Consider the following 57,671-nt stretch of genomic DNA (forward strand, 5'->3'; position numbering starts at 1 on the left):
GATACTATTGTTGAGGAGTACAAGCTAAAAGATGGCAATGTCAGTCTGTATCAGGTTGAAGGCACCTTCACTCAGCCCAATGCCACAACCTGCAGCGCCATGCTTGAGTTTGCCCGTGAGTGCTCACAGAATATGCATAATACCGATCTGCTTGAGCTCTACTGTGGCTCTGGCACCTTTACCACAGCTCTTGCCCCCTATTACAGACAGGTACTGGCAACCGAGGTGGCCCGCGTGCCTACACAGACAGCACTTAAAAACCTCAGGCTAAACCATATAGACAATACCAAACTTGTGCGTCTGTCTGCCCTTGAGGTCACTCAGGCTCTAAACAAGGAGCGTAGCTTTAACCGCCTTAATGAGCAGGATATTGATCTTGATGCTTATAATTTTAAAACTCTGCTTATAGATCCGCCTCGAGCCGGACTTGCAAGTGAGGAGGCTTTGAGCTTTACTGCAAGATTTGACAGAGTCATCTATATTTCATGCGGACCTGAGTCCTTTGCCTCAGATCTCTCCTATCTGATCAGGACTCATGATATTGTCAAACTCTCATTTTTTGATCAGTTTCCATATACATCACATCTTGAAAGTGGTGCCCTTCTTGTCAAAAGGGGTAGTGACAGAGGATGATAATATGGCCTTATAGGATTATCTTTAATGCTTTGATATCCTAGCTATTTAAGCTTATGTTATTAAAGGGTTTTTGATTAACTATAAGTGCAGATTACACTGCAGGAATTTAAAAAGGCAGGTTTATTGTATAAACCTGCCTTTTTTAATTTAAAAGACTTTATAAACTATATTATTCCATATAGTTTTCAGGCATTGGAATGGTGGCAACACCTGAATCAACAGCAGCCTGAGCTACAGCCTTGGATACTTTCTTTAACAGACGTGGATCCATTGGCTTTGGAATTACATAATCAGGACCAAACTCAAGTTTATCAACCTGTGCAGCCTTGACTACCTCAGCAGGAACAGGCTCCTGGGCTAACATACGTATTGCATGCATAGCTGCCTTTTTCATCTCGATATTGATGCATGTGGCTCTTACATCAAGAGTACCTCTAAAGAGGAATGGGAAGCACAGTACATTGTTGATCTGATTTGGATAGTCAGAACGGCCTGTACCCATAATAATGTCAGGACGTACTCTGGCTACAAGCTCTGGATCTACCTCAGGATCTGGGTTTGAGCAGGCAAAGAGCACAGCCTTAGGAGCCAGATTCTTAACATCTTCTTCAGATACGAGGCCAGGACCTGAAACACCAAGCAGCACATCAGCATCCTTTAAGGCCTCTGACAGGGTCTTAGGACCTGCGTCATTGATGAAGTTTGGCTTCTCACCGTTGTTATACTGCGGTCTGTCAGATCTGATAACACCATGTCTGTCAACCATGAAGAACTTGCTCTTGTCAGCGCCGCTGGCTAACAGCAGATTGGAGCAGGCAACACCTGCAGCACCTGCACCTACGCATACAACTTTACAATCTTCAATCTTCTTGCCCTGCAGCTCAAGAGCATTGAGCACACCTGCACAGGTAACAATAGCAGTACCGTGCTGATCATCGTGGAATACAGGAACTTTGCAGCGCTTGATTAATTCGCGCTCAATCTCAAAACATTCTGGGGCCTTGATATCCTCAAGATTAATACCACCAAAGGTATCAGCAATGCACTCAACAGTTTTAATAAACTCATCAACAGTGTCGTGCTTGACTTCAATATCAAAAGCATCGATGCCGGCAAAGCGGTTAAACAGTAGAGCCTTGCCTTCCATAACTGGCTTTGAGGCCAGAGGACCAAGATTTCCAAGACCTAAAATAGCAGTACCATTGGAAATAATAGCAACAGAATTGCCCTTGCCTGTAAATCTATATGCATTGGCAGGATCTTTGGCAATCTCACGTACAGGCTCTGCCACACCTGGGCTGTAGGCTAAGGTTAAATCTGAAGAGGTCTCTGCAGGTTTTGTTACTACAACACCAATTTTGCCAGGTTTTGGGAACTCATGATAGGCGCATGCAGCATCATGTAGCTTTGTATTTTGATCCAAGGTAATACTCCTTTAAATATTTGATAAAGTAACTTTTAAACCTTTCATAGTGTAAAACTAAAAATGAAAAAAAAATACTAGATATTTCATGTTTACAGATAAATTCATTTATGTTTTGTATAACCTAGATCCCGTAATTTAATATAGGGTATCACTTAAAGTAGTGTCAAGCCAAAAACTGAGGGTCGGCACTACCCCTTCTTTATATCTAAGAAACTTATAGGGATGTTAAGAGTCTCTACTAGCTCTTTCTGTTGCTTTGAAAGGGAGCTTGTTAGAACCCAGCTTTCCCCATATTTTCTACAGGTAATGTCAGATAACCGAGCAATAGCACTATCTAAACCAATACGAGAGATCTTTAGATAAGGTCTTAGCTTGTTATCAAGCATGCGTCGAATAATAAGCGCAATGAAGGCTATAAACAACTTGCCGTATATGCTTTCTTGACTCTTAACCTCGAGTCTTTCATAGAGAATATCGTTCTTGAAGACACTGAAAGCTTTCTCAACGCAATCTTTAGCTCTATAGATATCAAGCACCTCTTGTGGCGATAAATCATTGCGTGTACAGAACAAAGCAAAACATCCACAAAGTTCCAGGATCTCAGAGTAGTGCTTTTCCTTGATCTCAAAACTTAAAATCTCGTTCTTTTCATTTACATTAATATGAAAGAGCTGAGAGTATTGCTTGTACCTATTTGGACCAAGGCGAGTTGCAGATCTTAACTCTTCACTAATTTTAGATACATACGAGCTCAAAGATGCTTCATCTCTTGAGGTTGAAAGTGGAGACTTATACATCATAAGTCTTGTATTTATGCGGCCAATATTGTAGTCCTTAACAGAGCAGCGTATAGTCTCATCACTGCGCTGAATAAGGATTGTATTTTCTGATAATGGATTTCGTCTCCAGTTCAAAACCTGTTCTCTAATGTCCTTGCAGAAGTCAAGAGGAGCACCAACAATAAAGTCACAGCCATGAGCTCTTGCATTATCAAGAGCGTCCCCAACAGCAAAACCTCCATCAATTACCAATGTTATAGGTACATCTAACTTAAGACCATTAGCTTTGGCCTGCTCTAAAACATATGGCAGATTTGTAAAATCATTAATTGAGCCATTGTAACAACTGAAATAAACAGGCAACTTGCGTTGAATGGTGCAAAACATACCTACATTTACTTGAGGAAGTCTTTCTTTATCGCGATTATATCCCCATGCAACCATAGGTAATGAAGTGGAGTAGTTTGATATCGATGTGACGTCATAGCAAATGCAGTCATCGGCACAACAGTACTTGATCCAGTCTTGAAAGAAATCATTGCACTCAACAAGGCTAATACTACGATAAAGCTGACTTAAAGCCTGAGAGGATATCACGCTGTCAGTAAAGCACATGTGTTTATCTGTAAAGTGATCAATGTTTGAAAGCCCACCAGGAGCACTAGCTGCAAAGAAGGATGCTACAGCAAGGATCTTGTTAGCCATGGACTCTCCAAATGCGTTCCTAAGCATCACATCAAGAGAATACTCTTTTGCAATAGAATGGCAGGCCAAGGTATATCCAAAAGACGTAATGTTTGCTTTACGTGCCGGCGCTGTAGATATATCTTTACAAGGCCGTCCAGGACCTTTTACAGTTGAGACTTTAGGAAGTGGGATTTTAAAAAAAGAGTAGTAGTTCTCATTTGGATGAAAAGTTTTAATTCCCTCAATATCTTCATTGCTTATCTTGCCAATTAAAAGTCTATCATGCTTAAGCTTACCATCAACGCGATAGCTCTTAATGCGATACTTTACATAGGTCTGGCCTTTTTTTTGCCTATGAAGCTCATATCTAGAGTCATTAGGTAAAGATATAGAAACATCAGTGTACAGCATATATGATACTCCATTAAATATATTTATAGGGTATCATAAAGTGCATAAAAAAACTAGCATATAAGTCTCAAAATCGCTTGTTTATGCTAGTTTTATGGTATTATAACGCTACCCCATTATGTTACCCTATAATTAATTTGGGGATTTAGGGTATAACTATGCTTAAGATCACAGCTCGATAATTTTTATCACTTCTTAGCCTTTGTACTTTTAATACACTTTTTTCAATGAAAGCAATAATTTCCATAGTAGTGCTTTTGCACTACCTGCTCTTATCTGTTTTAAAAGTTATGCGGCCATAAATAAAAACAAAGGTATATCTTAGATAAAATCTTTTACACAATGGACAGATAAACTCAAAAATCTGCTACTTTTATCATAGCTCTTTTAAGTATTGCTAGCTTTATTTATGAGCCCTGTAAATGAATGTCAGAGCTAAGGATTTAGATTTAATGTAGGGAAAATTGATGTAGGGGAAGTTGATGATGCCAAAATAAAAGGCCTCACGGCCTTTTATTTTAAGCTTGTAATTAAGCCTTGGCTTTTTGTGAAGCACGAGCCTTGTCAAACATAGCAAAGCGCTTCTTAAAGGCCTCAACGTTACCACCGGTGTCTACAATCTTCTGCTTGCCAGTGTAGAATGGGTGGCACTGTGAACAAACTTCGATATCAAAATCATGACCTGCAGTGGTGCGGATCTGGAACTTGTTACCGCATGAGCAGCGAACATTTACGAGCTCATACTGTGGATGAATATTAGCTTTCATTTAAAACCTCAATGCGTGTCGCCGTTTTTGCCACAACCTTGCGCAAAATACCACACGCCTATAAAAAAATAGAGTTGGCAAATTCTAATGTATCTTGCATAAAAGATCAAATTTTTTATGCAATATTTTGCGCATATTTATGCCATCCTACTTTGGTCCACAGCAGGCCCTGCTCAAAAGAGCACTCTTTTTAGCTATACTCTCAAGAAGATCTTGTTCATCAGACAGATTGTTTTTAATCTCCAAAGAAAAGACAGAACCAACGACAACACCATCGACACCAAGCGCATAAAGCTCCTGTATATCCTCACAGCTGCCAACACCTTTGCCCACAACAACTGGTGTGTCAGTAGCTGCCTTTAGTGTCTTAATCAAACTCTCAGGCCTTGTAAAGCTGATCCTGTCACCGCCAACCTTAACATCAGACAGAGCATAGATATATGACACATCACATGCGGCTATATCCTTAAGAGAGCTCTGAGTAAGATTTGATGAGGCACTTAGGATAAGAGAACACAGACTATCTGCCGCCTTTTTAAAATTGTGCATCTGCACTTGCAGCATAATATAGGGCAGATCAGGAATAAAAACAGCATCAATGCCACAATCATGACAACTTTGAAAAAAAGCCTGTACCCCATATACCACCAATGCATTGGCATAGACAGTAACAGCAATTGCAGTGCGCCTATCCGTCTGTCTGAACTTTTTAATAAGCTCAAAGCATGTATCTGAACTTGACCCTGCTGTCAGCGCTCTTTTATTAGATACAAGCACAGCCTCGCCTGCAGTGCCAGGATCTGAAAAGGCAAAGCCAATATTTAAAGCATCAGCCCCATTTGTAGCAAGCGTATGCATAATCTTAAGTGACAGATCAAAGCTAGGATCACAGCCTATAACATAAGGAATAAAGGCCATCTTGTTGTTATCACGAACTTTTTTGAAAGTCTCTGCAAATCTTTGTGGCATAAACTGCTCCTTATTCACCTAATATGTCATCAACTAAAATAGAGCCATCGTCATCAACAAGGCCTCTTTGATGCAAAATCTCATCGACATTGAATATATCCTTGTCACCGCGCCCTGAAAGATTAACAATAATTGACTGCTCCTTATCAGGATTGTCCTCTATCATTTTTATGGCATAGGCCAGAGCATGCGATGACTCCATTGCAGGAATAATGCCCTCTTTTTGCGAAAGCAGCACAAAAGCCCGCAGAGCCTCACTGTCAGTTGCACCCACATAGGAGACTCGTCCTATATCCTTAAGATAGGCATGCTCGGCACCAATTGATGGAAAATCAAGTCCAGCTGAGATTGAGTATGACTCAAGAATCTGTCCATCCCTATTTTGCATATTGTAGGCATAAGCTCCAAAGAATATGCCCTCAGTGCCAGTCTGCAGCACAGCACCGTGTTTGCCACTCTCAAGACCAAGGCCTGTAGGCTCCACACCATACAAAGGTGTATTGGTATCTAAAAAGGCTGCAAACATACCTATGGCATTAGAACCGCCTCCTACACAGGCAATGACAGCATCAGGTGCCCTGCCATCGTTAAGACGTTCAAATTCAGCCTTGGCCTCTATGCCTATAATTTTCTGAAATTCTTTGACCATGGTTGGATATGGATGCGGTCCTGCTGCTGTGCCCAACATATAATGTGTAGTGGCGCTGTTAGCTGCAAAATCACGCAAGGCTGCAGTACAGGCCTCCTTTAAGGTACCAAGACCCTCTGTCACCTCAACTACCTTTGCCCCCATAAGACGCATTCTAAATACATTAGGTTTTTGACGTTTTGCATCATGCGCGCCCATATAGATGACACAGTCAAGATCCAAAAGCGCACAGATTAATGCTGTGGCCACACCATGCTGACCTGCACCTGTCTCAGCAATAACACGTTTTTTACCTATTCTTTTGGCTAAAAGTGCCTGACCTATAACTTGATTGGTCTTGTGGGCCCCGCCATGGAGCAGATCCTCTCTTTTTAAATACAGTCGGCTTTTAGTGCCGGCCGTAAGATTGCGGCATAAGGTCAGCGGTGTAGGACGTCCTGCATAGGTATTTAAAAGATGAGTAAGCTCATCGGTAAAGGATTTGTCATTAAGAGCATCAACAAAGGTGTGCTCAAGCTCAAGCAGCACAGGAATCAGAGCCTCTGGTACATACATACCGCCGAATCTGCCAAAAAATGGATTTAATAAAGTCTGCATAACTACTCCTGATTATTCTTTATATTTTTAATGTCTACAAAGGCTCCGCCAAAACCCAGTTTCTTTAACTCTTCTATACCCTCTATGCTATTGACAGATACTATGCATCTGTCTTTTAAAGGTATAGTTAACAGGCTGTTTTCAAAGAAATAATTGTCTTTGCGCCAGGGCTCTGCCAAAGCCACAAAGGCCGTGCAGAAATCTTTATAGATGGAGGTAAATGCATCAAAACTGCAGGATCTTGGATCCTGTGCCACAAAAAGCTCAAGATCTGTGACAGCATTTTTTAAAGTCTGCAGATATTCAGAGGTATAAGTGCCAAACAGAATTACTGTTCTAAACTCATGCTTTAAAATGAAGTCTATAGCCTCAGATGGGGTTAGATCTTTTATACAGGCGGCAACTTCAAAACCTAAATCTGTACGAATATGCTCTAAAAGCGCTGCATAGTCTGTATGTATAAGTGAAGATTTAACTGACTGACACAGATTGAGCGCAATACAGGCTCCCTTATAATCTTTAAGAGTGTCATTACAAAGCTCATGTGTATCTTTTGCACTGATTACAAGTTTAAATGTATCCACGTTTTATCTCCGATTGTTCACCATAAAACTGCGGGTACAAAAAAACCCGCATTGCGCGGGCCCTTTATGTTTTTACAAAGCACAAAACCCCGCTATTGAGCGAGGGTCCACCATGAAGCTGTATTGTGACTTGTCAAAAACATATTAAACTCCTTTTTCTATGAATATAATATGTCCTGCTTTAAAAAACAATACCTATTTTTTAAGTTTTAAACAGTTCACTACTTTAGTGCGACAGGACTTTATTATCTGCAGTAGCTTAAAAATAATATATTTTTTTTACTCTTTATTTTCATTTATTCATTAATTTTTTTTATATAGTGTTAGACTTTAGTGCTATGAGCAAAAAAAGTATTATAGTAAGTGTGGCTCTTGACAGACCTCTGTTTTCCACATTTGACTACCTTGTTAAAACTACAGATGACAGTGGCAGCCTTATTGGCTGTAGGGTAGCTGTACCCTTTGGTCAGAGTAATGATATAGGTCTTATAATTGCCTGTCATACTGATACCAAGATTGAAAAGAATAAAATCAAGGAAGCTGTCTTAATCGATGACAAACCAATTACCTCAGCAGATGTCATCGACACTATAATCTTTGGCTCAAAATACTATCATTATCCTATAGGTCAGTGTTTTTCAGTGGCCATGCCTGGTCTTTTAAAACAGGGTGTAAGTGCCAGGATAGATGATATTGACTATCTTGTATTAAATGATGAGGTTACAGGCGTAAACTCGCGCTCTAAAAAACTGCTTGAGCTTTTTGATCTGCTTGTAAAAACCACTGACAGGGCTATGCCCTGCCGCGATCTCTCATTGCGCGGTTTTCCAAAACGCATACAGCAGCTGCTTATAGACAAAGGCTGTGCCAGTATTGTCTCAAAGGCAGAGCAGAGCATCGAGCTTGATAAAAACAATATTTTAAAAGAGCAGCCGCCACGTCCAAATCCTGAGCAGCAGTTTGCCATCAATCAGATTACCTGTGAGATGCTCTTTCATGTTTTTGTTCTAAACGGAGTTACAGGCTCTGGCAAGACTGAGGTATATCTGCAGGCTATACACAATACACTAAAGCAGGATAAATCTGTTTTGGTGCTTGTACCTGAAATTGCTCTGACACCGCAGACTCTTGAGCGTTTTTACAGACGCTTTAATGTGGGCATAAGTGTTATCAACTCATCTTTAAGTCCCAAAGAGCGTCTTGTATCGCATCTTAAGATGCTACACGGTCACAGCCGTATTCTTATAGGTACCAGATCGGCCCTTTTCACACCAATTAAAAATTTGGGCCTTATTGTTATTGATGAAGAGCATGACAATTCTTTCAAGCAGTCAGATGGCTTTAGATATCATGCCCGTTCCATAGCCATAAAAAGAGCACAGCTTAACAACTGTCCCATAGTTTTAGGTTCAGCCACAGTAAGCCTTGAAACAGCGCTTAACTGTATCAATCAGCGCTTTATAAAAATAGATCTTATGCACAGAGCAGGCGGGGCCTCCATGCCTGACTTTGAGATTATAGATCTTAAAAACGAGCCTTTGACTGAAGGTATAAAAACAGGTATTTCTCTGACCCTTGAGGAGCAGATTGGCATTGAGACAGTCAAGGGCAATCAGGTTTTACTGTTTTTAAACCGTAGAGGCTATTCGCGTCATCTTGAGTGTCACTCCTGCAGTCATATCTTTACCTGCAATCACTGTGACAATCCAATGACTGTGCATAAAAGCGCAAATAAACTGTGCTGTCATGTCTGTGACAATTATGAATTCCTGCCGCACAACTGCCCTGTATGCGGCAGCTCTGCTCTGCTTGAGACAGGCTTTGGCACTGAACAGGTTGAAAAATATCTAAAACTGCGCTATCCGGATCTGACCATTGAACGTATTGACAGAGACTCTGTTAAAAACAAAGAAGAGCTTGATCTTAAGCTTGACAGAATCAAAAGCGGCAAGGCCCAGATTCTGCTTGGCACACAGATGCTCTCCAAGGGCCATGATTTTCCAAATGTCACCTTAGTTGGCATTTTAGATATAGACTCAGGTCTTTACTCTGATGACTACAGATCGCGTGAGTATACACTGCAGCTTATAGTTCAGGTTGCAGGACGGGCCGGACGGGCCACCAAGGCAGGTCACGTCATCATTCAGAGCAATCATGTTGAGGATCCTCTGATTCAGACTATTGCCAATCCACACATAAGCTATTTTGCAACAGCATATGATCTTTTAACGCAGCGTGACATGATGGCACTGCCACCTTTTACGCAGCAGGCCTTTTTACTGGCTAATGCCTCAGACAGAGAGAAAGCTCATAAGTTTTTGCAGAATCTGCATGATCATATTGTCTGTCTGCCATGTGCCAATACTATAGATATAGGCCCTGTTGTCTCTGACAAGATGGAAAAGCGCCACAACCGCTACCACTTTCATATTCTTGTTACAGCCGGCAGGAGAGAACAGATGTCTTTATTCCTAGATTCAGTCGTGGCTATTTTAAAGCAGATTGGTAATACCTCCTCTGTTCGTTTTGCCATAGAAGTAGACCCGCAGACTATGTATTAAAAGCATAGTTAATATCATTTAAATGCTGTTTTTTGCTATACTAACAGCCATTATTTTGTACACAAATCCATTTTGGTATTTTTATGAAAAACCATATTTTAGAATTATTAAAATCAGGCATTAACAAACTATCTTGCGATAATACTATCGATCCCAAACTTTTAGAAAATATCCGTATAGACAGGACTAAAGACAAGTCCCATGGTGATTTTGCCACCAATATTGCCATGCTGCTTAGCAAGAGTCTGCGTCAGAAACCTGCAGATATTGCAAGACTCATCATAGACAATCTTGATAACAGCCCTATTATTGCCAAAGCTGAAATTGCAGGCCCAGGCTTTATCAACTTTTTTATAAGTAAAGATTATATTGCCAAGTCTCTTGGCGCTATGGCTGAAGATCCAAGACTTGGTGTCGGTGTGGCTGACAAAATTGACACTGTGGTAGTTGACTATTCAGCACCAAACGTAGCCAAGGAAATGGCTGTACATCATATACGCTCTACAGTTATAGGTGATGCTGTAGTAAGAGTGCTTGAGTTTTTGGGCCACAAGGTTATAAGAGCCAATCACGTAGGTGACTGGGGCACTCAGTTTGGTATGCTCATTGCCTATCTTGAAAAGAGTGAAAATGAGCAGGGCTCAGGTCTGGTGCTCTCTGACTTTGAAGCCTTCTACCGTGAGGCCAAGTGCCTTTACGATTCTGATGAGGCCTTTGCTCAAAAGGCCAGATCCTATGTAGTTGCGCTACAAAGCGGTGATGAGTACTGCTATAAGATGTGGCAGAAACTTGTAAATATGACCATGGAGCAGAATGAGGCCATCTACAAGCGCCTTGATGTGACTCTGACACAAAAGGATACCATGGGTGAATCACTGTACAATGACATGCTGCCAGTTATTGTAGATGATCTGGTCAAAAAGGGTCTTGCCGTTGAAAGTGACGGTGCTATGGTGGTTTATCTTGATGAGTATAAAAACAAAGAAGGCGATCCTCTTGGCATCATAGTACGCAAACAGGATGGCGGCTTTTTATATGCCACTACAGATATAGCCTGTGTCAAATACAGAGTTGAGCACTTCAACGCTACCCGTCTTATGTATTTTATCGATTCAAGACAGCATCAGCATCTTGAATCTGTCTGGCAGATTGCAAGACTTGCAGGTTATCTGCCTGAGAATGTTTCAATTGAGCATGATGCCTTTGGTATGATGCTTGGCAAAGATGGCCGTCCATTCAAGACCAGAAGCGGTGGTACAGTCAAACTAAAAGATCTGCTTGATGAGGCTCAAAGCCGTGTAGCTCAGATGTTAAAGGAGCGCAACAGCACCTTAAATGATGCCGAGCTTGATGAGGTTATACACAATGTAGCCATTGGTGCTGTCAAGTATGCCGATCTGTCTAAAAACAGACTTACCGACTATATCTTTGACTGGGATCTGATGCTCTCCTTTGACGGCAATACAGCCCCATACCTGCAGTATGCCTACAGCCGTATCAGATCAATATTCAGAAAATCAGACATGCAGCCTGGTACTATTGTTATTGCCCATGAGGCCGAAGAGGATCTGGCCTCAGCCCTGCTGGCCTTCCCTGATGCTGTAAACTCTGTGGCCAATAAGGCTATGCCGCATCTGCTGTGTACCTATCTGTTCTCTCTGTCTGGTACCTTTATGCGTTTTTATGAGGCCTGCCCTGTACTCAAGGACGGCGTGGATGACAAGACCAAACAGAGCCGTCTGGCCCTTTGCGATCTTACCGCCAAAGTATTAAAGCAGGGTCTGTCCCTCCTTGGAATTAATGTTATGGAGCAAATGTAATGCGAGCACAAAAGCCTTCATTTGATCTTGATGAAAGAAAAAAGAGAATTCTTGCTATTGCTGGTGTTGCAACTGTAGTTCTGCTCTTTGTAAGTTTTCTTGTCTCATTGACTACAGGAGGCGATGATAACAGCAACGCTGCGGTGCAGACCTCTGAGGAGATAACCCTTGAGGATAACTCACACAATACCTCGGTAAAAGTACCTGCCTCTGTGCGCTATAGCTATGATGCCCAGCCTGAGAGTGATATGAGCTCTGGCACTATTGAGCCTGATACTGTAGATCAGAATCAGGATCCTTTTGCCAATATGAACAGCTCAGAGAATACAGAGCAGGCAGCCCCTGTACAACAGGAGTCAGATCTGGCCCCTGGCATTGAGGAGCAAAAGCAGTTTTTATCCTATCTGTACTGTGGCTCTTTTGACAGCGATGGTGCTGCACAGCAGGAAAAAGCCAAAATTGCTTTTGCCGGCATTATTTCAACAGTAGCTTCATATAAAGGTACACTGACTTTAAAAATAGGTCCTTTTAACAACCGTGACGAGGCTCGTGCCAAATTTCACAGTTTAAGTGAAAAAGGCCTGCTAAGCACCTGTGAACTTGTAGACGAATAAGGTATAGACATGACAACTATTGTATCTGTAAGACGCGGTAATACTGTAGCCGTCGGCGGTGACGGTCAGGTCACCATGGGACAGAGTACAGTGCTAAAAGGCAATGCACTCAAAGTTCGCCGCGTGTTTAAAAATCAGGTTATTGCAGGCTTTGCTGGCTCTACAGCTGATGCCTTTACACTCCTTGATCTGTTTGAAAAGAAACTTGAGGAGCATCAGGGTATTTTAGAGCGTGCCTGCGTGGCTTTAGTTAAAAGCTGGCGTACCGACAGAGCCCTGCGCAAGCTTGAGGCCATACTTATTGTGGCCGACAAGAGCGCATCATTTTTAATTTCAGGTACTGGCGATGTGGTTAAGATGGATGATGATATCTTAGCTACAGGATCAGGTGGCAACTATGCCCTGGCAGCTGCCAGAGCTCTATGTGCCAATACCGATCTTAGCGCCGTTGACATAGTCAAGAAATCACTTGAGATTGCAGGTGATATCTGTGTCTTTACCAATCAGAATCACGTTATTGAAACTATAGAATACTAACAACTATGAACAAAGCAACAGAATTAACTCCACGTGAGATTGTATCAGAGCTTGACAAGCATATTATCGGTCAGAAGGATGCCAAAAAGGCTGTGGCTATTGCTCTGCGCAACCGCTGGCGCCGTATGCAGATTGAACCAAAACTGCGTCAGGAGATTTATCCTAAGAATATTTTAATGATTGGTCCTACAGGTGTTGGTAAGACCGAGATTGCAAGACGTCTTGCCACCCTGGCCAATGCTCCTTTTATCAAAGTTGAAGCAACCAAGTACACTGAGGTTGGCTATGTGGGTAAAGAGGTTGATTCCATTATCCGCGAACTTGCCAATGTATCCATGAAACTTGTTAAAGAGCAGGCCTTCAAACGCAATAAAAGACAGGCAGAGGATATGGCCGAAGAGCGCATCCTAGATGTTCTGCTGCCGCCATCTTCCACCACTACAGCTGAAGAAAAGGACAGTTCTGCCGCCCGTCAGCTTTTTAGAAAGAAACTGCGTGAGGGCGATCTTGATGACAAAGAGATTGATATTCAGTTGCAGGACAAGGCAGCAACAGTCAATATAATAGGCGGTGGCTCTGCTCTTGAGGATATGAACAATCAGCTGCAGTCTCTGTTTGAGAATATGGCACAAAACCGTCTTGTCACCAGAAAGATGAAAATCAAGGATGCTTTTAAAGAGCTAGTTGAGGAGGAGGCATCAAAGCTTACCAAACCAGAGGATCTTAAAAGCGAGGCTATCACTCTGTGTGAAAACCACGGTATAGTCTTTATTGATGAAATTGATAAAATCTGCGGTCAGGATTTAAATGGCTCAAGAGGTGAAGTATCACGTCAGGGCGTACAAAGAGATCTGCTGCCTTTAATTGAAGGCTGTCAGGTAAATACTAAATTTGGTATGATCAGAACCGATCATATTCTCTTTATAGCATCAGGCGCTTTTCAGATGGCAAAACCTTCAGACTTAATTCCTGAGCTTCAGGGGCGTCTGCCTATACGTGTTGAGCTGCAGGCTTTGACTGCCGAGGACTTTGAGAGAATTCTGCGTGAACCTCATGCTTCTTTGACCAAGCAGTACGAAATGCTGCTGGCAACTGAAGATGTTAAAATTGAATTTACAGATGATGCCATCACCCGTCTGGCACAGGATGCCTTTAAGGTTAATGAAAGAACTGAGAATATAGGCGCCCGCCGTCTGCACACTCTGATGGAGAAACTCCTTGAGACCATTTCCTTTGAGGCTCCGGACAAGGCAGGTCAGTCAATTGTTATTGACGCAGCCTATGTTGATTCTCATCTTGAAGATCTTGTAGTCAATGATGATTTAAGCAGGTATATTCTATAATATGCATTCAGAACATGAGTTAACTCCATATGAGGAGATGCTCCTCAATAAAATGCAGGCTCTTGAGCAGATGTCTTTTGAAATTGTAAAGAAGCTGCAAAGTGTCGAAAGTGAGCTGTCATCGACAACTAATGAACTTGATATGCTCCGTCGCAAGGCTATAACTTTACAGGAGGAAAATCAGCATTTACGTGAAATGCTGCAGACCTGGAGAGAGCGTATGCAGACGGTTTTAACTCAGCTTGGCAATTTAGAATAGTTCTTAATTAGTAAAAGACAGCATAGGCTGTCTTTTACTTTTCTGTTCTATGTTAATTTACTAAATTTTTTTTATTAAGTATTAATCTAAGGCATAATTAATACTGGCTTCAACAGCCTTATGCCACCTTTTCTTTTTGTCTAAAGCCCAGCCCCGTTCTTGTTCTGGTTTATAAACAGTATGCTGTATATTTGAATCAAGTATACTCTGTCCGTAGACACCAAGACCTATACCTGCCAGATATGCAGCTCCCAAACCAGATAGTTCAGCATTGCCTGGAACTTTGACTTTAAGACCAGAAAGATCTGACTGTAATTGCATAAGATATGCGTTTTTAGTAGCTCCTCCATCTACATTAAGATCACATATCTCACCATCATATGAAGTTTTTAATAAATCTATAATGTCAGTTACCTGATATGCAATTGAGTCAAGAGCGGCCTTTACTATCTCATTTTTTCCTGTTGTTCTGCTCATGCCCAAAATCATGCCTCTGACCTTACCGTTAAAGTATGGTGCGCCAAGACCTGAGAGTGCGGGAACAAACAAGCACTTATCTGAAGCATTTGCCTGCCTTGCCATTGCCTCAGTCTCCACAGGAGAGTTTATAAGATGCAAATCATTCTTTAGATAACTGATAATACCCGCTGAATAATTTATATTGCCCTCAAGCACATAAGTACAATTACCAGAGATAGACCATCCTACGGAGTTGACAATACCAGAGCAGCACTCAGAAGTATTATTGCCACTGTTCATCATAATAGATGAGCCCGTACCATAGGTAGCCTTTATTTGACCGCTGCTAAGACAGCCATGAGCAAACAAAGCTCCCTGTGAATCACCGATTGCTGCATGAATAGGAATTTTATGAGGTAAAACTCCTTCAAAATCTGTTTCTCCAAAACAGCTGTTTGTGTCTTTTATCTGTGGTAATGAATTTATTGGAACTTTAAATAACGAGCACAGCTGCTCAGACCAGCACAGATTTTTAAGATCCATAAGCTGTGTTCTTGAGGCATTTGATGGCTCAGTATAAAAAGATCTTCCTCCTGTAAGTTTAGAAATCAGGAATGCATCCATATTTCCAATGCACAAATCATTTTTTTGTGCGCTTTCTTTCACTACATCCACATTATCTACAAGCCAGGTTATTTTTGCTGCCGAAAAATACTCAGACAGCTCAAGCCCAGTTATAGCGCGAACTGTATTGCTTTTGCTTTTAACCTCAGGAGAGTTTACAAAGTCAGCTCCTCTTGCACACTGCCAGACTATAGCGTTATACAGTGGCAGTAAACTTGATTTACTCCAGGCGCCCACTGTTTCTCTTTGCACTGATAGTCCTACACAAGCTATCTTATCTGCACAGGTAGCATGTTCTGACACCATTTCTTGCATTAAAGCTATAACATTAGAATAGATCTCATTAAGATCATGCTCTACATAGCCAAGATCATTGATTATCTGCCTATGAGGCATGCTCTTTATATCTACAATGGCACCAAGTCTGTCTAGTAGCAGAACTTTGGTGCCCTGTGTACTTTGATCTATACCAATGACATAAAAGTCATCAGCCATTTAATATTTCCTCTGCCTTAGCTGCTATACCAGGACCGGTCAAATGATAATATGCAAAGACCTCCTTTGAGCTTCCTGTAATAACAGGGCTGTCAGGAAGAGCCAGAGTTACACATTTCTTTGGACAGTGTTCAGATACAATCTGAGCCACCATTGATCCAAGACCACCAAACTCTGAGTGCTCTTCTATAGATATTACAGCTTTGGCATTTTCTGCTGCCTCTATAACTGCACTTTTATCTATTGGTTTTACACAGTACATATCAACGACAGTAGCACTTATACCTTTTTCTTTTAGAATTTCAGCAGCCTGCTTTGCATACAATACCATCTCACCGCAGGCTATAAGAGCTATATCTGTGCCTTTACTGATAAATGTAGCTTTACCCATCACAAAAGGTACATCGTTTTCTGAATATACAGGATCTACAGCATTACGCCCTACTCTTACATACGCAGGCTCATTGTCTTTGACAAGATGTTCCATCAATTTTCTTGTCTGATAACAGTCTGACGGCAGATAGACGCGCATTCCTGGTATTGAACTCATACAGGCAATATCCTGAGCAGAGTGATGCGACATACCCAAAGCGCCGTAACTTACTCCTCCTGAAATACCAATGAGCTTTACATTTGTATGGGAGTAGGCAACATCAACCTTACACTGCTCAAAAGATCTTGCTGTAATAAAACAAGCAGGAGACATTGGAAAGGTCCTTTTACCGCAGCGGGCCATGCCGGCTGCAATACCAACAAGATCCTGCTCAGCAATGCCTACCTCAACAAACTGATCTGGATATTTATTGGCAAATGGAGTAGCTGAGGCGCTGCCACGCGAATCTGAACACAAAACAACTATATCCTTGTCATTTTTAGCAGCTTCCATCAAAACTTCGCAAATCATCTGCTTATTAGCAATATTTGTCATAATATCTACTCCTTAACAGCTCTTTTGAGATCTTCCATAATAAGTTCATATTCCTTTTCATCAGGAACATGATGATGCCAGGAGATTTTATTCTCCATTACAGCTGAGCCTTTGCCCTTTATGGTATTTGCAATAAGAACTGTAGGTTTACCTTTAACAACTCTGGCTTCATCAAATGCCTGCGATAATCTATTAATGTCATTTCCATCTTCAACATTGATTACATGCCAGCCAAAGGAATCCCACTTTTTCTGTAGATTATCTAAAGCCATAACCTCTTCGGTAGTGCCTGATATCTGTAGTTTATTTCTATCTATAATGGCGCATAAATTATCTAATCTGTAGTTTGCTCCTGACATAGCTCCTTCCCATACAGAGCCCTCTGCCAATTCACCATCCCCCATAACTACATAGACACGGTTTGTACTCTTATTCATTTTTTCAGCAATAGCCATACCTACGGCAACAGGCAGACCATGGCCTAAAGCACCTGAATTCATTTCAATTCCTGGCAGTTTATTGTTTGGATGACCTATAAACTGTGAGCCAAACTGACTGAACTCTTTTAACAGTTGTTCGCGGCAGAAAAACCCCTTTCTGGCAAGCACCGCATATAAAGCCTCTACTGAGTGACCTTTACTCATCACAAAATGATCATGGTTTTGTGTGTTGTAGTTTTCCACTGTTACATTCATTTCTTTAAAGTAAAGGGTTACCAGAATATCCATAACGGACATATCTCCACCAATGTGGCCACCCTTGCCCCTGACAATCATTTCGATTACATCCTGGCGAAGCTCATAAGCCAGTTTTTTTAATTCGTTCATATATTATTCTCCACGTAGATAGGCTTTTACCTGTTCTTCAACTGGATCATATAAATCAGCTTTAATGCCCAGATACTTACAAGCCTCATATAAGACAGGAACAACATCTTTATATACACCGACACAATGATGTATATATGGACCAGTAACTATTTTCTCTTCGAGACGTTTAATGTTATCAACTTCAATCCACATATATGTGCCAAGAATCTTTGGACCATCAACGCTTCTTGCATTACCTAAAAGCAGAGAATACTCACCGTTGTCTCCATCAAATCTGGTTAAGGTTAAGGTATCAGAACCTTTGGCCTCAGCTGACAATGATCCCTCATCATCAAAAGCTATTGGGCATGTAAGTTCTGGTTTTTCCTTGGCAATGGACATAGGCCATGGTCCGCAGTGCTGTAGAAGCTCGCCATTTTCCAGATCAGGATGTCTTACAGTCCAATCTGCAAAGAAACTTCTTGACTCATTCATTACAGCAGCCTCTGCAATAAGGGCTGTTATTGCGCCATGAATATCTGTTTCACAGACAATTGGTATACCCATATCATTTAAAATTGAATTAGCGGCACATGGCATAATACCAAGCTCACCTTGCAGAGCAGTCCAGCACTGGATCGCTCCTGCCTGACAGCCATATTTTTCAATCAGATTGCGCATTGCCTTTGCCAGAGCAGCAATAGTCTGCACTTTAGGTTCTGCAATTTTTATTACAGTTCTGTCATGCAGGATCTCAAGCTCCTCTTTAGCTCCATTTCCATCACGTATTTTCTTAACCTCATGAATGAGCTCAGGAAGAGGCACTGGAGCTAGCTGAATATTAAATTTCTCTAATAGTTCACCTTCATTACACATGGTGGTCCAGAAATCAAAAGGTCTTGGACCCATTTGCAAAATGCGTATGTTTTTAAAGGTTTTTACCACATTACATACAGCTATAAAGTCTCTAAGACCACGCTCAAAAACAGGATCTGAAAGTCTAGAGTTGGTCAGATATGTAAACTTAACGCCAAATCGTCTTAAAACTTTACCTGTGGCGAAAAGACCGCATTGTGTATCTCTAAGTCTGCGTCCGTCTGGCAAAGGCCTTTCATCTAGTGGGCCCCATAGCAGTACAGGTAAATTTAAATCCTTAGCAAGGCGTGCACATACATACTCTGTTCCAAAATTACAGTGGGCAAGAATAATTCCATCTACATTTTCTTTACGGAACTTTTTAGCTATTTTTTGTACATCATCATCGCTAAAAAGCAGGCCTTCGGCATTGATATCCTTGATATCAACAAAATCTATTCCTAGTTCTTTTAATCTATCTGCTGTTAAATCTCTGTATTTTAGGGCATCTGGTGCACTAAATACACTTCGTCTTGTTGGAACAAATCCTAATCTAATTCTAGCTGTCATATACAAATCCTCATAAATACATCATTTATTCTTTAAGTAAAACATGCATGTTGTCTCCCCTGCTCTGGCAGGTCCTAAATTAAGTGTCAGCCTTTTTACTTTATCAATGGAAACTGATGTAATAAGAACAGGTGTGGTTGTTTTACATCCATTTTCTGTCAAGGTACTCCAGTTGACACGACACAATGGCATTCCTTGCTCAACTTTATCTCCCTCTTTAACTAATGGTGTAAAGCCATTGCCATCAAGACTTACAGTTCCAAGACCTATATGAATCAAGATCTCTATACCGTCAAAAGTTGTAATACCATAGGCATGTTTTTGTACAGCCACCATGGAAATCATGCCACTCACAGGGGACAGAACCAAATCGTCATTTTGAAAGTATGGCTCTACTGCTACACCATCACCAACAACTTTTCCTGAAAAAATAGGGCTTTCAACTTCTGTCACAGATACTATCTGACCACTTAATGGGGAGAGAATCTCCTCTCCCTTACGCTGAAAAAACATTTACATATACCTCTATTTATTTTCATTTCTTGCCTGCAGTGCCATCTTTGCCTGCAAGGAGCGCTGATACTGATCAATAATTACAGCAAGGACGATAACCAGACCCTTGATAATCATTTGCCAGAATTCAGATACACCACACATAACCATACCATCAGAGATAACACCGATAATAAAGGCGCCAATTACTGTTCCGATAATGGTACCGACACCACCCATAAGAGATGTACCGCCAAGTACAGCAGCTGCAATGGCATTCATTTCCCAGGTATTACCAGTCATTGGATGTGAGGCTACCAACTGCGAGGTTGAAATAATACCTACAACAGCAGCACAGGCACCTGAGAACATGTACACTAAAATTTTGTCATTATCTACATGAACACCAGAGAGCTTTGACGCACGCTCATTACCGCCTATAGCTAAAATATGCCATCCAAATGGGGTCTTGCGTAAAATCAAAGATGCGATTATGGCTATGACAATTAAAATCATTACAGCAACAGGAAAACCTCCTATATCGCGTCCAAAGATTTCAAATCCAGTATTGCCAAGAGCACTGTTTCCTACAAGATTTGGAAAAGTTGCGCCGTTGGATGTTAAATTGGATGCACCACGAGCTACATACATCATGCCTAAAGTTGCAATAAATGGAGCCACAGCAAATTTAGTGATAACTAAACCATTAATCGCTCCCACAATTATTCCAATCAGGATGGCAATCATGACAATTACTGGAACTGAAAAGTAAATTGTGTAGCCAAAAATGGTAAAACCATGATTAATAAGAAGACCTGCTACCATTCCTGACAGACCTACAACAGATCCAACGGAAAGATCTATACCTCCAGTAACTAAAACGTAGGTCATTCCAATGCCTAAAATTCCATACAGAGCGACGTGTTTGGCAATTAACAGCAATGACTGACTTGTAAAAAAAGACTTACTTGCAAAAGAAAAGAAAATTACTAAAAGAGTCAATACAATAAGAGTACGCCCTTTGAGTATAGTCATAATTACATCATTTTTATTCATATTTAATCTCCTTAAAACTAGTCAGCCTTGTGATGACCTAAATATGAGGCTTTAACTAAGTTATCCTGCGTAATTTCATCACCTTCAAACTCGGCAGTTTTTATGCCGTTTGACAAAACGATAATGCGATCGGCAATGGCTATAATTTCCTCAAGCTCTGATGAAACCACTAAAAGTGAAACTCCTTTTTGGGCATATTGGTAAATCAGCTTGAAAATTTCTGTTTTGGCACCTATATCAATACCCCTTGATGGCTCATCAAGTAACATGATCTCTGGTCCTGTAAGGGCTCCTTTGGCAAAAACCACTTTCTGCTGATTTCCTCCTGATAATGACAAGATAGGAAGCTCTTTGTCTGCCACTTTAATATGCACTTCTTTAATCATATCTGTTACAGCATCACTCTCCTTGTTCTTATCGATAAGCCCCATAGAGTTTGTATATTTGCCAACATTAGATAAGGCAATATTCTTATCAATACTTAATGTCTGCACGAGTCCATCTCTTTGTCTGTCCTCTGGCAGCCAGGCAAAACCTTTAGCTATCTGCTCAGGAACAGAGCCGACTTGAATTTTTTCACCGTGCAAAATCACATCACCTGTATGACTTGGTCTCATACCCATAATGCACTCAAAAATTTCTGTTCTGCCAGCACCTAAAAGACCGTATATGCCAAGCACTTCTCCTTTATGTAAAGAAAATGAGACATCCTTTAACAAATAACCACCACCGTTTTTAGGCAGAGTCAAATCCTTTATTTCAAGGACTTTAGGCACTGTAGACCAATCAACTTTCTGCTCCCTTTTTGGATAGCTCTTGCCCTCACCCACCATCTGTTTAACAATCCATGGCACATCAATATCTTTTACAGCTGCCTCTGCCACAAGTTTTCCATCTCTGAAGATTGTTACAAAATCGCCAATGCGCATAAGCTCTTCAAGACGATGAGAAATATAAACAATTGAGATTCCTGTGGCTGTAAGCTCACGCATAATGTTGAAAAGAACCTCAACCTCCTGCTCAGACAGTGATGATGTCGGCTCATCCATAATCAGAATTTTCAGATTTGGAATAAGAAGATTTCTGGCAATTTCAATCATCTGCTGCTGTCCAACACGCAGATCTCCTACCAAAGTATCAGGGTCAATTGGATAATTGAGTCTTTCTAATACCTGTCTTGCAAGCTTCCTATGTTCAGCATCATCTAAAATTCCATTCTTGGTTCTTTCTGATGCCATAAACAGGTTCTGAAACACAGTCATATTTGGAAAGAGGCACAACTCCTGATGGATAATGGCAATACCTTCTTTTCTTGCATCAACTGTTGAATTGAACTCAACCTCTCGTCCCTGCAAAAAGAGCTTTCCTGCAGACTGCTTTTCAATACCTGCAATAATGCGCATTAAAGTAGACTTTCCAGCACCATTTTCACCTATAAGCACATTTACCTTACCGCGCTTTATATCAAAGGAAACCTGATCAAGCGCTTTAGTGCCAGGGTAAATCTTGTCTATTTTTTCTGCATGCAAATATATTTCATCTTTAGTTGACATAGTTGCACCTACTTAACTATCAGCTTAACTGGTGTAATCTGAATTAATCCCTGGCGAGCCACAGTAAAGCAGCCGATAAACTCCACGGTCTTATTTGCTACATTGTTCATATCTATAGGAGCAAGAATCTGTTTTGAAATCAGATCATGAAATGCTACGGAAACCTGAGCCCATTCAATCTGATTTTTGTAATCCTTATATGAAATCAGACTGATTGAGTCTCTTACGGCTGATCCTTTAAAGACCGGTCCTATCTGCAATCTTAATTTGAACTTATCATCCATGCCATCTACTTTCAGCCCAAGGTAGCCTGCTCTTAATTTATTTTTCACTAAATCAACTGTAGCGCTGCCTTTGACAATAAATGACAGCTCACCCTTGTCGCCCATTGAATAATGGCCATATTTTGTTGCCACACTTTTGAGATCTCCATTTGATTCATTTAGTAAAGTAACGAGATCTACAGCATTACTTTCAAAGTACTCTTGTGACTTTTCGTTCCAGAATTTAGTTGCCTCTGCAGTTGGATTGAATACTACCTCGCCAGTAAGCGTAGCTTCCTGACCTTCTTTAACTATTGTTGCTGATAAAAAAGCATAGCAGAGCAACACTACAGCGATAACTGAACCTATAATGCGAGCTTTTGTCATAATGCTCTCCTTTTTTAGGGCAAATAAAACCTCGTCGTATCAACTGATACAACCTAAGTTATTGAAATACTTAATATTACGCCATGCCGAAAGGCATGGCGCTTGTGCGATTATTTAGCTAATGAGAAGTCGTTTAATTGTTTGGCATTGTCTACAGTAATGATTTCACAATCAATTAACTGTTTCTCAGGTTTGCCAGTTGTTCCTGTCTTTAAATACTGATCTGCCTGACGTACTGCAAGCTCAGCAATTAAAGCTGCAGGCTGCATAGCTGTTGCTGTCATATTTCCTGCAAGAATTTCGTCTCTGGCATCGTTGGAGCCATCAACACCGATGATCTTTAACTGCTTGCCGGCTGCTTTAATGGCAGCTGCTGCACCTACAGCCATATTGTCATTACCAGAAATTACACCTTTAAGATTAGGATATGACTGAAGAATGGTTTCCATTTTCTGATATGCCAGATTCTGATCCCAGTTTGCTGTCTGTACAGCAACAAGTTTCATGTCAGGATACTGATCGATAACCTCGTGGAAAGCAGTTGAGCGAGTCTTGGCGTTGGTATCTGAGTCAATGCCAAACAGCTCGGCATATTCACCTTCTTCCTCCATTGCCTCAACAAAGATTTCAGCAGCTTCTTTTGCACCCTGATAGTTATTAGCAACTATCTGTGCAATGGCAATACCTTGCTCATTGATTTCTCTGTCAATCAGGAAAGTAGGAATGTTTTTGTCGTAGGCACGTTTTACAGCTGCAACTGTAGCATCAGCTCCGGCATTATCACAGATAATGGCTGCGGCCTTATCTGAAATTGCTGTCTCAAATAACTCAGATTGTTTTACTGGGCTATCATCATGAGAAACCATTTTTACTTTATAACCAAGCTCTTTTGCAGTCTTAGCTGCAACTTCTGCTTCAGTTTTGAAGAATGGATTTGAATGAGAAGGGGTGATGATATACATAATATTTGAGCCACCACCAGTCAAAACCTTGGCATCAGCTGCTACTGCTGATGCTGCAAATGTTGATGCGGCTGCAACCATAGCTATAGAAGCAAAAAAGTTTGTAAATTTCATGAGATACTCCTAAATGTTATCAACACATAACTTTTTAATTTTGTCCTGCGACAATTAAAATTATAGTGACTACACTGAAAATATTTATCACGAAAATCTACAATTTATCATATTTGTCTTTTTATATGGAGTATTTTTGAGCTTTGCTTCTCATTTATTAATAAGTAAAATATTACAATACACTATCACGTATAGAAAAATTATTCCTATAATGAGTAGGTGTCCAGCCACTGCATTCTAAAAATACACGGCCAAAATGGCTCTGTGAGTTAAAGTTCAAAAGTGTTGCTATTTCATACATACTCTTGTCACTAGAGGTCAACAGGATCTTGGCTACTTCTATCTTTCTTTGTCTGTAATATTCGCCAAGAGTAATCTTTTTTTCGTTTTTAAACTGCTTTGATAAATAACTTTTGCTTACTTTTAATTTTTTACATAAATCTTCCACATTAAACTTTGAGTAGACATGTCTTTCTATATATTCGCAGGCTTTGGCAACTATCAATGAAGAGTTTTCTTTGTTTTTAATATGCTTTTTAAATGAAGAAACCATCTGTGTACATCTTAGTGCACATGCTCTGGCTAAGGCATAGGCATCGGCCGGGAATTTACACTCCTCTATCTCCATAATGAAAGCATCAGAAAGTGTATAGAGTTTTTCAACACTTAGTCCTGCCTCAATTGCAGCTCTCGTTGCAATTGTGACATCAACAATAGCTAAATTTTTTGCCGATCTCAGTTCATTGTGCGCCAAGGTTCCACGCATATTGGCATAAACTGAATTAAGTGCTCTTTTTAAGGCATCCTCATCTCCATTTTTTATTGAGCGTCTGATTGTTTCCTCAAAAACTACAGGGTTGTGAGGTTTATTGCCTATAGTATTATTTGAGATTATATTTCCAAATTTTATATGTGTCTGCTCTATTAATTCCTGACTCATAAAGCTCTCATCTAGAAAATCATTTAAATACACATATTTATTGGTAATAGAGCTGTAGATTAAAAGCAGCAGAGCTGCCAGTTTTTTTTCAGAACAGCGCAGAGGATAAATATTTGAGGCACTGTGTTTTAGAGCATATAACTTGCAAAAGCTCTGATCTACATCAGATATGGCAATAGGACCTAAAATCAATGTCAGACCGTCAGTACACTCGACACCGCCAAATAATATTGGTTTTTCTGAAGTAAACAAAACTACTTTTTTTGATCTTATCTCTTTTAAATACTCTTTTCTTAAATCTAAATCTGTTTCAAAAATGTTTGAATTATCTCCTTTATCTTCAATATTAAATTTATCAAGATATTTGTCTTCGTCTGTAAATACGTGGACTGGGATCGGCAGGAGCTGTGAGATAAGACTTAAAGCATATGAAAGAGGAAGTATATTCTTTACAGGTCTTTCCTCTTTCACTTCATTTTTATTTTCTAAAGACATTTTAAAATGATACGTTAGACTCAAGAATTATATTGCTGTAAGGAAGGCATGCTCCTGTTCTTACCACAGCTACCGACTTAGAAGTCAGTGCTTTAAACGTATCATGTGGCACTTCAACAAATTCAACATTCTCCCTTTGAGCCCACTCCTTCATTTTGCTGTAAAACTCAAAGTTTTTATCTTTACTCTCAGAAGCTATAGTTATCTTTTGAAATTTAGCCTCAGTATCTATGACTTTAAAAACATCTTCAAATGAAGGCACACCATAGGTTACGGCCAGATCTATTCTCTGTACCCCCTGAGGAACAGGTAGACCACAGTCTCCTAGTGTAATGGTATCAAAGTGGCCTAATTTAGATAAGACATAAGATAGCTCTGAATTAAGACAACCTATTTTTTTCATATTAAGCTCCTGCAACAAATCAAAACATATAATAAGCTTAGATACTTTCAACTATACTAAAGCACTTTTCTAAAGGCAAACAGATTTTTAATATAAAAATTTGTTAAATAACAATATCTTAAACTAAACTTAGACTTTGTTCTGTAAGGTATGTTAGGGTAATTGAGAGTTGAGATAAGAGTTTTGAATGTATATGATGAAATATGCGTATATAAACAATCGGGTAGCCCTTTCGGGCTCCCACACCACCCACCGTACCGTTCGGTAGTAGGGCGGTTCCTAACAAGCGCTAGAGATCCTTGAATGCAGGGTCTCTAGCTCCGCGGTTATAGTTGTCCAGCCCTCGTTTATCAGTATCTGATTGTTAAGTGCTCTGTGGATCCCTTGGTTTTTCGATAATTTCCAATAACTGTTTGAGCTGTATGCCATAGTGCCATCTCCGATGGCGGGGGCTTTTGACCATCTCAGCTTGAACTGTCTGTAGCGGTTTTGTGGGGTCTTCCATTGTTTCCATAGGAGTTGCCTGACGCGTCTTCTGATCCAAGCATCGATTTTCCTTGCCCATGATGTTGGTATGGCTTCACCAAAGTAGTTTACCCACCCTCTGAGTAGATACTTCAGCTTAGCTTTGACGACAGCAATGCCGCCTTTACACCTTCTATCTAGTATGAGCTTTACCTTTTCCTTGAGTTTCTTCCTCTTTTTGTCGTGCACAGTTGTGAAATATTGATCCTTTGGCTTTGCCTGCTTTCTTGTCTTTGAGACACATCTAGCGCTTAGAAATGCAAAACCTAGGAATTGCATATCCTTGCCGACATGCACTATTTTGGTTTTCTCTCTGTTCACCTTGAGGAATAGCTTGTCCTCTATATACCGTGTTACCCACTCTAAAACTCTCTCTGCACTTTTCCTGCTACTGCAGAATATGCACATGTCGTCGGCGTATCTGACAAATTTCCTGTCTCTGGCGTCCAACAGTTGATCGAGTTCGTTGAGGAGTATGTTTGCAAGTACCGGACTACACACAGCCCCTTATGTAGATATAGATATTATGCCAAGTTAGCATATTTATCAAATTGAATTATATAAATTTTAATTTTTTCAACTCTACATAATTTTATATTATTGACCATTTGCTAATCTGAAATCATTTCACTACATAGGAGTTATCACTATGAAACTAGAAATGATTACAGAAGGCTTAAACCAACTTCTTACAGAAAATCACTATTCATCAGGAACTATTGAATTCTATAAAAAAGAGTGGAGAAAAATAAATGACTTTCTAAAACAAGAATATGGTAGCACCGAATACAATATGGAGAGAGGGCTAAAATATCTTGAGGTCAAATACAGTTTTATTCAGAAATATGAAAATAAAGTACTTTCTCAGCAAAGAGTTCAACTTCTACGTGTTGTCCATATGTTAGAGGATTACAGACTTCATAGGGTTCTTACTAGAAGATATTATGCCTCAAAAAATCCAATTAAATTAAATGACAGCATGTCAGATATATTTTCTAAATACTCTTCTTTCTTGTCAAATACAGATCTGTCTGTATCGACTATAAATCATTATAAAAAAACATCGCAAGTTTTTTTAGATTTCATTACCCAACGGAAAGTTGCCGGTATACAAGATATTACGACAAAAACATGCCACGACTTCATTAAAACATTTGCGGGTTTTCAATTTAAAACAGTTGAGCAACAAGTCTGTGGTATAAGGCACTTTTTACGCTTTCTTCATTCATCTGGAATGATTGTTGAAAACTTCATTGACAAGATACACGTGCCAAATATTTCAAAGACTGCAAATATTCCATCTTCCTGGGATTTAGACGATCTTAAAAAGATGCTATCCGCCATAGATAGAAATAATCCTATAGGTAAGAGAGATTATGCAATGATCTTAATTGCCTGTACTCTGGGGTTAAGAGTTGGTGATATAAAAAGACTGCGCTTTAATAATTTTAATTGGGAAGAAAAAAAGCTCTCAATTATACAACATAAAACAAAAAAGCCTCTATCCTTACCAATCCCAGATTATATTGGATGGGCGGTGATAGATTATATAAAAAATGCGAGGCCAAAAGCATATAAATCAGATGTAGTTTTTATAAAACATATGCCACCATTTGATCCTTTTAGCGATGATAGTCATTTACAAAACATAGTCACTAAATATATGCGCAAGGCTAAAATTGATAGTCGCTCCAAAAAAAGATCTGGATTTCATTCTCTACGGCACTCCGTTGGCTCTCTGCTGCTAGAGATTGAAACACCTTTGCCAGTAATAACACAAATACTTGGGCACACCGATCCAGATGTTACAGCTATATATCTTAAAACAGATATAAAAAAACTTGCTGAATGTACTCTAGAGCCGGAGGATTTTAGAAATGAATAAAAAATCCTATAAAAGCGTTTTTAAACAAGAGTTTGCAGATCTTGTTGAATTAAAGAGAGCTTCTGGCTATTTATATAACCATAATGAAGAAGCATTTTTACAACTTGATGCTTTTTTTATTGAAAATAATCTATCTGACAAAGTTATAACAAAGGAGTTAAGTGACCTTTGGTCTAAGAAAAGAGATTATGAAAAAGTTTCAAACCAATTAAAAAGAATTAGTTGTCTGCGCGTATTTTGTAAGTATCTAAATGATATTGGTATAAAGGCATATATTTCTCCAAAAGTTAAAATGAGCAAAGTGAAAAAATATGAGCCACATATTTATTCAGATGAAGAAATTAAGAAATTCTTTTTCTACGTTGATCAAAGTAACTCTGTACAAGACATATGCCCTTTCCGTAAAGATGTAATGCCTATTTTTTTAGAGTTCTATATACAAGTGGTTTGCGTGTCTCAGAGTTACGGCTAATAAAAATAAAAAATATAAATTTACAGGACGGAGTCTTAACTATTTTAAATGCAAAAAATAAAAAAGAAAGATTAGTGCCAATCCATCCAAAGCTTTTAGAGAAATGCAGAGATTTAAAAGCAAAGATCCATACCAACTCAAACGACGAAGAGTATTTTTTTATGATACGACCAGGAGTCGCAATGTCTTTGGTTAATGTATACCATAATTTTCGGCGGTACTTAGAGAAGGCAGGTATACCCCATACAGGCGAAGGCCCTCGTGTTCATGATTTTCGTCATACATATTGCGTAAATATTTTGAGAAAATGGGTTAATGAAGGAAAAGATCTAATGGCCTACCTGCCGTATTTGCGCACAATGCTTGGGCATGAAACTTTTCATGAAACTGCGTACTACGTTAAGTTAACATCAGAAAGGTTTCCTTATATCAAAGACAGAATGAAACAATCATTTCCAGATTTAATTAGGGAGGTAGATGCAGATGATGGCGAATTCTACTGATTTTGCAAAGATTGTTACAAAATTTTTAACAGAGTATCTACCATGCCATAGATGTTATTCTAAAAATACAATCCTAAGCTATAGAGACACTCTAAAACTGTTTTTAAAATTCATCAAGGAAGAAAAAAATATGTCGGTCAACTCTTTTTATATGAAGGATTTTAATCGTGATCTCGTAATAAATTTTTTAGAGTGGTACAGAGGTACCGGAGCAAGCATATCTGCAGCCAATCAACGTCTTGCCGCTATAAAAGCATTTAGTGATTTCGCACAGCTTGAAAAAATTGAATACATTGAGCCTTTACAAAATATCGCAGGAATTAAATCTAAAAAATCTGCACAGAAAGATATATCCTACCTAAACACTGAGCAAATGGCTAAACTTATAAACAGTCCAGATGTTAATACAGCCGTAGGTTTAAGACATAGAATGATCTTAGCACTGATGTATGACAGTGGCTGCAGGGTACAGGAACTTTGCAATATTAAAATTGCAGATATATCTTTGGAGCCAATTTCTACAGTTACACTGCATGGAAAAGGAAATAAAATTCGAACAGTAGTAATATCTGATGAAACTGCATCTATTATACGCAATTACATCAAAAGATACCGCCAATACGCTATAGGAACTGATTTTTTGATTACAAACAGATTTAACCATTCTATAAATCGAGATGGAATATCGTATATTGTTAAAAAATATGCTGGTATTATTAGTAGACAAGATGCTTCTTTTCCTAAGCATGTTCATTGTCATATGTTTAGACATTCAAAAGCTATGCACATGTTGGAGGCTGGCATTAATATAGTCTATATTAGAGATTTTTTAGGTCATGAAGATATTTCAACAACAATGATATACGTCAGAGCTGACAATAGGCTTAAAAATGAGGCAATTAGCAAGCTGGCACCTCTTATTACAGAGTCAGCAACATATCAAGACTGGAATAAAGATCAAGATCTAATGCAATTTTTGAACTCTCTTAAATAATAATATTTATGCCAAGTTAAAAAAATGAAAGTTTATAAAAATCAATTTAAAAACTATACTAACTTGGCATAATATCTATATCTACATAAGGGGCTTTATGCCGAGCTCGGCATAAGTTGCCCTGAGGGGTGCCCTTTGTGGTCTTATGACCAACTTTGCCGTTTTCACTGATTGGGGCTCTCATGAACCTATGTATCAGCGATATGACTCTTCCGTCCTTGATATTATTGCTTAAGACTTGGAGAAGCTTGCTGTGGTTCACAGTATCAAAGAATTTGCTTAGATCCAAATCGATTACCCATTCTAGACCTTGGTTTACATACTCGCTTGCTTTCGCAATCGCGTCTTTGCAACCTCTGCCCGGGCGGAATCCGAAGCTGTTGTCTGAGAATACCTTTTCATACTCCTCGCTTAGTACTTGCGCTATAGCCTGCTGTACAAAGCGATCTCGTACTGTTGGTATTCCCAAGGGTCGCTTCTCTCCATTATCTTTTGGAATGTAGACTCTCAGAATTGGTTGTGGTCTGTATTTGCCGTTCCTAATCGCCTCAGTGATTTCACCTGGGTGTGATTGTAAATACTCACAGAGTTCATCTGTGCGCATTCTATCGACACCCGCACTGCCTTTGTTTCTCAGCACACTGTGCAGAGCTCTTTTAAGGTTAGTGTAGTCGAGCACTCTCTCTCTAAGGTTATAGTTTCAATTTGCGATATATTACTCATAGGTCTATATTATCCGGCAGAACTCTTCCTACCCTCCGCAACTTGATTTACGTCCAAGCCTTGGCCAGTAGCTACAGTCAATTGCCTGCATTTGCAGAAGACTGCTTTTTCAGAGCCATTTTTTTTTAACCGGCTAATTCCTCCGATTTTCATATCTGTTAGGTTCAGTCCTTCCCTTGTGCTCTCAAGGTACTATGACGTCTGCTGACTTCCGTATATTCGTTGTTACTACGGTTTCCCGCTATACGGATCTCCCCCGGTAAGTACGGTTTCTTTCTCTCCATATAACGCTCAGTCTTTACATATACCGCTACGACTAGATTTCGGACTTCGTCATATTTAGCAGACTTATCCGCGGTACATGCCTATAAACTGTTTCTGTTCGTAGGTCCGGAGATTTGCCTTCAGCTTCCTTCAGCCATAGTGTTACCACTATAACCTTGCTTTTAGCTATACACTTCCCTCTAGTGGGGCGTGTTGGGGACTTTCACCCGTTAGAAACGCGCACATGCAGGGCGCACTAAAAGATTAGTACAATATGGTATGTACTAATCTTTTTAATTGTTCTAAATATTAGACATTCTTAGCTTTTCTGTATGCTATAAGATCTTCAATAGATATTACAATCATATCATGCAGCTGAGCAAAGGCGCAGACGCGTGGCAGTTTAGCCATAGAGCCATCAGGAGCACACAGCTCACAGAGCACACCAACAGGAGCTAAACCTGCAAGACGGGCTAAATCTACAGAGGCCTCAGTATGACCATCTCTTTCAAACACACCGCCATCTTTGGCAACTAATGGGAACATGTGGCCTGGTGAGACAAGATCCTCTGGCTTTGAGTTGTCATCACATACGATCTTGATAGCCTTGATTCTGTCATGTGCTGAAACACCGGTACCAACACCTTCTGCTGCATCAACAGAAATGGTAAAAGCTGTACCAAAGGTTGAAGTGTTGTTGCTAACCATCATTGAAAGTCCAAGAGCCTTGGCCTTTTCTTCCTTCACACATACACAAACAATACCTGAACATTCACGTACCATGAAAGCCATCTGCTCCTGTGTCATGGTTTCAGCGGCATAAATAAGATCGCCTTCATTTTCACGATCCTCATTATCTACAACTAAAATACCCTTTCCCTGACGCAGAGCATCAAGTGCCAACTCTACACGCTCAATTGGATCACTTCCAAAGCTCTCAAGTAAATTATTCTTTGACATAGATGCCTCAACTGTATTTTTGTAAATATTTTTTAAAAGTATCCTTATATATTAACTCTTTTATATGAGTACCTAATAAAAATACCGCTAAACTTTATCATAAAAGTTAAAAGATTCTTAAATTTTTTGCTTCGTCACAAGATAATAGCGCACAATTATACACAAAATAGTGCTTACTCCTACACCTACACACAGTGAGAGTACATAAGCTAGAGGATTATTGCTTATAGGTATTACAAAAATACCACCATGCGGAGCATAGATAGCTGCTTTAAAATACATACACATGGCTCCGGCACTAGCTGCACCTGCAATACAGGTAAGACGCATGAGCAGAGGGTTGACCTGCATATAGGGAATTACAGCCTCGGTAATGAACAGAAGACCTTTTAGAACAGATATATATTTAAGCTCGCGCTCTTTTTGACTAAAGCCTTTTTTATAGATGATGCTTGCAAGTCCTGCAGCTATTGGAGGCACCATGCCTCCGAGCATCACTGTACCCATAATGCTTGCCACCACCCCAAGATTTGGCAGGGTATTAGCCAGCATCAGCACACCGCAGGCATAGGCAAGTTTATTAAATGGACCGCCCATATCAGCTGCCATCATACCTGCAAGAATAGCTCCTACAATGGCAAGATTGAAGGCAGGTGCCGAGGTGAGAAATATATAGATATATGTATCTAAAAACGAGCAGACAGGGTTGACCACCACCTGCGCCACAATGGTTGTACCTATAGCTCCTATCAGTGGATAAAATAAAAGAGCAAGCAGAGCATCATGACCTTTGACAAGGCGCATCAGCACTGTTGAGACCAAAAAGGCTATAGAGCCACCAACAAAGCCGTTGACCAGAGCTCCCAAAATACCAGTATTGGAAATAGAAGAGACAATGCCTCCTGTAAAGCCAGCCACAAGACCTGTACGTCCAGCCATGGAAAAGGCAATAAAAGCTGCAAAAACGGGTATTATGAGCGAGCCTATATTGGTACCTATGGAGTCAAGAAATAAAGCTGTATTACTGCCATACAGAATTGTAAAGTTGGCAAGTGATGAGAGAATACCTGCTGTAGCTACTAATGGCAGAATATAGGTAAGACCTGACATAAGATGTCTGTACATCTTGGCAGCAATGGAGCTTGACTCAACCTGCATGGTGGCTTTGTACACAGGGCAGGCTGGATCAAGAGCCATCTTTATTAGATTCTCAGGCTGTCTTACGCCATCGACCACACCGGTTCTGATAAGCTTTTTACCTACAAAGCGATCCATGGTAACCGCTCTGTCTGCAGCCACAATAACAGCCTTGGCTTTGGCAATTTCCTCTGGCAGAAGTTTATTTCTGTTGCCGGCGGCTCCATCAGTTTCAACCTTGATGCTAAGACCCATTTCACGGGCCTTGTGCTCAAGAGCCTCAGCAGCCATATAAGTATGTGACAGACCTGCAGGACAGGCTGTAACAGCTACAAGATCATAAGATCTGTTAGCAGCAGTGGTTTCGTGTTTTTCCTGTATCTCCTGAGTATTATCTGTACTTATCTTGTCAGTGCACTCATTTTGCTCCTGATACTGTGCACTTACATTGGTGTCATCAAGGATCTCGCCCCTGCCATCAAAGCAGTTGCCCTCGGCAATATCTATGCATTTTAAAAAATCCTCAACACTTGTAGCCTCGATTAAAGACTTTCTGAAATTTTCATCTATAAGCATAGAAGAAAGATGGGCCAGCACATCAAGATGTTCATTTGAGGCATGATGTGGTGATGCAATTAAGAATATAAGCTGAGTTGGCTTGCCATCAAGAGAATCAAAGTCAGTGCCACTGGCAATAACAGCGGCTGCAAGAGCAGGTCTTTTTACTCCTGCGCTTTTAGCATGAGGGATGGCTACACCCTCACCCAGGGCAGTGGTGCCCTTGCTTTCTCTGTCTAAAACAGCACGTCTAAAACGCTCGCTATCTACAAGACATCCTGATTTATCAATCAGGTTTACTAAAGATGCAATGGTCAGATCCTTATTTTGAGGTTCTAAATGTAGATTTATACACTCTGGTTTTAAAAGATCACGTATACGCATATTCTTATCCTATGTCTTTATAAGCAAGCCACTGCTTTTATTTAGACAGTCTTTGAACAGATCTTGCCGCAACCCAAGTTACAGATATCGCCTTTGACATCATCAAGGTTCTGATCCATTCCAAGAGACGGCATCATATCGCGCGGAACACCTACAACCTTAGCAGGAATACCTGCAACTGTGGTATGCTCTTTTACATCAGCCAGCACAACAGATCCGGCTCCAACCTTGGCGCCCTGACCTATAGAGATATTACCAAGAACCTTTGATCCTGCTCCTATCATAACGCCGCTTGCAATCTTAGGATGTCTGTCACCGCTCTCCTTGCCGGTTCCACCTAAGGTTACATCCTGCAGAATAGAAACATTGTCGGCGATAACACATGTTTCGCCAATAACAATGCCTGTGGCATGATCAAACATTATTCCTTTTCCAATAACGGCAGCCGGATGAATATCTACAGCAAAAATATCAGAAATAATGGACTGAAAATAACGGGCAAAATCATGTCTGCCCTTAAGCCACAGCCAGTGAGCCACACGCCAGGACTCAAGTGCATGCGGTCCTTTTAAATATAAAAATGGTACCAATATGTCATTTACTGCAGGATCACGCTGTGCCACAGCCTCAAGATCGTAGGCGGCAGCCTCAATAATGTCTGGACTGTCAGTAAAGGCCTGCATGCAGGTCTGATATATTTCCTGACGGCTTACAAGGCTTGTCTGCAGCTTAGCAGAAATAAAACCGGCAAGGCCATCCTTTAAATCCTGACGATTTAAAACAGCCTTTAGCATCAGCCCCTTTAACATAGGCTCAGTTTTGACTATTTCAAGAGCTCTTGAAACGATAAGCTCCCATATTTCCTGCTCTTTTGTCTTACTCATAAGTATTCCTAACTGTGAATATGGCTGATATCACATGTTATATGATCTATAAACTGTACCTCTCTGTAGGTTTCATCACTGTCAGGTTCCATGTGCATGGTTATTTCAGCATCAGGAAAGAGCTTTCTTACAGCGTCTTCAGCGTGATTGGCAATATCATGGGCCTGTAAAAATGAAATACTTGAACTTAGCACCAGATGGCACTGAATAAAACACTGCGGACCTGCCTGCCTGGTTTTTAAATCATGCAGTGACACCACACCAGGCACATCAAGAATACTCTGCATAACCTTCTGATGATCTTCTTTGCTCATGGATCTATCAAGCAAGGTGGAAACGGCAGAATGGCCTATATGATAGGAGCCGTAGAGAATATAGATGCCAAGTAATATGGCAAACAGACCATCGGCCCACATATAGCCAAAGCCTGAGAGCACCAGGGCCATTACCACACCAAGATTTAAACCCACATCTGACAGATAGTGATACCGATCGGCGCCTATGGCCTGAGATTTGGTCTTGTTGTAGACATAGGCCTGAAACGATACCAGAATAAGAGTTATGACAATAGAGACAACGCTGACAATGATGGCGCTGTTGACATACATAACCTCCTGAGGCTCACGTACCCTGTCTATACCATGGGCAATAAGCAGCAGTGCAGATCCTCCTATAAAGGCAGCCTGAGCCAGAGAGGCCAGAGACTCTGCCTTGTAGTGACCGAATCTATGATCTGTATCGGCAGGAGCAATGGCAAATCTTAGTGCCAGAAGGTTAACAAGCGAGGCACAGCAGTCAAGAAGAGAATCTGTAAGTGAGGCCAGTACTGCAGAAGATCCTGAATACAGCCACATTATAAGTTTCATTACAATAAGAGCGCAGGCGGTAGCTACAGAAGCAAAACCTGCCATCAGCACAAGCTTTTTATAAGAGTCTTTTAAAATTGCTGCGTTATCCATTTTATTATCCACATTAAGTACCGTTAGCACATAGCATATTTTAGCACGTTGCAACCATTTAAAAAAATTGACAGCCAAACCTGCACCGTTTGCATTATTTGCGCTGTAAATATTAATGTTAATTCCCATAATCTGTCCTGTGATACCATATTTGCACGGCATCTTTACGCAGATGAAACACAGAGCTCAAAGTTTGTTTATTTTTCAATTCAAAAGCCACTTTTTAGAATGAAAAATCCCCATTTATATATTTAGAAACTATAATTAAGACGTGATGAGATAAAGAGATGAGCCATGTCTATAGTAAATAAATTTCTGCGCTACTTTTTCTACTGGCCAATCAGGCTTACTGCCAATTGTAATCCTGTACCGTTTGAGCCATTAAAGAGTCTTAATATCGATAAGAGCAAGCCTATAGTCTATGCTATGGTCTCATCATCTCTTGGCAATATGTTAACTCTTGAGCGTCTTACCAACAGTCTTGGCCTGCCATCCCCTTTTGAACCTCTGTATCTGCATGGAAAAAAACTGCATCGTACAGCCTATCTAAGGCGCCCAAGTCTCTTTGGATCCAAGGCTCATATTGTAGATGCCTCCATACGTTTTCAGGAATGGGTTAATGTACTTGAGGGAGATGAGGACATACAGATCATTCCTGTTACTATTTTATGGTCAAGAAACCCAAGTTATGAAGGACTTGCCATCCGCGGTGTGGATGCACCTACTCCATCATGGCGCAAGTTTCTGACACTAACCTTTGCAGGACGCGACAACTGTACCATTCTTATTGATCCAATATCAGCCAGGGCTCTTAAACACAAGATGGTCAATAAGAACTGGGCCATTATCAATAGACGACTTGCGCTGTACTTTTTAAAAAAGGCCCGTGCTGTTGTAGGCAAGGCTTTTCCTAACAGAAGAGTACTTATACAGGAGCTTTTAAAGCGTCCTGGCACAGTGGTTGCCATCAGGGAGGAGATGACAAGAAGCGGAAAAAGCTATGAAGAGCTTGAGCATACTGCCCTGCACATCTTCAAAGTCATGGTAGCTGATACCAGATATCCTCTTTTGAAATTTATTAATTCAGTTATATCCCTGTTATGGCATCGCATCTATCACGGTCAGACCATACGTGGTGCTCAAAGAGTAAGAGATCTGGTACAAAGCGGTCATGAAATAATCTATATTCCATGTCACAGAAGTCACATGGACTATATTCTGCTGTCATTTGTTATTTTCCATGAAGGCCTGCCTCTGCCACAGGTAGCATCTGGTGACAATTTAAACTTTTTCCCTGTAGGCCCTTTGATCCGCCGCTGCGGTTCATACTTCATACGTCGCAAGATGAAGGGTGATAAATTCTATACAGCCATGTTCAGAGAATATCTGCTTATTCTCTTTGAAAGAGGCTATGCCACAGAATTTTTCATTGAGGGAGGACGTTCACGTACAGGCAGAACCCTGCCTCCACGAACAGGTATGGTCTCCATGACTGTACAAGCACAGCTTCGTGGCATAGAAAGACCTATAGCCTTTGTGCCTACCTATCTTGGTTATGAGCATGTTATGGAAGTTGGCTCATACATGAGAGAGCTTGGTGGTATTAAAAAGCAAAAAGAAAGTGCCTGGGATCTGCTTGGTATCTTCAAACGCCTGCGCTACTACGGACGTGGCTATGTAACTTTTGGCGAGCCAATTATTGTTCCAAAGTTTTTACAAAATCATGTGCCTACATGGAAAGATGATATCGATCCTACAGGACTAAGACGTCCTGACTGGCTGCACTCAACAGTAAATCTCCTCTCACGTGAGATCATTATAAAATTAAATGATTCTGCAACAGTAAATGGTATCAATCTGTGCGCCTTAGCTCTGATTCACGATGAAGACAGAACTGTCAGCATGAATGTTCTGCGCCGCTGTATCAATCTGTTCCTTGAGGTCTTAAAATGCGATCCGGCCCGTCACAAATCACTGCCACAGGATCTTAACGTAAATACTCTCATCCGTCAGGCTCTTGAATTAAATAAATTCCATACCTATGATGTAGGAGATCTCAAGTTTGTGCGTCCGTCAAACGGTCAGACCATGCAGCTTATGTATTTTCAGAATAATATTCTGCATCTGTTTGCCCTGCCGGCTTTAGTAGCCAACATCCTAATACGTCATGGTCATATTCTAAGAAAAGACGTCAATATACATACAAGATCTCTCTTTTATTTCCTGCGCCATGAGCTCTATGCTCCTGTCTCAGAGCAGTCTCTTGATAGCCTTATAGAGGTTTACATAGATACTTTTATAAAGCTTGGCTACATCACAGAAAATGACAAGATGCTGTATATATCAGGTGATGGCTTTAGTGAGTTTTTAATTCTCTCAAGAAGCATAAGACCATCATTGGTACGCTATCTTGTGGGTGTAGCAACTCTAAAGCAGATGGATGATGGCACAATCAACATTGATACATTTATTGCCAGATGCATTGAATCAGCCAAATCCCTGCCATCTGATGTATCAAATTCTCCTGAATTTGCAGATCCGATTATGTTTAAGATTCTGACAGAAACACTGATCCGTCATAATTACTTTACAATTCTTGAGGATGGTACTTTAAAGAAAAATTCATCTAAGGTGGATAAACTTGCCCGCGCTGCTGAACCTTTACTGCCGGCAAGAGAGGTTAAAACTCTTTACGAGCAGCATAACAAAACAACTAGCGAGGTATAATCTCTAAACATATTGGTACTATCAGAGGCCAATTGAGAATATGGTAGGATAACTTATAGATGATAAGAGTTTTACAGATTCAGGATAAAACTCTTTTTAAGTCATATTTTAAAATTTTAGTTGCATTGGTGTTCTATAGTTTCAATCTAAAGCGGTTGCCTGCAATATACTCAACTGACAGGTAGATTTTTCTGCCACTTTTATCATTTAAAACTGAACTTATGATAAAAATAGGCTCGCCCTTGCCTAGCTTTAACGAGCGTGAAACTATGGCGTCAGCCCTGCCCACCTCTATTATATTGTCACTTGCCGAATCAATATACACGCCATGAGATGCAAGAGTTTTAATAATAGAGCTGTTTTCAAGCTCCTCATCTTTCATAAAATCAAATTCAGGTAAAAACCAGCCCTTTTCAAGCATGATTGGTACATTATCTGCAAGACACACACGCTCAAGATAAATAGTAGGACTTTTTATATCAACACCAAGAGCCCTGCTGACCTTGCTGTTAGCTCCAGCTATACCTCTATTGAGTATCTGTGTTGAAGCTTTAACACCGTTGAGCTGACAGGTTATGGTAAAACCTAAAATCTGAAAATCTCTGTCTATGCATCTTTGCAGCTTCTGATGCTCAACAAAGGTGCCACGTCCCTGCACCTTGATGATAAAGCCCTCGTCAGTTAGCTCCTGAATAGCTCTTCTTATTGTTATGAGACTGACTCCGAACATATTGGCAAGCTCCCTTTCAGTTGGAAGCTTCTGTCCGGACACATACTCTCCAAGCTCAATTTTCTTTTTTATCTCGTAGTAAACTACAGCATATAATGATGTATTTTCAGAAATATCAGAGCTCATAGTCTATTCTCACACATTAAGGCACACTGATGCACCAAGACTTATACATCGCCATATCTAGTCAAACAAATAGAGGCTCTAATCCTGCGCTGTCAATTAAGGCTAATCTTATATGCAAAAGTCTTATAAATTTTAACAAATTACTGAATTATATTAACTTTTTTTATAAGATCTATACTGACTATGCATTTATGTACAAAATATATCAATCTGCACAACTATTGATCAACATGACAATAATTAAAGCCTCAAATCAAGAAGTTAAGCCTATGACCTCTCCATAGCACCAATCTTTAAAAAGGCCTCTGACAGAGCCTGTGTAGCATCCATCTGTCCTGTATAGGCTTTGTATATGTACTCATATAAAAGACCGTTTTTAGCAGGTGAGCTGTCAGCAAAAGGCAGAGGTTTGGCATGCTCAAGCAGCAGATCAAGAGCCTTGCTCCATGGTCTGTCAAAGACTGTATCCTTGTACAGAGGCGTACCTGAGTATAAGGCACACTTTTTATCTATATCACTGCAGCACAGATAGTCAAAAAGCTCATGACAGATCTCTTTGTTACAAGAAGACTCTAAAAGTCCAAAATTCCAGGCTACATTCCAGGCTGTAGAGAGCGTGGCAAAGCCATACCCCTCATCTAAAGGCATCTGTCTGTCAATTAGTCCCAGCTGTCCTGACCAGGTTATAATAAGCTGTGCCTCATCTTTGATAAGGGCAGATGCCACCTCTTCATTGCCAAATTTGTCTGTACCTGGCAGCGCGCTGTCTTTTAACGAGCAGTAGGCTGCAAGACGCTGTGTAAAAGCATCTGCTTTTTCAATAAGGCCATCTTGTGTGTAGATATCCTGTATTGTGCCATTATGTGTATAGCGTAAAAATGGCAGAGCGTCAGTGAAGATCTCAGAGGCCGCGGCTTTGACACTAAAGGCGCCCTTAAAATCTTCTGTGGCAAGCTTGATAAAAGTATCTGGCTCTATGATTTTATTGTCATAAGCATCAAGCCTTGCGCTTACTCCCTTTTTAAAGACAATAATGTGTCCGTCATAAAAGGCAGGAAAGGCATAGAGTCTGTCATGCATTTTTATGTCATAGGCAAGACCCATGCGCAATTTATCTGCATTAAAATCAAGTGGGCTTAGCTGTTTGTTATCAACCAGATCCTTTAAAAACAGGTGACCTGGGAACATGACTATGTCATAGCCTCCAGAGCCAGAGAGTGACAGCTGCAGAAGCTTTGTATATTCACTCCATGGGTGCATCTCAAAGACAACTTTGTGGGAAAAGGCACTGAATATATCAAGCTTTTCATCATCAAAGGCAAAAACGGCCGGATCTGCAACAGCCAGTATTTTTATACATTGTGTCATCTTATCTATCCGCTTAAAACAAAAGGATCTGTCAAACATGGCAGATCCTTTTATGATTTCTATTTACTTGTCTTTGCTATCAGCCTTTTTGACAACTTCCGCAAGTCCCTGTTCAAACGGAGCTTTGACTATGCCATATTCGGTCACAAAGCCCGTTACCAGATCATGGTCTGTTACGTCAAAGGCAGGATTGTAGATTTTCACTCCATCTGCAATCATTGGCTTTTCATACCACATATGTGATACCTCTTTGCCATCACGCTCCTCAATTACAATCTCGCTGCCTGATTTGGTGCCAAGATCTATAGTTGAGGTTGGTGCACACACATAAAATGGGATGCCAAAGCGCTTGGCAGCCAGAGCTACAGCTGATGTGCCAATCTTATTGGCAAAATCGCCGTTGGCAGCTACGCGGTCACAGCCTACAAAGACTGCCTGTACCCAGCCGTTGCGCATTACTGTAGGAGCGGCGCTGTCGCAGATTGAAGTAACATCAATACCGGCACTGTGCAGCTCATAGGCAGTAAGACGGGCACCTTGCAGTAAAGGTCTGGTCTCATCTGAAAATACCTTGATTTTCATGCCCTTTTCATGAGCTATATACATAGGAGCAGTGGCTGTGCCATATTTGGCTGTGGCAAGCTGACCTGCATTGCAGTGAGTTAAGAGACCATCGCCGTCTTTAATCAGGGTAACACCGTACTCACCTATGTTACGGCAGATCCAGATATCCTCATCTACAATAGCCTGAGCCTCTTTTTTCAAAAGCTCAACAATCTTATCTACGGCCAGGGTTTTATTATCCTGTACCACCTTGTCCATGCGCTTTAGTGCCCATGACAGATTTACAGCTGTCGGACGGGCAGAGTCTAGATAATCTTTGGCTTTGACAAAATCTGCATAGAAAGAGTCAAAATCCTTTTTGCTCTTAAAGATCTCACAGGCGGCAAGATAGATGCCAATGGCCGCAGCGTCACCAATAGCAGGAGCTCCGCGCACTTTGAGCTCATAAATTGCCTGCCATATATCCTTTTGCTCGGTTAAATGTAAAATCTTGGTTTCATTTGGCAGCAGAGTCTGATCAATAATCACCAGTGCTTTTTTCTCATCATCAAGACTTACTGTTGCGTAATCTAAAATTGACATATTTTCAATCCTCTAAAATTTAGCTATAGCCTTGTTCATGGCGCAGACAAAATCAAATCCTGTGGAGAATGAGCTTCTGTTTAAAATACAGTTCTTGGCGTAGGTTATGATAATACGCTCTGCTCTTGTTCTGGCCTTTTCATCCTTGATTGAGGTTATATCCTTAACATTGGCCATACCTACGGTACGACGAATAAGCTCTAAACCTACAACACCTGCTGTATCCTCAATCACTCTTTGCAGGTAGAAATCTAAAAAGCCTTTGCATTTGGCCATATGATCTGTTGCATGGGCCTGATAAAGCTGGCTGAATTTAACCTTAAAGCCATCTAGAATCTGCTCTATGGTTTCAATACACCAGGTGCAGAATTTCTCTTTGTGCACAGGATCTTCAATGGTGGCATCACCATTGGCCCAGGCAAAGAACAGATTGGCCATGATATTGCCTATGTCATAGGACATAGGAGCATAGCAGGCAAATTCACAGTCAAAGAAGAATGAGTGCTCTTCGTTGATGAAAATAGAGCCTGTGTGCAGATCACCATGAATTAATGACTGGGCATTGTTCATAAACTCAAATTTAAGCTTGGCCACCTCAAGGTGCAGAGCCTTGTCGCTGTAGAGCTCCTTTTGCACAAACTCAAGATTTGGTGAAAACACATTGTTTCTATCATTGTAGTTAAGGTATGGCTCTGAGTAGACCAGATCCTCTGTAATCTCGCAGATTTGAGGATTGATAAAACGGCGTACCTGCTCCTTCTTATGCTTGTGCTCATCTACAATATCAGAGGTCAGAAGCAGTGTTCTTGCCAGGAAGGTGGAGCACTGATCTGCAAACTTTGGAAATATTTTGTGCTCGCATAAGGCTGTACGCATCATATAGTGGCCAATCATATCCTCCATGATGAAGGCGCACATAACACCATCATATAGATATACCTTAGGTACCATACCAGGGCAGATATCACCCTGTATGCCTAAAATCTCAGACTCGATACGACCTCTGTCAGTTGAAATTTTAATTTCCTTGGAAATACGTAGCTCTTCTGCAGCCTGCTTTACAATAATGGTTTTGCCAGAATTTTCATCTGTAACTCTGAACACGTAATTTAGGTTGCCATCACCGATTTCCTTGCAGGTGAGTTTGGCATCAGGTGCAAAGAAATCTGGCAGTTTGTTTAAAACATAGGCTGCAACATCATCAGCTTTCATTAGGAAATAAGTATCATATAAAGACATAATCACTCCTTTTACATTTTTATTTTTTAACTGAGTATGTAATGGCCAGAGCACCAGCCAGAACCAGACCCTTGATAATATTCATGGCATAGTAAGGTACAGCCATCATAATAAGACCATTTTCCAGAATACCGATGAGAACAGCACCTACCAGGGTACCAAAGGCATTTGGTTTGCCTGCACCAGCAATTGAGTAACCGATAAAGGCTGCGGCAACTGCCGGCATTAAGAAGGTATCACCTGCACCAACCTGAGCAGTACCTACACGTGCTGCAAGGCAGATACCGCCGATGGCTGCAAAAGCGGCAGAGAGCAGATAGGCTAAAAACTTATATCTGTTGACAGGAATACCTGACAGACGGGCTGCCTCAGGATTACCGCCGATGGCATACATGAATCTGCCGTACTTGGTGAAGTTTAAGAAGAACCATGCAAAGCCTACCACTGCAATCATGATAATAATCAGATATGGCTCAATACCAAACTCGCGGAAGAATGGAGGTACAAGACCTGGAGCCTGAGTTCCGTCTGGCAGCATCATACGCTCGGTGATAGCGCCGCCGTTTGAATAGGTCAGAGCAACACCCTGCAGCATGAACATAACAGCTAAGGTGGCAATCATATCTGGTATCTTCATCTTGATGATGAGGAAGGTGTTAACAAGAGTTACACACAGACAGACTAAAATGGTCAGAGTGATAGACATACCAACTGACAGGCCGTACCAGACAAACATAGTCATAACAAAGGTATCAGCCAGATTGGCAGTTGATCCTACAGCCAGATCCATACCGTTTACAGCCAGTGAGAAGGTAATGCCTATGGCAATAATGGCCATAATAGATATGGAGCGCAGGATGGTAATCATGTTATCTGCTGTTAAAAACAGACTTTCATTATACTCACTATCCCATGTGGCAAAGGTGAAGAATATGAACACCAGCACAGTGACTATAATGGTGCCCCACTTCATGCAGAAGTCTACGCACTGTCTTATCAGATCTTCTTTTTGATTTTGTTCAATTGTTTTTGCAATCATGTTATCTGCCTCCTGTGCAATAGAACAACAGCTCTTTTTCACTAGTTTCTTTAGGTAAAAGTTCTTTTACAATCTGACCGTCGTACATAACATAGATACGGTCGCAAATGCTTAAAATCTCGTTAAACTCGCATGTGGCATAGATGGCTCCGCATCCAGAGGCGGCCAGCTTTTCAATCAGCACATACATATCCTGCTTGGCACCTACGTCAATACCCTTGGTTGGTTCATCAAAGATATAGACCTTGGCCTTGGAGTTTAACCATTTGGCTAGCACCACCTTTTGCTGATTACCACCTGAGAGCAGTGCTACCACCTTGTCATTAGACGGTGTTTTAATACCCAGATCTTCAATATATCTGTCAGCTACAGCCTTCTGTTTTCTGACGCTTACAACCTTGGCGGCATTGCACACGCTGTCAATGGCGGCAATGGATATATTTTCATAGACGCTGTCGGTGATAAGTACACCCTCTTTACGTCTCTCTTCAGGCACGAGGGCAAAACCGTTCTGTACGGCATGATATGGGGTAGAGCAGTCAACCTTTTTACCCTCTAGGGTAATGGTTCCTTCTCTGGCCTGCATGGCTCCAAAGAGTGTTTTACACAGCTCAGTTTTACCGGCGCCTACAAGACCTGCAATGCCTACAATCTCACCTTCTCTTACATAAAGGTTGATATCCTGTACGGCATTTTCCCTTTCGCTTAAATGCTCAACGCGTAGCAGCTCCTTGCCTAATTTGATATCCATTTTCTGATAGGCATCACTGTAGCTACGTCCAAGCATCTGCTCGACAATAGTATTCTGCTCAATCTCTTTGGTTAATGGATAGGAGCAGACATTAGCTCCATCACGCATAACTGTAATCTGTGAGCAGATCTCATAAAGCTCGGCCAGTCTATGGGATATAAAGATAATGGCCAGGCCTTTTGAGGATAAATCTCTTACAACTCTAAAGAGTTCTTTGGTTTCAGTATTAGATAAAGGAGCGGTAGGCTCATCAAGAATTAAAAGACGACAGTTTGATGCAAGGCATCTTGCAATTAAAACCATCTGCTTTTGAGCGAGGGTCAGAGTATCAACATGCGCATTTAAATCAAGGGTGATGTTGAGCTTGTCCAGCTGCTCTTTGGCGACACGCTTGATCTCACTCCAGGATACAACAGATCCTGTCATGCTGTTTACCATATTGTTAAACATGACATTTTCAGCTACGGACAGATAAGGTATCAGGGCTGTGTCCACCTCCTGATATACAATCTCAAGTCCTAGCTTTTTGGCATCTGAGGCAGAGCGTATCTCAACGTTCTGACCGTTGATACTGATCTCTCCTGTATAGTGTGTGTATCTGCCAGATAGCACACTCATCAGTGTTGATTTACCGGCGCCGTTGGCACCTACAAGAGCATGAATCACTCCTCCCTCGGTATTAAAGTCTACGCCTTTGAGAGCTTTAATACCGGGGAACTCGATCTCGATATTTTTCATGCTTAAGTGAAATTTATCCACGGTCATGAGTTCCCCTTAATATATTACTTGTTTACATAGAGTTTCTGAATCTCTGGTGTATTTAGAGCCTTAACTGGATCATCGGCATTGCCCCAGCCTTCAACTATTTGTACAAGATTCTCCATTGTGACACCCTCATTTAATTCAGATGTCTTAATGTTCTTAGCCTCAAGGTTGAAATAGTCAGGAGTCTGAATGTTGTTGAGCTTCATAGCCATAAGACGCATATTAACTACACCGATGAGTTTTGGATCTACAGCTGCAGATGAGATCCAGACTTTTGGATTTCTGACCATAAGCTGAATGTCATCGTTTGAGATGTCGATGGTGTACATAGGCATATCAGTGCGGTTGGCATCGTTTAAGGCCTGCAGTACGCCCTTGGCAAGCTCATCATAGCAGCCCCAGATTGCATCTACTTTGCCTGGTCTTAGAGTTGGCAGAATTGCTGCTGTCTTGGTGGTTACGTCACCACGGGCATTAGCTGGATCTGATGGAGAGATAGTGTAGACAGTCTTTATTTTGCCTTCTTTCTCAAGCTTAGTGTATATAGTGTTACGTCTGTCAAGAGGTGGAACACCTGGGCCCATGAAGGTCTTTAATACTTTCATTGGGTATTTGCCGCCCTTGGCCTCAAAGTCAGCCATCATCTGACCTAATGAGAGCTCGGCTAATGCATAGTCATCCTGGGCAGTTGAGGTTACTGTAGGTAACAGCTCACCTTTTGGATCGCCGCCTTTAAATGGCATGGTATCGAAAGTTACAACCTTAATGCCTTTGTCAACGGCTGGCTTTAACAGATCGTAGGAGTATGAAAGCTGACCGTGTGACAGAATAATGCCGTCATAGCCTTTTGAGATAACCTGAGCTGTAGTTTCCTGCGCTCTTGAGTCAACACCGTCGGTTACGAATGTATCAACCTTGTAGCCAAACTTTTTGCCCTCGCTGACACAGCCTGCCAGGAACTGCTGAGTATGATCGCCTGCAGCTAAGTTTCTAACTACGGCAATTTTAATTTCCTTGCCGTTAACGTCGGCTGCCATAACAGGCAGTGAAGCAGAAACAGCGGCGGCTCCAAATGCTACAGCCAGTAATGTTTGTTTAATTTTCATATACACCTCACATTGGTTAGTGATTATTTTGAAGGTAAAATGATTTCCTTTGGATATTCCCACTTCTGCAGTTCACTTTGAGGAACAACAGGAGGTTCACGTCCTGGACCTAAAACTGTAAGTGTTGTCAGATACATGCGGGCAAGCTCCTCCATGTACTCACAGCGCAGTACAGCCTCATGCAGAGAATCCTGATGTACAGCAATGGTTCCATGCTGCTGCATAAGAGCCACATCACTGTCCTTTAGTGCCTCAATTACGTTATCAGCAAGCTCCTTGGTGCCAGGACGACCGTATTTTGCAACAGGTATGGTGTTGCCATCTTTGCAGTTGAGCAGTGACAGCTCATAGATAATGGCCGGAATTGGCTTGTTTAAAACGCTAAAGGCAGTTGCAGTTGTTGAGTGGGTATGGGCTATAGCATGCACATCCTGTCTGTCTTTATATATGGCAATGTGCATAAGAGCCTCACTTGTAGGTTTTAAATTGGTCAGAGCCTCAACCACACGACCTTCAAGATCCATGACTACAATATCTCTTTCGGTCATACGCATGCGATCAAAGCCAGATGCTGTAATACAGATTAAGTCTGAATCTGGAACCCTGACGCTAAAATTACCTGATCTGTGTTTGCAAAGACCAGATCTTTCGGCATTTTGTGAACAAACTAAAACTTCATTCTTATATGAATCTAACATAACTCAAACCTCCGTCTTTTATAATTTATATAGATAATATTCATTATAATGTCTATAAACTATGTACATTTTCGTGACAGCCTTAAAATGTATGGTAAAAAGTGTGCATTTTTTTGTGACCTGTTTGATATTTTTTACAATAAAATCAGAATATGGAATACGTTGTAATATTGAAATAACCTATTGTTATTAAATGTAAATTTATCAAGTTAACTATTAATTGACTTTTGTTTATCCGTCACAATTTCACTAAAATTTTGTGACTTATGCTGTATTTTATAAGGGGGGGGGGGGGGGGCTAAAACAGCCTCATAAAGACCTTTGGCATGACTATTTCATAGACAAAAGCGTATGCAGGTTTGGTCGAATCATTAAAAGTTGCTTCCAGTGAACACTACTTAATCAAATGAGTTAAATACATTGCCTTAGAATCCACCAAAAACTCGGACGGCAATCATAGATTAAAACACATTTAAATTCTAATTCAGACCTTAATCTACTGTCTAATGGAAGCAAAGCTCCGTTATTTACTATAAGTAAGACACATAAAGCGTATTACACTTAACTGTTGGAGGTTGTGGATAGTTATAAAAATCAGGTTCAAGATAATTGAGACGCTAAAGTGATAGTAAAGGATCTGTTTAAGAACAAATGAAAATCTGCGACAAGTGAACTTACATCAAAGATTTAATAGGGAGGGAATAGATACTCTGTACCATATAAATATATCCACGAGAGTGAACTAAAAACTGTGTAAACGAAGATAGATGATTTAAAATATAACCATTATCGGAGTTTACTTAATATGGCAAGAATTAAACATAGCCCAATGGCTGAAAAGATAGCTGACCTTATAATGGAGCACTACAACCCAAAAGATGCCCAGAGTGCTCAAGATGCTATTAAAGAAGCATTTGCACCTGTTTTTGAAAGGATCCTTAATACTGAGCTTGATGCTCATTTAGGCTATAGCAAGAGCAGCACTGATGAGAAGGAGACCACCAACAGGCGCAACGGCTATTCTAAGAAAACCATTCAAGGCTCATTTGGTGAGGCAGAGATCAACACTCCACGTGATCGTGAAGGAACCTTTGAGCCAGTAATTATCCCAAAAAGGGAAAAAGACGTATCTCAGATAGAGCAAAAGGTCCTGGCCATGTATGCAAGAGGCATGAGTCAGAGGGATATAAGCTCAACCATTGAGGAAATCTATGGTTTTAAGCTCTCTCAAGACAAGATCTCCACTATAACGGACCTTATCCTGTCGGATGTTAATGAGTGGCTTAACAGGCCGTTAAAGCCTCTGTATACCTTTGTCTTTGTAGACTGCATCTATGTCAAGATGAAGAATGACAAGGGCTCTACAGAGAATCATGCCGTATATGTAATATTAGGCTTAGATGCTGAGGGGTATAAAGAGGTTTTGGGGCTTTATATATCCCCAACAGAGTCAAAGTCATGTTGGATGAATATATTTGACAATATCAAGAGCAGAGGCGTTAAGGACATACTTTTCCTGTCTATGGACGGTGTCTCTGGTCTTGAAGACGGAGTAAAGTCTATATTCCCGCAGACAGTTGTACAAAGATGCATTGTGCACCTTATACGCAATGCCTGTAAATATGTCCCTTACAAGGATTTAAAGGCTTTCTGTGCCGACTGCAAGGCAATGTATGGAGCTATTAATGCAGAGGCAGCTGAGGAAGCTCTGCTGCACCTTATAGACAAATGGGGTGATAAATACCCTGGAGCTATAAGGGTGTGGGAGAACAATTTCAACCATGTAACACAGCTGTTTAACTATCCATCGGCAATACGCAAAATCATGTACACCACTAATGCTATAGAGGCCGTAAACTCCAGCTTACGTAAGGTCACTAAAATAGGTATGTTTGAGAACAAGAATGCCGTGTTTAAAGTCTTTTATTTAAGAATTACAGGCGACCTGGCCAAGAAATGGGGTGTGAGCAGAGTCAGGAACTGGACATCTGTCTTAAACCAGATGACATGCATTGATAGTCTGGCTGAACGTATAAGGCCATATATAAACTAGTTTTTAAGCGTATAGGAGCAAGCCCGCCGCGCGGATAGGTAATACTACGTATTACCTATGGGTTGTCGCATCCTGTAAAACATAGAGCCAAGGGAGACAAAACGTGATAAACATGGGATTCCTGCCCCCTCAGCCATTTATGGACAAGCCCCTACGGGGTTGGCTACGCCAATCCATAAAAGGCTTTCAGGGGCAGGAAGAGGCAAAATCATGAAATGAGGTATTGAATTGTTGAAAAAAACAAGATAGCATAAATTTAGATTCTAAAATTGCGCAATTAAAGAATAAGAGATCTTAGTTTACACAGATCTCCGTTCCCTCCCATATCCACAAATTTGTAGAAATAAAAATTACACCATATAAGTTCGAATTATTCATAAACAGCAGGATAATTGTTAACCATACCCAATTAAGATGCTATACCACACAATGTATAATACACTGAAGTCTATGAAGATACTTTAAAACTAGGAGCAGTATAAAAGGTAGGCATATGCCTACCTCTATCACTCAAGTTAAGGTCTATATTAATATTTCTTATTTACGTGCATCAAGTAAAGCCTGAGCATTTTCTGTGCTTACAACAGTCCATGGAATCATATAGTGCTTTAACTGACCATCTTCCCATTTTAATTCAGGCTCATACTGTGCCCAAATATCTGACATTGGCTTATACTCTGGACCAATTACAGCTCTTAAAGCTACATCTATAGAGCCATGCATTTGAGCTTTAGCATCCTGCAGAATAGATACCATCTCACCTTCCTGTACTGCTCTAATTGCATCAGATACACCATCAATACCTGCAATAGCAAAATCTTTAGGATTTAAACCTGCACCCTTGATAGCTTCAATTGCACCTAAAGCCATTTCATCATTCTGTGCAATGACTCCATCAATTTTACCACGATGTTTCTGTAACCAGTTCTCCATTAAGACCATAGCTTCTGCACGGCTCCAGTTTGCTGTCTTTCTTTCTAAAACTTTCACTGCGCCTTCACCGCACTCAGCAATAGCTGTATCATTGCCCTGACCACGCTGAATTTCTCCTGAACCACCCTTCGGTCCTTCAATAATAACAACGTTGCCTTTACACTTTAATTTACCTAAAACAGCCTTAGCCTCCATGTAGCCGCCCTTAACATCATCAGAAACAACCTCTGCTGTTATATCTTCGGTGTTAAGTCTAGCATTTGTTACAACTACAGGAATTCCTGCTTCATTAGCCATAGTTGCTACATCAATATTTGCCTCAAAATCAAGAGGGTTTACAATAATGGCATTTGTCTTAGTCTGAATTGCAGTTTCTGCCTGGTTATTTTGAACCATTGGGTCGTAACGTCCATCATAAAATGTCAGCTCAGCAACTCCAGAAGTAACTGCAGGGTGCTCTTTACCATATCTTTCCATTAATTGCACAAACTCTGCCTTCATACCATACATCAAAACAGATATTTTTACAGGCTGCTGTGCCATTGCTGATGTTGATGCAAATAAGGCTGAAGCTAAAGCAACAGATAAAGCTAGTTTTTTCATAAATAAAACTCCTATAGTTTTAAAAGATTATTCTTTTGATTTACGTGAAGGATCAAGTAATACTGCTATAACAATCAAGGCGCCCTTAATAACTTGCTGATAATAGGATGGAACACCTAACAAATCTAAACTGTTGTTCATAACGCCTATAATCAGTACACCGAAGAATGTTCCTGCAAGTGTACCTATACCACCAGTCATACTTGTGCCACCGATAACTACTGCAGCAATTGCGTCTAACTCATAAGCATTACCTGCATTAGTCTGAGCTGATCCAGTTCTTGCTGTTAAAATGAGACCCGCAATACCTGCCAAAGCGCCAGACAATGTATAAACCAACACTTTAATTCTTACGATATTTATACCTGATGTTCTTGCGCTCTTTTCATTGCCACCTACAGCAAAGACATAGCGACCAAAAGTTGTTTTATATAATAGAATCCATGACAGAATAAAAATTAATAGATAAATTACAACTGGGACAGGAATTCCAGCCATATATCCATTACCGATCCATCTAAAATCACTATTTAGCTGAGATACTGGGTTGCCTCCTGTTGTAAGCAGGGTTAAACCTCTAGCTGCAGATAACATACCCATAGTGACAATAAATGGCTGAATTCTATACTTACTTAAAATTGCACCATTTACATAGCCACAAACAGTACCTATTGCTAATGCAATTAAGAAAGGCAACAGAACAGCATCTGTTGTATCTCCAATTTTTAAACCCGAATTACTTGTAGCAAATCTTGCTGCAACAATACCTGCCAAAGCAAGTACAGAGCCTACAGACAGATCAACACCTGCTGTAATAATTACAAACGTCATACCAATTGCTAATATGCCATTGATTGAGATCTGTCGAAGAATAATAAGCATGTTGTCGTAGCTTAAGAAGTAATTATTATCCCACTCACCTCTTGCTACCTGAATTTGGCCGATGATTGACACAATTATGCACAGACCAATGAACGCAAGAATAATTCCAGATTTTCTTAAAGTATCTTTACTCAGACCAAATGGTCCCTTTTTGTGTGCTAGATCCATATCGAGAGTTCCTTTTATATAAAATCAATACATAATAACTAAACGGCTAACTTCATGAGACTAGCCTGGCTTGCCTCTTTGGCATCAACTTCTCCAACAAACTCACCATCTTTAAATACGATGATTCTGTCACTCATACCAATAATTTCAGGTAATTCTGAAGAAACCATAATGATACCCTTTCCTTCTAGTGCAAGCTCTGACATAAACTTGTAGATTTCCTTTTTAGCGCCAACATCAATACCTCGAGTTGGTTCATCTAAAAGTAAAACAAGTGGATTGGTTAAAGCCCATCGACCCAATACAACTTTTTGTTGGTTACCTCCAGATAAATTGCCAACTATCTCAGCTGCATTTGGTGTTTTCACATTAAATAACCGAATCATATCGTCAGCGCGTCTTAACTCTTTATTCTCATTAACAAATGAGCTTTTACTGATATCAGTAAATGAAGCAATATTGATGTTTTCACATATTGATCTACACAGAACCAGGCCTGTCTCCTTTCGGTCCTCTGTAACATAAGCTATGCCGGCTTTGATTGAGTCGCTTGGCTCGTGCTTTAATTTAAGCTCGTTTCCATCTATTTCTACTGTTCCAGAAGTAGCATGCTTAATACCAAAGATTGTGTCTAAAAACTCACTTCTTCCAGATCCGACAAGACCGTAAATGCCAAGAATCTCCCCTTTTTTGAGGTTTAGAGATATATTTTTAACTTTCTTTTTCCAGGTTAAATTCTTTACCTCTAAAATCACTTCATCAGTTGGCTTATTAAACTTTTCAAACTCGCTCTTTAATTCACCTCCAATGATATGCTCAATGAGCTTTTCTCTTGTGAGATCTTTAATCATGCCATCTGTAACATAGCGGCCATCTCTGAACACAGTATATGTGTCTGCTATCTGAAATATCTCTGAGAGTCTGTGTGAAACGTAAATAATGCCCTTTCCTTTTGCAGCCAGCATTTTGATTACTTCAAAAATCTTTTGAGCGTCTTCCTCGCCAATAGCTGATGTAGGCTCATCCATAATAATCACATCAGCATCTGCATGTGACAGTGCCTTGGCAATTTCAACAAGTTGTTGCTCTGCTACACTTAAAGAACGCATTGTGGATGTTGACTTAATATTAAAGTGCAAGCTCTCCATCAACTCGTCAGTCATCTGATTGAGTTTCTTAAAGTCTATAAAACCATTTTTATTAGGCTCTCTTCCCAACCAGATGTTTTCAGCTACTGTTAAATCAGGAATAGCACTAAGCTCTTGCTGCACAATAGCTATTCCTGCATCTATGGCATCACCAGGATGTTTAAAATTAACCTGCTTGCCTCTAAGATAAATATTGCCTGCATCTGGTAAGATAAAGCCCATAAGTATGCTTAAAAATGTGGATTTTCCAGCACCGTTTCCTCCACATAATGCATGTATAGAGCCTCTTTTTAAGGTGAAAAAGGCTTCCTTTAATGCTTGTACCTGTCCAAAAGACTTTTGTACGCCATCAACATGCAACAAGATATCTTTAACTTCTATTGTCATATTTGTACCTGAGGATAAGCTGATTTTAAAATCTCTAAGTAACGCTGATAAGCCTCTTCATAAAGAGACACTTTACTGGTATCTGGTGTATATTGTGTCGATGCATCTAAACCAACATAATCATTGCAAAGAGATATAAGTGAGCTTTGTGTAGCATGCTCTGAGCTTGCCCAAATTACCTGAATTGCAGCGCCTAAGGATGCAGCTTCACTATTTGTTAAGCACACAACTGGTGAGTTAACTGTATTAGAGACGATCTCTCTCCATGCCTGACTCTTGGAACCTCCACCTGTCAATCTAATCTGATTTACTGCAATACCCTGTTTTCTAAACAGATCAATTGCATAGCGCAAACCAAATGTAGCACCTTCAGTAGCAGCTACACATAAATTGGCATTTGTAAAGTTAGTTGCGTCAATGTTATATAGACTTGCCTTGGCATTTGGCAGAGCAGGAATTCTTTCTCCATTAAAGAATGGTAAAAAAGTCAGGCCATTAGCGCCCGGTTGAGTGCTCTGCAGATAATGATTAAAATCATCTAAATTAGTTTCCAGTAAATTCTGTACTATCGATGTTGCAGATGTTACATTCATTGTGCAGATTAATGGCAGATAGCCATTTGTTGATGAACAAAAGTTTGCAATCTGCCCGTCTGTGATCTTATTTACATTATCGGCATATGTAAACAGAGTACCTGAAGTACCAAGACTCATGGTTATAATGCCTGTCTTGATATTTCCTGTTCCAATGGCAGACATCATATTGTCACCACCACCGGAAGATACAACTGTCTCAGTTGTAACGCCGAGTAATTTTGCAACTTCTGGTCTTACTGTACCAACAATCTGTGTTGAATCAATAAGAGTGTTTAAGCAAGACTCAAGCTTTCCTGAGTTGTCTATTGAATCAATTACTTCTTTTGAGTAACTTTTTGTTTTGACATTTAACAAGCCTGTTCCAGAAGCGTCTCCATATTCTGCGACTTTATTCCCTGTCAAATAGAAATTTATATAATCGTGAGGTAGCATGATGCTATCTAACTGCTCATATAATTCCTTATTGTTTTTCTTAAGATTTAAAATCTTTGATACTGTATATCCCGTTTGAGGAACTATTCCTAGCTTTTCAATGCAGGCCTTAGTTCCTCCTAAAGCATCTATTATTTCCTGATTTTCTTTTGCGGTGGAAGTATCACACCATAACTTTACAGGACAGATCACTTTGCCATTTTTATCAACAGGCACAAATCCATGCTGCTGACCAGAAACACCAATGCCCTTTATATCTTTTCCTGATATCTGTGCCTGATTTAATGCCTGTTTAAATGAACTTACTAAAGCCTCGATCCACCACTCAGCCTCTTGCTCGCGTTTTCCATTGTGGTCAGCTATCAAGTCGTGAGCTGCACTACCCTCTCCAATAATCTTGTGAGTGTCGGTATCAACTATTACAACTTTGGTGCTTTGTGTACCACAATCAATTCCTGTAAAGTATGACATCTTTTACTCCATCTCTATAACAATCTTGACATCTGTAGCACGACCTTCGGCAGCTCTTTCATAAGCATCTACTACGTCATCAAACTTGAATCTCGCAGAAATAAGCGGTTTGACATCAAGTTTTCCAGAAGCCAATAAAGCAATAGTTTTTGGATACATATTTGCGTATCTGAAAATGGTTTTGAAGGTTATTTCTTTTGCCTGTGCTGCAACAATATCAAATGGTGTAGGTTCTATTGGCATACCGACAAGAACAACGGTACCGCTAGGAGCTACATGCTCTGTTACATTTAAAATTACAGGAGCAGCACCTGTACATTCAAATGCAACATTAACACCCATGCCAGATGTTAACTCACAAACCTTAGCTGCTAATTCTTCTTTATTCTTACTATTTATTGGGTGAAGACCAGGATACTGTTTTGCTATAGCGAGTTTTTCATCGAATAAATCACAGATGATCACATCTGAACATCCTCCAGAAAGCGCTGCAAGTGCTGTGAGAATGCCTATAGTGCCGGCACCGTAAACTAAACCAATATCACCTGGCTTAATTTCAGCTTTAGTTGCTGCCTGCATACCTATAGCCAATGGCTCAACCATTGCGCCTTCAGCATAGGACACGTTATCTGGAAGCTTAAATGTAAAAGCTGCAGGGTGCACAACAGTTTCGCACAGACATCCATCAATTGGAGGAGTGGCCCAGAATCTTACTTCAGGATCTAAATTATAAAAACCAGATAGTGTTTGAATGGATGACATATTTGGAATGCCAGGCTCCATACAAACCCTATCTCCAACTTTTAGATTTTTAACGTTATTTCCAATCTCAACAATTGTTCCTGAAGCTTCATGACCTAATACCATTGGCTTCTCTACGACAAAGGATCCTATTTTTCCGTATTGGTAATAGTGACAATCACTACCGCATATACCTACGGTATTGATTTTAATTTTGACATCATTATCACCAACAACTGCAGGAGCTGGAACATCCTTTACTGCAATCTGCTTTGTGTGTTCTAAAACTAAAGCTTTCATAAGGCACTTCCTAAAATAATTTTATTAATGAACTTTTCCTGTTCTATTTATAACTAAAAACAATTTACTATGAAACCGCCTAAATTTGATATTTCTCACAAAAATTTAGAAAATTTTTAACTATAAACCGCAAAAAGTGATCAATATCTTATTTGAATCAAGCAGAATGATAAAATTTATTTCTAATTACTGTATTTTTATGTGATATACATCATATTTATAATAATAAAAAATACACTATTAATAAGATTTCATTAGAATCTAAATTGTAATTTTTACAAAGATTGATTTTTTTGCTTAAAACATCATTCCAAAGAGATTTTCTATCAATTAGTAAAATATTTTTACTAATAAGATACTTTAGTAAACAATAAATATACGATTTAAAAAATCTCTTGGTACTGTTAAGATACCTACTAGCTCTTAACCTACAGAATAGTATTGGAGTTGCTGCAACGAAACGGTCATATAAGGATTGATTCATTTCGATGCTGGCGAGTTTAACAGTAAATACGCATAAACAAAATTAACATTGTATTTTCAACAAGGTCAGAGGTCACTGTGAAGCCGACAACATCAAAACAAAATCATAAAAAAGTCAAAGGGACCATTTATAGAGAAAAAACTGTAAGCAAAGAGTTAAGTGTTCCTAGACTTATCTGCACCCTAATTACGAGGCATGGCTTCACATCTAATCCAGAAATTGCCAACAAATATGGAATCTCTTTACCAACGGCTATTTCATATACAAAAGAGCTGACAGATCGAGGAGTGATAATTGCTGATGGCAAATGCTCCTCTACTGGAGGTAAAAAGGCAACTAAGTTAACATTCAACCCAGATCATATTATCTCCTTAGGCATCGACATCAAAAAAGAGTCATATGTTTTTTGTGCAATCGACTTTTGTAACAACATAGTACATATGGAATCCATAAATGAGGTCTTTGAATTTAAGGAAAAATACTTCT

Annotated in this window: 50 protein-coding genes (2 of these 50 cut by a window edge); 14 read left to right on the top strand and 36 right to left on the bottom strand. The window is 40.2% G+C overall.

The window, feature by feature from the left end; translation table 11 throughout:
* Positions 1–633 carry the 3' portion of a tRNA (uridine(54)-C5)-methyltransferase TrmA gene (gene trmA / locus DRZ93_RS06730; RefSeq protein WP_113746166.1) on the top strand. It extends 522 nt beyond the left edge of the window, so the window shows 633 of its 1,155 coding nt (coding positions 523–1,155); its start codon lies beyond the left edge, outside the window; the stop codon is at positions 631–633.
* A gap of 172 nt (positions 634–805) precedes the next feature.
* Here the strand turns inward: trmA and DRZ93_RS06735 are convergent, their stop codons facing one another.
* The 6 genes from DRZ93_RS06735 to DRZ93_RS06760 form a co-directional block, all read right to left on the bottom strand.
* Positions 806–2,059: a malic enzyme-like NAD(P)-binding protein gene (locus DRZ93_RS06735; RefSeq protein WP_113743171.1), complete on the bottom strand. Its 1,254-nt coding sequence runs from the start codon at positions 2,057–2,059 to the stop codon at positions 806–808.
* A 191-nt stretch (positions 2,060–2,250) separates the two neighbouring features.
* Positions 2,251–3,939: an IS1634 family transposase gene (locus DRZ93_RS06740; protein ID WP_113746167.1), complete on the bottom strand. Its 1,689-nt coding sequence runs from the start codon at positions 3,937–3,939 to the stop codon at positions 2,251–2,253.
* Positions 3,940–4,469: 530 nt separating this feature from the next.
* The gene (rpmE, locus tag DRZ93_RS06745) at positions 4,470–4,706 is read right to left on the bottom strand and encodes a 50S ribosomal protein L31 (protein WP_113743173.1); all 237 of its coding nucleotides are present in this window, start codon (positions 4,704–4,706) and stop codon (positions 4,470–4,472) included.
* A gap of 147 nt (positions 4,707–4,853) precedes the next feature.
* Positions 4,854–5,675 (bottom strand): tryptophan synthase subunit alpha, encoded by an 822-nt coding sequence (trpA, locus tag DRZ93_RS06750; protein ID WP_113746168.1) that lies wholly within the window; start codon positions 5,673–5,675, stop codon positions 4,854–4,856.
* A gap of 10 nt (positions 5,676–5,685) precedes the next feature.
* The gene (trpB, locus tag DRZ93_RS06755) at positions 5,686–6,921 is read right to left on the bottom strand and encodes a tryptophan synthase subunit beta (protein ID WP_113746169.1); all 1,236 of its coding nucleotides are present in this window, start codon (positions 6,919–6,921) and stop codon (positions 5,686–5,688) included.
* Positions 6,922–6,923: 2 nt separating this feature from the next.
* Complete coding sequence (locus DRZ93_RS06760; protein WP_113746170.1) at positions 6,924–7,505, bottom strand: hypothetical protein; 582 nt, start codon at positions 7,503–7,505, stop codon at positions 6,924–6,926.
* Positions 7,506–7,843: 338 nt separating this feature from the next.
* Here DRZ93_RS06760 and priA point away from each other — a divergent pair, with 338 nt between their 5' ends.
* The 6 genes from priA (at position 7,844) to DRZ93_RS06790 (ending at position 14,639) form a co-directional block, all read left to right on the top strand.
* Positions 7,844–10,066 carry a replication restart helicase PriA gene (gene priA, locus DRZ93_RS06765; RefSeq protein ID WP_113746171.1) on the top strand — a complete coding sequence of 741 codons (2,223 nt, stop codon included), beginning with the start codon at positions 7,844–7,846 and terminating at the stop codon, positions 10,064–10,066.
* Between the two features lie 83 nt (positions 10,067–10,149).
* The gene (gene argS, locus DRZ93_RS06770; protein ID WP_113743179.1) at positions 10,150–11,886 is read left to right on the top strand and encodes an arginine--tRNA ligase; all 1,737 of its coding nucleotides are present in this window, start codon (positions 10,150–10,152) and stop codon (positions 11,884–11,886) included.
* The gene (locus tag DRZ93_RS06775) at positions 11,886–12,500 is read left to right on the top strand and encodes an SPOR domain-containing protein (protein WP_113746172.1); all 615 of its coding nucleotides are present in this window, start codon (positions 11,886–11,888) and stop codon (positions 12,498–12,500) included. Before argS ends, DRZ93_RS06775 begins: the two co-directional genes overlap by 1 nt.
* A 9-nt stretch (positions 12,501–12,509) precedes the next feature.
* Positions 12,510–13,037, top strand: coding sequence for an ATP-dependent protease subunit HslV (hslV, locus tag DRZ93_RS06780; RefSeq protein WP_113746173.1), 528 nt, complete (start codon positions 12,510–12,512; stop codon positions 13,035–13,037).
* A gap of 5 nt (positions 13,038–13,042) precedes the next feature.
* Positions 13,043–14,380: an ATP-dependent protease ATPase subunit HslU gene (gene hslU / locus DRZ93_RS06785; protein ID WP_113746174.1), complete on the top strand. Its 1,338-nt coding sequence runs from the start codon at positions 13,043–13,045 to the stop codon at positions 14,378–14,380.
* A gap of 1 nt (position 14,381) precedes the next feature.
* Entirely contained in the window at positions 14,382–14,639 is a 258-nt protein-coding gene (locus DRZ93_RS06790; RefSeq protein ID WP_113743183.1) for a cell division protein ZapB, read from the top strand.
* Between the two features lie 81 nt (positions 14,640–14,720).
* Here DRZ93_RS06790 and DRZ93_RS06795 read toward each other — a convergent pair whose 3' ends face one another.
* The 12 genes from DRZ93_RS06795 to DRZ93_RS06850 form a co-directional block, all read right to left on the bottom strand.
* On the bottom strand, positions 14,721–16,217 hold the full coding sequence (locus DRZ93_RS06795; RefSeq protein WP_113746175.1) for an FGGY-family carbohydrate kinase: 1,497 nt from the start codon (positions 16,215–16,217) through the stop codon (positions 14,721–14,723).
* Positions 16,210–17,145: a transketolase family protein gene (locus DRZ93_RS06800; RefSeq protein WP_113746176.1), complete on the bottom strand. Its 936-nt coding sequence runs from the start codon at positions 17,143–17,145 to the stop codon at positions 16,210–16,212. The genes DRZ93_RS06795 and DRZ93_RS06800 overlap by 8 nt, the downstream gene beginning before the upstream one ends.
* Before the next feature lie 5 nt (positions 17,146–17,150).
* Positions 17,151–17,972 carry a transketolase gene (locus DRZ93_RS06805; protein WP_113743186.1) on the bottom strand — a complete coding sequence of 274 codons (822 nt, stop codon included), beginning with the start codon at positions 17,970–17,972 and terminating at the stop codon, positions 17,151–17,153.
* Between the two features lie 3 nt (positions 17,973–17,975).
* Entirely contained in the window at positions 17,976–19,379 is a 1,404-nt protein-coding gene (locus DRZ93_RS06810; protein WP_113746177.1) for an L-fucose/L-arabinose isomerase family protein, read from the bottom strand.
* 21 nt (positions 19,380–19,400) lie between these two features.
* A complete protein-coding gene (locus tag DRZ93_RS06815; RefSeq protein ID WP_113743187.1) occupies positions 19,401–19,892 on the bottom strand; it encodes a PTS sugar transporter subunit IIA in 492 nt (163 codons plus the stop codon).
* Positions 19,893–19,904: 12 nt separating this feature from the next.
* Positions 19,905–20,927: an ABC transporter permease gene (locus DRZ93_RS06820; protein ID WP_218564276.1), complete on the bottom strand. Its 1,023-nt coding sequence runs from the start codon at positions 20,925–20,927 to the stop codon at positions 19,905–19,907.
* Between the two features lie 17 nt (positions 20,928–20,944).
* Positions 20,945–22,480 carry a sugar ABC transporter ATP-binding protein gene (locus DRZ93_RS06825; RefSeq protein WP_113743188.1) on the bottom strand — a complete coding sequence of 512 codons (1,536 nt, stop codon included), beginning with the start codon at positions 22,478–22,480 and terminating at the stop codon, positions 20,945–20,947.
* 8 nt (positions 22,481–22,488) lie between these two features.
* Entirely contained in the window at positions 22,489–23,130 is a 642-nt protein-coding gene (locus DRZ93_RS06830) for a DUF2291 family protein (protein WP_113743189.1), read from the bottom strand.
* Positions 23,131–23,240: 110 nt separating this feature from the next.
* Positions 23,241–24,206 (bottom strand): D-ribose ABC transporter substrate-binding protein, encoded by a 966-nt coding sequence (locus DRZ93_RS06835; RefSeq protein ID WP_113743190.1) that lies wholly within the window; start codon positions 24,204–24,206, stop codon positions 23,241–23,243.
* Positions 24,207–24,378: 172 nt separating this feature from the next.
* Positions 24,379–25,641, bottom strand: a complete 1,263-nt coding sequence (locus tag DRZ93_RS06840; RefSeq protein WP_113746178.1) for a helix-turn-helix transcriptional regulator — start codon at positions 25,639–25,641, stop codon at positions 24,379–24,381.
* A 1-nt stretch (position 25,642) separates the two neighbouring features.
* A complete protein-coding gene (gene rbsD, locus DRZ93_RS06845) occupies positions 25,643–26,044 on the bottom strand; it encodes a D-ribose pyranase (RefSeq protein ID WP_113743192.1) in 402 nt (133 codons plus the stop codon).
* 279 nt (positions 26,045–26,323) lie between these two features.
* Entirely contained in the window at positions 26,324–27,070 is a 747-nt protein-coding gene (locus DRZ93_RS06850; RefSeq protein WP_113745613.1) for a reverse transcriptase domain-containing protein, read from the bottom strand.
* Positions 27,071–27,218: 148 nt separating this feature from the next.
* Here DRZ93_RS06850 and DRZ93_RS06855 point away from each other — a divergent pair, with 148 nt between their 5' ends.
* Genes DRZ93_RS06855 through DRZ93_RS06865 form a run of 4 tightly spaced genes read left to right on the top strand, consistent with a single transcriptional unit; the run spans position 27,219 to position 30,423 of the window.
* Positions 27,219–28,454 (top strand): site-specific integrase, encoded by a 1,236-nt coding sequence (locus tag DRZ93_RS06855; RefSeq protein WP_113745616.1) that lies wholly within the window; start codon positions 27,219–27,221, stop codon positions 28,452–28,454.
* Positions 28,447–28,926, top strand: a complete 480-nt coding sequence (locus tag DRZ93_RS13700; RefSeq protein WP_218564274.1) for a hypothetical protein — start codon at positions 28,447–28,449, stop codon at positions 28,924–28,926. The genes DRZ93_RS06855 and DRZ93_RS13700 overlap by 8 nt, the downstream gene beginning before the upstream one ends.
* Positions 28,902–29,429: a tyrosine-type recombinase/integrase gene (locus tag DRZ93_RS13705; protein WP_218564273.1), complete on the top strand. Its 528-nt coding sequence runs from the start codon at positions 28,902–28,904 to the stop codon at positions 29,427–29,429. Before DRZ93_RS13700 ends, DRZ93_RS13705 begins: the two co-directional genes overlap by 25 nt.
* On the top strand, positions 29,404–30,423 hold the full coding sequence (locus DRZ93_RS06865; RefSeq protein ID WP_245933760.1) for a tyrosine-type recombinase/integrase: 1,020 nt from the start codon (positions 29,404–29,406) through the stop codon (positions 30,421–30,423). Before DRZ93_RS13705 ends, DRZ93_RS06865 begins: the two co-directional genes overlap by 26 nt.
* A gap of 58 nt (positions 30,424–30,481) precedes the next feature.
* Here DRZ93_RS06865 and DRZ93_RS06870 read toward each other — a convergent pair whose 3' ends face one another.
* The 5 genes from DRZ93_RS06870 to DRZ93_RS06890 all read right to left on the bottom strand — a co-directional run bounded on the left by DRZ93_RS06870 (position 30,482) and on the right by DRZ93_RS06890 (position 36,277).
* The gene (locus tag DRZ93_RS06870; RefSeq protein WP_113746201.1) at positions 30,482–31,027 is read right to left on the bottom strand and encodes a reverse transcriptase domain-containing protein; all 546 of its coding nucleotides are present in this window, start codon (positions 31,025–31,027) and stop codon (positions 30,482–30,484) included.
* A gap of 692 nt (positions 31,028–31,719) precedes the next feature.
* Positions 31,720–32,370 carry a 3,4-dihydroxy-2-butanone-4-phosphate synthase gene (gene ribB, locus DRZ93_RS06875; RefSeq protein ID WP_113743193.1) on the bottom strand — a complete coding sequence of 217 codons (651 nt, stop codon included), beginning with the start codon at positions 32,368–32,370 and terminating at the stop codon, positions 31,720–31,722.
* Between the two features lie 117 nt (positions 32,371–32,487).
* A complete protein-coding gene (locus DRZ93_RS06880) occupies positions 32,488–34,449 on the bottom strand; it encodes a PTS fructose transporter subunit IIABC (protein WP_113746179.1) in 1,962 nt (653 codons plus the stop codon).
* A gap of 41 nt (positions 34,450–34,490) precedes the next feature.
* Complete coding sequence (gene cysE, locus DRZ93_RS06885; protein ID WP_113743195.1) at positions 34,491–35,333, bottom strand: serine O-acetyltransferase; 843 nt, start codon at positions 35,331–35,333, stop codon at positions 34,491–34,493.
* 8 nt (positions 35,334–35,341) lie between these two features.
* Positions 35,342–36,277 carry a cation diffusion facilitator family transporter gene (locus DRZ93_RS06890; RefSeq protein ID WP_373854305.1) on the bottom strand — a complete coding sequence of 312 codons (936 nt, stop codon included), beginning with the start codon at positions 36,275–36,277 and terminating at the stop codon, positions 35,342–35,344.
* A 309-nt stretch (positions 36,278–36,586) separates the two neighbouring features.
* On the opposite strand from DRZ93_RS06890, the gene plsB reads away from it, so the two are divergent.
* Positions 36,587–39,019 carry a glycerol-3-phosphate 1-O-acyltransferase PlsB gene (gene plsB, locus DRZ93_RS06895; RefSeq protein WP_113746180.1) on the top strand — a complete coding sequence of 811 codons (2,433 nt, stop codon included), beginning with the start codon at positions 36,587–36,589 and terminating at the stop codon, positions 39,017–39,019.
* A gap of 133 nt (positions 39,020–39,152) precedes the next feature.
* Here plsB and DRZ93_RS06900 read toward each other — a convergent pair whose 3' ends face one another.
* From DRZ93_RS06900 to DRZ93_RS06940, 8 genes are all read right to left on the bottom strand, one after another.
* Positions 39,153–39,875, bottom strand: a complete 723-nt coding sequence (locus DRZ93_RS06900; RefSeq protein ID WP_113745416.1) for a GntR family transcriptional regulator — start codon at positions 39,873–39,875, stop codon at positions 39,153–39,155.
* A gap of 267 nt (positions 39,876–40,142) precedes the next feature.
* The gene (locus tag DRZ93_RS06910) at positions 40,143–41,243 is read right to left on the bottom strand and encodes a type 2 periplasmic-binding domain-containing protein (protein ID WP_172458109.1); all 1,101 of its coding nucleotides are present in this window, start codon (positions 41,241–41,243) and stop codon (positions 40,143–40,145) included.
* Positions 41,244–41,306: 63 nt separating this feature from the next.
* The gene (mtnA, locus tag DRZ93_RS06915) at positions 41,307–42,389 is read right to left on the bottom strand and encodes an S-methyl-5-thioribose-1-phosphate isomerase (protein WP_113743211.1); all 1,083 of its coding nucleotides are present in this window, start codon (positions 42,387–42,389) and stop codon (positions 41,307–41,309) included.
* Positions 42,390–42,401: 12 nt separating this feature from the next.
* Entirely contained in the window at positions 42,402–43,628 is a 1,227-nt protein-coding gene (gene mtnK / locus DRZ93_RS06920; RefSeq protein WP_113745419.1) for an S-methyl-5-thioribose kinase, read from the bottom strand.
* Positions 43,629–43,647: 19 nt separating this feature from the next.
* Positions 43,648–44,667 carry an ABC transporter permease gene (locus tag DRZ93_RS06925; protein WP_113743213.1) on the bottom strand — a complete coding sequence of 340 codons (1,020 nt, stop codon included), beginning with the start codon at positions 44,665–44,667 and terminating at the stop codon, positions 43,648–43,650.
* 1 nt (position 44,668) lies between these two features.
* The gene (locus DRZ93_RS06930) at positions 44,669–46,183 is read right to left on the bottom strand and encodes a sugar ABC transporter ATP-binding protein (RefSeq protein WP_172457970.1); all 1,515 of its coding nucleotides are present in this window, start codon (positions 46,181–46,183) and stop codon (positions 44,669–44,671) included.
* A gap of 17 nt (positions 46,184–46,200) precedes the next feature.
* Positions 46,201–47,289 carry a sugar ABC transporter substrate-binding protein gene (locus DRZ93_RS06935; protein ID WP_113743214.1) on the bottom strand — a complete coding sequence of 363 codons (1,089 nt, stop codon included), beginning with the start codon at positions 47,287–47,289 and terminating at the stop codon, positions 46,201–46,203.
* Between the two features lie 23 nt (positions 47,290–47,312).
* A complete protein-coding gene (locus tag DRZ93_RS06940; protein ID WP_113745420.1) occupies positions 47,313–47,987 on the bottom strand; it encodes a class II aldolase/adducin family protein in 675 nt (224 codons plus the stop codon).
* 805 nt (positions 47,988–48,792) lie between these two features.
* Between DRZ93_RS06940 and DRZ93_RS06945 the strand changes: the two genes are divergently transcribed.
* The gene (locus tag DRZ93_RS06945) at positions 48,793–50,040 is read left to right on the top strand and encodes an IS256 family transposase (protein ID WP_113743108.1); all 1,248 of its coding nucleotides are present in this window, start codon (positions 48,793–48,795) and stop codon (positions 50,038–50,040) included.
* Positions 50,041–50,577: 537 nt separating this feature from the next.
* Here the strand turns inward: DRZ93_RS06945 and DRZ93_RS06950 are convergent.
* Genes DRZ93_RS06950 through DRZ93_RS06970 form a run of 5 tightly spaced genes read right to left on the bottom strand, consistent with a single transcriptional unit; the run spans position 50,578 to position 56,701 of the window.
* On the bottom strand, positions 50,578–51,576 hold the full coding sequence (locus tag DRZ93_RS06950; RefSeq protein WP_113745421.1) for a substrate-binding domain-containing protein: 999 nt from the start codon (positions 51,574–51,576) through the stop codon (positions 50,578–50,580).
* Between the two features lie 27 nt (positions 51,577–51,603).
* A complete protein-coding gene (locus DRZ93_RS06955) occupies positions 51,604–52,626 on the bottom strand; it encodes an ABC transporter permease (protein WP_113745422.1) in 1,023 nt (340 codons plus the stop codon).
* A 38-nt stretch (positions 52,627–52,664) separates the two neighbouring features.
* Positions 52,665–54,161, bottom strand: a complete 1,497-nt coding sequence (locus DRZ93_RS06960; RefSeq protein ID WP_113745423.1) for a sugar ABC transporter ATP-binding protein — start codon at positions 54,159–54,161, stop codon at positions 52,665–52,667.
* A complete protein-coding gene (gene xylB / locus DRZ93_RS06965; RefSeq protein WP_113745424.1) occupies positions 54,158–55,660 on the bottom strand; it encodes a xylulokinase in 1,503 nt (500 codons plus the stop codon). The genes DRZ93_RS06960 and xylB overlap by 4 nt, the downstream gene beginning before the upstream one ends.
* Positions 55,661–55,663: 3 nt before the next feature.
* Positions 55,664–56,701, bottom strand: a complete 1,038-nt coding sequence (locus DRZ93_RS06970; RefSeq protein WP_113745425.1) for an NAD(P)-dependent alcohol dehydrogenase — start codon at positions 56,699–56,701, stop codon at positions 55,664–55,666.
* 561 nt (positions 56,702–57,262) lie between these two features.
* Here DRZ93_RS06970 and DRZ93_RS06975 point away from each other — a divergent pair.
* A protein-coding gene (locus DRZ93_RS06975) for a winged helix-turn-helix domain-containing protein (protein ID WP_172458111.1) crosses the window boundary here: on the top strand, positions 57,263–57,671 show its 5' portion. The gene runs 200 nt beyond the window's last position; the window shows 409 of its 609 coding nt (coding positions 1–409); it begins with the start codon at positions 57,263–57,265; its stop codon lies off the right edge, out of view.

The sequence above is a fragment of the Anaerobiospirillum thomasii genome, from assembly GCF_900445255.1.
Classification (GTDB): Bacteria; Pseudomonadota; Gammaproteobacteria; order Enterobacterales; family Succinivibrionaceae; genus Anaerobiospirillum_A; species Anaerobiospirillum_A thomasii.

Excerpts from the sequence above, each read along its gene's own strand:
- mtnK (WP_113745419.1), bottom strand. The coding sequence starts at position 43,628 with ATGTCTTTATATGATACTTATTTCCTAATGAAAGCTGATGATGTTGCA.
- DRZ93_RS06865 (WP_245933760.1), top strand. The coding sequence starts at position 29,404 with ATGCAGATGATGGCGAATTCTACTGATTTTGCAAAGATTGTTACAAAA.
- DRZ93_RS06880 (WP_113746179.1), bottom strand. The coding sequence starts at position 34,449 with ATGCGTATACGTGATCTTTTAAAACCAGAGTGTATAAATCTACATTTA.
- DRZ93_RS06815 (WP_113743187.1), bottom strand. The coding sequence starts at position 19,892 with ATGTTTTTTCAGCGTAAGGGAGAGGAGATTCTCTCCCCATTAAGTGGT.
- DRZ93_RS06960 (WP_113745423.1), bottom strand. The coding sequence starts at position 54,161 with ATGACAATAGAAGTTAAAGATATCTTGTTGCATGTTGATGGCGTACAA.
- DRZ93_RS06830 (WP_113743189.1), bottom strand. The coding sequence starts at position 23,130 with ATGACAAAAGCTCGCATTATAGGTTCAGTTATCGCTGTAGTGTTGCTC.
- DRZ93_RS06950 (WP_113745421.1), bottom strand. The coding sequence starts at position 51,576 with ATGAAAAAACTAGCTTTATCTGTTGCTTTAGCTTCAGCCTTATTTGCA.
- trpB (WP_113746169.1), bottom strand. The coding sequence starts at position 6,921 with ATGCAGACTTTATTAAATCCATTTTTTGGCAGATTCGGCGGTATGTAT.
- DRZ93_RS06840 (WP_113746178.1), bottom strand. The coding sequence starts at position 25,641 with ATGTCTTTAGAAAATAAAAATGAAGTGAAAGAGGAAAGACCTGTAAAG.
- DRZ93_RS06800 (WP_113746176.1), bottom strand. The coding sequence starts at position 17,145 with ATGACAAATATTGCTAATAAGCAGATGATTTGCGAAGTTTTGATGGAA.
- rpmE (WP_113743173.1), bottom strand. The coding sequence starts at position 4,706 with ATGAAAGCTAATATTCATCCACAGTATGAGCTCGTAAATGTTCGCTGC.
- DRZ93_RS06810 (WP_113746177.1), bottom strand. The coding sequence starts at position 19,379 with ATGACAGCTAGAATTAGATTAGGATTTGTTCCAACAAGACGAAGTGTA.
- DRZ93_RS06805 (WP_113743186.1), bottom strand. The coding sequence starts at position 17,972 with ATGAACGAATTAAAAAAACTGGCTTATGAGCTTCGCCAGGATGTAATC.
- hslV (WP_113746173.1), top strand. The coding sequence starts at position 12,510 with ATGACAACTATTGTATCTGTAAGACGCGGTAATACTGTAGCCGTCGGC.
- DRZ93_RS06935 (WP_113743214.1), bottom strand. The coding sequence starts at position 47,289 with ATGAAAATTAAACAAACATTACTGGCTGTAGCATTTGGAGCCGCCGCT.
- priA (WP_113746171.1), top strand. The coding sequence starts at position 7,844 with ATGAGCAAAAAAAGTATTATAGTAAGTGTGGCTCTTGACAGACCTCTG.
- hslU (WP_113746174.1), top strand. The coding sequence starts at position 13,043 with ATGAACAAAGCAACAGAATTAACTCCACGTGAGATTGTATCAGAGCTT.
- DRZ93_RS06925 (WP_113743213.1), bottom strand. The coding sequence starts at position 44,667 with ATGATTGCAAAAACAATTGAACAAAATCAAAAAGAAGATCTGATAAGA.
- DRZ93_RS06825 (WP_113743188.1), bottom strand. The coding sequence starts at position 22,480 with ATGTCAACTAAAGATGAAATATATTTGCATGCAGAAAAAATAGACAAG.
- DRZ93_RS06820 (WP_218564276.1), bottom strand. The coding sequence starts at position 20,927 with ATGAATAAAAATGATGTAATTATGACTATACTCAAAGGGCGTACTCTT.
- mtnA (WP_113743211.1), bottom strand. The coding sequence starts at position 42,389 with ATGTCAATTTTAGATTACGCAACAGTAAGTCTTGATGATGAGAAAAAA.
- DRZ93_RS06855 (WP_113745616.1), top strand. The coding sequence starts at position 27,219 with ATGAAACTAGAAATGATTACAGAAGGCTTAAACCAACTTCTTACAGAA.
- ribB (WP_113743193.1), bottom strand. The coding sequence starts at position 32,370 with ATGTCAAAGAATAATTTACTTGAGAGCTTTGGAAGTGATCCAATTGAG.
- DRZ93_RS06970 (WP_113745425.1), bottom strand. The coding sequence starts at position 56,701 with ATGAAAGCTTTAGTTTTAGAACACACAAAGCAGATTGCAGTAAAGGAT.
- xylB (WP_113745424.1), bottom strand. The coding sequence starts at position 55,660 with ATGTCATACTTTACAGGAATTGATTGTGGTACACAAAGCACCAAAGTT.
- DRZ93_RS06945 (WP_113743108.1), top strand. The coding sequence starts at position 48,793 with ATGGCAAGAATTAAACATAGCCCAATGGCTGAAAAGATAGCTGACCTT.
- DRZ93_RS06930 (WP_172457970.1), bottom strand. The coding sequence starts at position 46,183 with ATGACCGTGGATAAATTTCACTTAAGCATGAAAAATATCGAGATCGAG.
- DRZ93_RS06940 (WP_113745420.1), bottom strand. The coding sequence starts at position 47,987 with ATGTTAGATTCATATAAGAATGAAGTTTTAGTTTGTTCACAAAATGCC.
- DRZ93_RS06900 (WP_113745416.1), bottom strand. The coding sequence starts at position 39,875 with ATGAGCTCTGATATTTCTGAAAATACATCATTATATGCTGTAGTTTAC.
- DRZ93_RS06790 (WP_113743183.1), top strand. The coding sequence starts at position 14,382 with ATGCATTCAGAACATGAGTTAACTCCATATGAGGAGATGCTCCTCAAT.
- DRZ93_RS06775 (WP_113746172.1), top strand. The coding sequence starts at position 11,886 with ATGCGAGCACAAAAGCCTTCATTTGATCTTGATGAAAGAAAAAAGAGA.
- DRZ93_RS13700 (WP_218564274.1), top strand. The coding sequence starts at position 28,447 with ATGAATAAAAAATCCTATAAAAGCGTTTTTAAACAAGAGTTTGCAGAT.
- DRZ93_RS06910 (WP_172458109.1), bottom strand. The coding sequence starts at position 41,243 with ATGACACAATGTATAAAAATACTGGCTGTTGCAGATCCGGCCGTTTTT.
- cysE (WP_113743195.1), bottom strand. The coding sequence starts at position 35,333 with ATGAGTAAGACAAAAGAGCAGGAAATATGGGAGCTTATCGTTTCAAGA.
- DRZ93_RS06795 (WP_113746175.1), bottom strand. The coding sequence starts at position 16,217 with ATGGCTGATGACTTTTATGTCATTGGTATAGATCAAAGTACACAGGGC.
- DRZ93_RS06740 (WP_113746167.1), bottom strand. The coding sequence starts at position 3,939 with ATGCTGTACACTGATGTTTCTATATCTTTACCTAATGACTCTAGATAT.
- DRZ93_RS06870 (WP_113746201.1), bottom strand. The coding sequence starts at position 31,027 with ATGCGCACAGATGAACTCTGTGAGTATTTACAATCACACCCAGGTGAA.
- plsB (WP_113746180.1), top strand. The coding sequence starts at position 36,587 with ATGTCTATAGTAAATAAATTTCTGCGCTACTTTTTCTACTGGCCAATC.
- argS (WP_113743179.1), top strand. The coding sequence starts at position 10,150 with ATGAAAAACCATATTTTAGAATTATTAAAATCAGGCATTAACAAACTA.
- DRZ93_RS06955 (WP_113745422.1), bottom strand. The coding sequence starts at position 52,626 with ATGGATCTAGCACACAAAAAGGGACCATTTGGTCTGAGTAAAGATACT.
- trpA (WP_113746168.1), bottom strand. The coding sequence starts at position 5,675 with ATGCCACAAAGATTTGCAGAGACTTTCAAAAAAGTTCGTGATAACAAC.
- DRZ93_RS06835 (WP_113743190.1), bottom strand. The coding sequence starts at position 24,206 with ATGAAATTTACAAACTTTTTTGCTTCTATAGCTATGGTTGCAGCCGCA.
- rbsD (WP_113743192.1), bottom strand. The coding sequence starts at position 26,044 with ATGAAAAAAATAGGTTGTCTTAATTCAGAGCTATCTTATGTCTTATCT.